Source organism: Alitiscatomonas aceti (assembly GCF_025567195.1).
Taxonomy (GTDB): Bacteria; Bacillota; Clostridia; order Lachnospirales; family Lachnospiraceae; genus Alitiscatomonas; species Alitiscatomonas aceti.
The window spans coordinates 1-56,965 of sequence record NZ_JAOQJF010000014.1 but is presented as its reverse complement, the minus strand read 5'-3'; the positions used below and the strand labels follow the sequence as shown (position 1 = coordinate 56,965).

Genomic DNA, 56,965 nt, shown 5'->3' with positions numbered 1-56,965 from the left:
CTGGTGGACATGACGCCCCTGGGACTGGTAGAGATCACAAGAAAGAAGACGCTCCGTCCGCTCCATGAGCAGTTTTCCCGCAGTGAAAAAAATAGATAACAATTATCCCTTTGCTTTTTGGGGAAATATGGTATAATATCTGCGGAGCAGATATTATACCATGGCGCATGCCGGTTTCTGCGTTCACCGCAGAAATCCGGGCGCAGGAATCTCCCGGAGGGAGCTGCATCGGAAGGATGCAGCATAATATCTGCGGAGCAGATATTATACCATGGTGCATGCCGGTTTCTGCGTTCACCGCAGAAATCCGGGCGCAGGAATCTCCCGGAGGGAGCTGCATCGGAAGGATGCAGCATAATATCTGCGGAGCGGATATTATATGCTTAATCGTATATTTTTATAAAAGAAATGAGGTACAAATCATGAGAACTGTTGGAACCGTATCCAGAGGCGTCAGATGCCCGGTTGTGAAAGAAGGAGACGATCTGATCCGGATCGTGACAGAGGCTATCGCCGATATGGGAAAAGAAGAACATATCACATTTCATGAAAAGGACATCGTAGCTGTAACAGAGGCCGTAGTGGCCAGGACCCAGGGCAATTATGCCAGTACAGATGACATTGCGAAGGACTGCCGCACAAAATTTGGCTGCGATACCGTCGCTGTCACGTTCCCGATCTTAAGCCGGAACCGGATCGCCATCTGCTTAAAAGGCATTGCCAAGGCGTTTAAGAAGGTTTATATCCTGATGAGCTATCCTTCCGATGAAGTGGGCAACCACCTGTTTGACGACGATCTTCTGGATGAAAAGGGAGTAAATCCGTATTCAGACGTAATGGATGAGGCAAAGTACAGGGAGATCTTCGGCTATGTAAAGCATCCGTTCACAGGCGTGGATTATGTGGCTTATTATAAGGAGCTGTTTGAGGCCGAGGGCTGCGAGCCGGAATTTATTTTCGCCAATGACTGCCGCGCAGTGCTCCCCTATACAAAAAATGTACTCTGCTGCGATATCCACACCAGAGAACGCTCCAGACGGAGATTACTGGCTGCGGGAGCGGAGAAGGTGCTGACGCTGGCAGATATCATGAACGCTCCGGTGGATGGAAGCGGTTATAACGAGCAGTATGGCCTGTACGGCTCCAATAAGGCCACAGAAGACACGGTAAAGCTGTTCCCGAGAGATTGTAATGAATTTGTGAAAAATCTCCAGGAGAGCCTTGCAGAGGCCACAGGCGTGAAGATGAATTGTATGATCTACGGGGACGGCGCGTTTAAAGATCCGGTAGGAAAGATCTGGGAACTGGCTGATCCGGTGGTAAGCCCTGCGTATACAGAGCGCCTGGAGGGAACTCCCAACGAACTGAAATTAAAATATCTGGCAGACAACGATTTCAAGGATCTGAAGGGTGAGGAGCTCACAAGGGCCATGAAGGAAAAGATCGAAGCCAAGGACGGCAGCTTAAAGGGAAGCATGGCCTCCCAGGGTACGACTCCCAGACGACTGACGGATCTCATCGGATCTCTCTGCGATCTGACCTCCGGCTCCGGAGATAAGGGAACTCCCATCGTGTTTATCCAGGGATATTTTGATACTTTTGCAGAGCAGTAAAACCGAAAGCGCTGCAGACGGGTGGTTTTCCGCCTGATCTGCGGCGTTCTTTTTACGCTGGCAGCGAGACAGGACCGTGGATGTATGTGAGTCTGGCGGCTGCCGCAATGACCATGAGACGTCCGCGCAGCGTGTTCCCATGGTCACTGGACAGCAGAAATTTTTCATAAGGCAGAAAATCCTGTAAAAAACAGTTGACAGGAAGATGGACAGGTGCTATTATATTACAGTATGCCGCACAGCGAGGTCTGCAAGGGTTCCTGCGGGAACACACCGTAACTGGCGAGTAATGATAATAGGAGGTGCAATATGTACGCGATTATTGCAACAGGTGGTAAGCAGTATAAAGTAGCCGAAGGCGACAGCATCAAGATTGAGAGACTGGACGCAGAAGTAGGTTCTGTTGTTACTTTTGATCAGGTTCTGGCTGTAAACAACGGCGAGCTTACGATCGGATGCCCCACAGTGGAAAACGCGACTGTTTCCGCAACCGTTGAGAAGGTTGGCAAGGGCAAAAAAGTTATCGTTTACAAGTATAAGCGCAAAACTGGCTATCATAAGAAAAACGGCCACAGACAGCTTTATACCCAGGTTAAGATTGACAAGATCAACGCTTAATTTTGTATGATTCAGGTAATTATCCTGCGCGATAAGGACAGGAAAGAAAAAGGGATCGAAATAAGCGGTCATGCTGGCTATGCAGAATACGGACAGGATATCATATGTTCTGCTGTTTCTGTACTGGCTCTCAACATGGCGAATTCCGTCGAACAGTTTACAGACGATCATTTCGAGGGAAGTGTTTCAGAGGATGGAGGCCAGTTCTCTTTCCTTTTCCCCGATTCCATGAGTCCCGAATCGCAGCTCCTCATGAAGTCCCTGATCCTCGGGCTGACGAATATCCGGGATGAATACGGAGCGGAATATATCAATTTTCGATTCAGGGAGGTGTAACCGATATGTTTAAGATGAACCTTCAGTTATTTGCCCATAAAAAAGGTGTTGGTTCCACAAAGAACGGCAGAGATTCCGAGTCCAAACGCCTTGGCGCAAAGAGAGCAGACGGCCAGTTCGTATTAGCCGGAAATATTCTTTACAGACAGCGTGGAACAAAGATCCATCCGGGTCTTAATGTTGGCCGCGGCGGTGATGATACATTATTCGCAATGGTTGACGGCGTTGTTAAATTTGAGAGAAAAGGCAGAGACAAAAAGCAGGTTTCTGTATATCCGAAGGCGATCAACGAATAAAGCAGAGAGCTCCATACGTAAGGTATGGGGCTTTTTTCTCTACTGGGAAACCAGACATTTTTGGAAAGGACCGGGCTTATCATGTTTACAGACAGTGCAAAAGTTTTTATCAGATCAGGAAACGGCGGGAATGGCCATGTGAGCTTCCGCAGAGAATTATATGTTCCCAACGGCGGCCCCGACGGCGGTGACGGCGGAAAAGGCGGCGATATCATTTTTGAGGTGGACGACGGCCTTAATACACTGGTGGATTTCAGGCACGTCCGCAAATATGTGGCGCAGAGTGGGGAAGAAGGCGGAAAACGCCGCTGCCACGGTGCCGACGGAAAGGATCTGATCGTTAAGGTGCCCGAGGGCACGGTTGTTAAGGATCTGGAATCGGGAAAGGTCATCACGGATATGTCCGGAGACAACCGGCGGGAGATCATTCTGAAAGGCGGCCGGGGAGGGCTGGGAAATATGCATTTTGCCACCTCCACCATGCAGGTTCCCAAATATGCCCAGCCAGGACAGCCAGGGCAGGAGCTGTGGATCCAGCTGGAGCTTAAGGTGATCGCCGATGTGGGTCTGGTGGGCTTCCCGAATGTGGGAAAATCCACGCTGCTTTCCCGCGTTTCCAACGCAAGACCAAAGATCGCCAATTATCATTTTACTACCCTAAACCCGCACCTGGGCGTTGTGAACCTGGGCGACGGAAACAGCTTTGTGATGGCGGATATTCCCGGGCTGATCGAAGGCGCTTCGGATGGCGCCGGCCTTGGCCACGAATTCCTGCGCCACATCGAGCGGACGAAGGTGCTCCTTCATGTGGTAGACGCGGCTTCTGTGGAGGGACGCGACCCGGTGGAGGATATCCATACCATCATGAATGAGCTTTCTACCTATAATCCGGAGCTTTTAAAGCTGCCGCAGGTCATTGCGGCCAATAAGCTGGATGCCCTGTATGATGAGGAGCATGATCCCTTAAAGGCGCTGAAGGATGAATTTGAACCGAAGGGAATTCCCGTATTCGGTATTTCGGCTGTCAGCGGAGAGGGCGTCAACGAACTTCTGGGCCATCTGTTCCAGGTCCTCCGGACTGTGGACCGGACTCCCAGAGTATTTGAAAAAGAGTTTGAAGTTGAATATCAGGCGGACCGGAATCTGCCTTACACAGTGGAGCGTTCTGACGATGGAGCGTTCGTTGTGGAAGGTCCCAGGATCGAGAAGATGCTGGGCTACACCAATCTGGACTCAGAGAAGGGCTTCGACTTCTTCCAGAAATTCCTGAAACAGAACGGGATCCTGGATGAGCTGGAAAAGGCCGGAATCTCCGAGGGCGATACAGTGCGTATGTACGGTCTGGCTTTTGAGTATTATAAATAAGGAGAAGAGCATATGACAAGCAAGCAGAGGGCCTATCTTAAGGGACTTGCCATGACCATGGATCCAATTCTGCAGATCGGTAAATCCAGCCTTACACCGGAGCTTACCCAGTCTGTAAACGAGGCGCTGGACGCCCGTGAGCTGATCAAGATCCATGTTTTAAAGAACTGTGTGGATGATGGAAAGATCCTGGCCCAGACCCTGGCAGAGCGTACCCGCTCGCAGGTGGTACAGGTGATCGGAAGAATGATCGTTTTATATAAACCGGCGAAGGAAGAGAAGGACAGAAAGATCGTTCTCCCGTAAGCTGGAAAGGAGAGCTGCCATGAAACGTATCGGCATTATGGGCGGGACCTTTGATCCGGTCCACAACGGCCATCTTCTTCTGGGAAGACAGGCCCGCTCCGAATACGGGCTGGATGAGATCTGGTATATGCCGTCCCATATCCCTCCCCATAAAAAGGATCACCGGATCACGGACGTAAAGGACCGCCTGGCTATGCTGGAGCTGGCGCTGGAGGGGATCCCGTTTTTTTCAGTCTCTGATTTTGAAATGAAGCGGGAGGGGAATACGTATACTGCACAGACGCTGGAGCTTCTAAAGGAAGAATACCCGGAGGACAAATTTTATTTTATCATTGGAGCCGATTCCCTGTTCCAGCTGGAAACCTGGTATCACCCGGAAAAGGTCATGGAGCTTACCTCGCTTCTGGTGTCCGGCAGGGAATATGACCGGGCCGGACGGACCCTGGATCAGCAGATCAGCTATTTAAAATCCGTGTACGGAGCCCATATCCAGGTGCTTCACAATCCAGAAATGAACGTGGCTTCTGCCAGGATCCGGGACATGGCGGCCAGGGGAGAAGATATAGGAGAGCTGGTTCCCGGAGCCGTGGCCGCTTACATCAGAGAACACAGGCTGTACCAGGAGAGCAGATAACACGGAATCAGTAAAGGGCATATTCATATGGACAGCAGAGTCATTGAAATAAGAAAGCATTTAAAAAAGAAACTGGATCCCATGCGGTTTGAGCATACATTGGGAGTCTCCTACACCTGCCAGGCCCTGGCCATGCGGTACGGATATGATCTGGATAAGGCAGAGCTGGCCGGACTCCTTCATGACTGCGCCAAGCGGTACGACCGTCCGACCATGCTGGAAAAATGCATAAGCCGCGGGATCCCTGTTTCTGAAAGCGAAGAACGGGATCCATCCCTGCTTCATGCAAAACTGGGAGCGTGGATGGCCAGGGAAAAATACGGAGTGGACGATGAAGAGATCTTAAGCGCCATTGCGTGTCATACCACAGGAAAAACAGACATGGGGATGCTGGATAAGATCCTTTATGTGGCAGATTATATTGAGCCCCGGCGTTATAAAGCTGCGGATCTGCCCAGGATGAGAAAGCTGGCCTTTGAGGATCTGGATCGGGCCTGTCTGGCCATTATGGAGAGCATTCTCCGTTACCTGGGTACCCTGGACTGCCCCATTGATCCTTTGACCATTGCCGCCTGTAATCATATGCGTGCGGTGGCAGCAAGAAGCCAGGAACAGGCCGCAGCCGGGAACGGAGAAATCGGGCCAGAGAAAATAAAGGAGGAAAACACAGTTGAATCAGTCAAAAGAAATGGTAAGACTCGCAGTCGAAGCGCTGGACGAGAAAAAGGGAGAAGATATAAAAATTATTGATATCCAGGGTGTAACAGTTATTGCAGATTATTTTGTACTGGCAAGCGCATCCAACAGCAGCCAGACCCAGGCTCTGATCGATAATGTGGAGGAAAAGCTCTTTAAAGCTGGCTTTGAGTGCCGCCAGAAAGAGGGAAATCTAAGCTCAACATGGGTCCTTTTGGACTACGGCGATGTGATCGTTCATGTATTTTCCAAGGAAGACCGGCTGTTCTATGATCTGGAGCGCATCTGGAGAGACGGAAAGGTCGTAGGATCCGTAGAGGAACTGGACTGATCCGGAACGCAGTCTGACAAAAAACATATACTTGAAGCACCGGCTATTCTCTAAGGGGGATGCCGGTGCTTTTTGGTTACTGAAATGCGTGTCCTGTGGCATATAAAATGCTCTGCAGGGTTCGCCATACGGCGGAAGGAACGTCTGCGGCCGCAGCAGCCCGCCGCAGGCAGGCATCATTCCTGCTAATTCATAAACCGGAACAGGCCGATGACCTTTCCAAGGATCTGGACGTCGTCCACGATGATCGGGTCCATAGAAGAATTTTCCGGCTGCAGGCGGACGTGGCCGGATTCTTTATAGAAGGTTTTTACCGTTGCAGAATCTCCCAGGAGGGCAACCACCTTATCCCCGTTTTCAGCCACAGGCTGCTTTGCGACGATCACCTTGTCGTCGTTGAGGATTCCAGCCTCCACCATACTGTTTCCTTTTACCCTCAGCATAAATACCTCTTTATTGGGAAGCAGCTCCGCAGGGATGGGGATATAATCCTCAATATTCTCCTCTGCCAGGATCGGCATTCCTGCGGCAACGGTCCCGATCAGCGGTACGTTGACCACTTCCCGGCGGGTCAGCGCAAAATCATCATCCAGGATCTCGATGGTCCTGGGTTTTGTGGGATCCCGTCTTATGTATCCATTCCGCTCCAGTGTCTCCAGGTGGGAGTGGACAGAAGAGGTGGATTTCAGATGGACGGCTTCGCAGATCTCGCGCACAGCCGGCGGATATCCTTTGCTTAAAATTGTTTCTTTTATAAATTCAAGAATTTCTTTCTGTTTTTCAGTTATTTTACCCTGGCTCATATATGTGGATCCTCCTTTGCATCATTTTTATGAAAAAATGATATCATATCTTATAAAAATCCCTGGAAGGGAATAGATTTCTTTTTTATATACTATCATATGTCCGGCAAAAAAGCAAACTTTTGTTCGAGAAAAAGCAGGAAATCTGTTGACAAACATTTGTTCTGGTGTTATCATGAGACCAGAACAAATGTTCCCGAACATACATTCTTTTGACGCAGGAGGGACTGAATATGAAAAAGTATTTGTTTTTGTTTGCCGCATCCATTATGATTTTATCCTGTCTCCTGGGAAAGACACTGGTAACTGCCAGCGGAGAGGAGAGGGAGAGCGGTTATGACCGTTATTATACCAACATTGAGATCCGTCCGGGGGACTCTCTGTGGTCCATTGCTGAAAGATACAGGGCTAACTCCGGAATGGAGGTCCGCCAGTATATATCAGAACTGAAAGAGATCAACGGCCTGGTTTCGGATTCCATTGAGGCCGGGGACTCCCTGACTGTTGTATATTATGCCAGACAACCAGGTATGATCCCGTCGGAGCAGTAGTTCTCCGGATCTGCCGCAGGATAGCTAATTATTAAGGAATGCCGTTTGTAACTGGCAGGCTCCAGGCCGCAGCCAGTCTGTATCCGGACTAGCCAGGCTACTGGGGCCCCTGTTCCTTTTTTTCCCTTAGCTGGACTATATTTCTGGCGCTTTTCCGTCTCTGGTCCTCCTGGGCCGCATAGTGCTTCCTGGTGGTATTGACATCGCTGTGCCCAAGGACCGATGCTACCAGATAGATATCGCCGGTTTCCCGGTAAAGGCTGGTGCCGTAGGTGCTCCGAAGCTTATGGGGGGTGATCTTTTTTAGGGGAGTAACAAGACCCGCATATTTTTTTACCATATTTTCCACCGTTCTGACGCTCATCCTTTTTTTCTGCAGGGACAGGAACACAGCATCCTCATGACCTGGAAGGGCGTCAATGGCCTGGCGTTCATCCAGGTACGTTTCCAGAACGTCCCGGACTTCATCGCTGAAATAGACAATGGATTCCTTTCCGCCCTTCCGGAATATCCTGACTCCACAGGCGTCCAGATCCACATCGTTTATATTTAATCCGACACACTCCGATACACGGAGTCCTGTCCCCAAAAGAAGTGTCAGCATGGCCAGGTCCCGGACCTTTGTCCGTTCATGATACAGTTTCTGCCTTTCTGTGAGCTTTTCACCTTCCTCAACCTCATCCAGAAGCCGTGCCACCTCATCAATTTCCAACCGTGTGATCTCTTTTTCATGGAGTTTGGGGAGACGCAGGAGAGAGGCAGGATTTTTTTCAATCCGTTCATTTCTGTAAAAATAATTATAGAAGCTTTTTAAAGATGAAACCTTCCGCATGATCCCACGCTCCGTATTATATACATCTTCATTGTTCACAGAAGGATGACATTTTAAATATTCCATATATTCTTCCAGATCGGTAACTGTAAGCTGTTCCAGAACAGAGAGGGGGATATTTTCCCCCATTCGGGCTACCTGGCTGTTGGAAGTTTTCAGAAAATCGAAAAAGATCCGCAGGTCATAGGCATAGGCGATTCTTGTCCTGGTGGATGTCAGAGGTTCGATTCCCCGGAAGAAATCTGCACAGAAGGGAGGAAGTTCCTTTATCAGTCCCCGCAGCTTTTTGATGTTTTCAATATCCTTCTGCTCATGATAAGTGAGAGATGCCATGATTATCTTCCTTTCCTTCTTTATTTTTTTCAGAGCCTCTGGAATCCGAGGAGGGAGATGGCCAGCCGGGAATGTTGCCAGAGAGAACCGCGTGGAAAAAGCGATCCTTGACTCCAGGATTTTCCAGATTCAGATCCCGTATGAGATTTTTTACGTATTCCCGCCGGGTTTTTCCATCCACCGGACATGGATTCTTGCAGACTGGAAGCTGGTATTTATTTTTAAATCCAATGATATCTGCTTCGCTGACGTACATCATGGGGCGGATCACAGTCAGATCCATCCGGTCCAGATAGGTACGGGGAGAGAAGGTATAGAAGCGTCCCTCATAGATCAATGAAAGCATCATGGTTTCTATAATATCATCCCTGTGATGGGCGTATGCCACTTTATTGCAGCCGCAGGATCTGGCCTGCTGGTTTAAGGCACCTTTCCGCATTTTTGCGCAGAGAGAGCATGGATTGGATTCTCTGCGGGTCTCGAAAACGATTTTTGCAATATCCGTGGAAATAACTGTATAGGGGATGGAAAAATCGTCGCAGAGGGCCTGTATGGCTTTAAAATCCTGGATCCCAAAACCAAGGTCCACAGTAAATGCACAAAGCTCGAATGGGAATGGGTAAAAACGCTGGAGCTCATGGAGAGCGAAGAGCAGTGCCAGGCTGTCCTTTCCTCCGGAGATCCCAATAGCGATGCGGTCACCAGCGGAGATCATCTGGTAATCGTCCACTGCCTTTCGTACAAGGCTTAAAAGTCGCTGTAATTTCATAAATTGCTGATCCTCTCAATTATCTGTAATAATTATATTAAAAGGGCAAGTTCTATTGGAAACGTATTTCACGAATAGTTGTGCCCATGGACCATCATACCAGAACCAAAGGGATAATGCAAGAACTCCTTGTAGCATGGATCATGAATGTGCTATAATCAAAAACATGAACGTTCATGATACAGAATGGGCGTATTATGCCGTACCTTTAATGGTTCTGGCGCTGTCTATACATAATGAAAAAGAAAGGAAAATTGTTATGAGAAAAGTAATGAACCGGGTGCTGGTTGTCGGGATCGTGCTCACAGTCGTTTATCTGTTTGTGGAATATTATCTGCCTTTGCTTGTCAAATAGATATGGAAGGCAGGAGTATGGAGAGAGACGGCTGAGGGCAGAAAAAGGCGGGGGAATGCTGATTGCAGAGCGATCTATAACTATGCGTGAAAGCCTTCTTTAACGAATAGTTTATAGACTTTCCGCCTTTACTTGGTTTTATGTGACCTCATTTTTTCTTGTACTGGATTTTAGAAAAAGAAATGAATCATAAATATATAATAGATTCCCAGGAGGTGCAATATGCCATTACCAAAACAGTACCATACATCAAAAGACTACTGGAACCTTCCAGAGGGTCAGCGCGCCGAGCTGATAGACGGGACCCTGTATGATATGGCCCCGCCCAGCTATCGGCATCAATTTCTGATCGCTAAGCTGTCTTTCGTGATCCAGGAATATATCTTCTCTCATGCTGGAAACTGCCAGCTGCTTATGGCCCCTTTCGCCGTGAACCTGGATGCCGATGATAAAAATTGGGTGGAACCGGATATCTCCGTAATCTGCGACCGGAACAAGCTCCATGACCATGGCTGTTTCGGTGCTCCTGACTGGATCATTGAAATTGTCTCTCCTTCCAGTCGTCGGATGGATTATTCCACAAAGAACACTCTGTATTCTGAGGCTGGGGTCCAGGAATACTGGATCGTGGATCCAGAGAAGGAACGTACTACCGTATACCGTTACGCCGAAGACGCCGCTCCGATCATCTTCCCGTTCCACAGCCCGGTCAGCGCCGGATTGTATCCGGATTTGGAGATCCTTATCAGCAGCCTTCTGAAAGACATGTAGCTGCATAAAAAAGCCGTCTGCAGTCGCGCTGGAGAAGACCCACAGACCGGTTATCGCTGTCCAATGCTGGAAGAAATAATTTCTGCCCTATATCAGTCACAGACCTCCAGGATAACCTGGAGGTCTGTTCACTTAAACATTTAAGTTTGTTTAATCCAGCAGATTCCTGTAATACGGCCAGTTGGCTGTCATGACGCCTACGGTCACGTTATCTGCGGAGCCAGTCTCATGGATACACTGGATCTGCCCATTGGGCGCCCAGTTTAAAAACATGATCACATGGGGAGTTTTTCCGGTGATGACGATAATATCCCCGGGCTTTAGGTCTGCTCGGTTCACCGGCCGTCCCGTGGACTTAAGCCCCTCGGTCCCCTCATAAGGAAGGCGTTCGCCTGTCACAGACCAGTATACCCAGTTGATCCAGCCGGAGCAGTCGAGCCCCTTCAGGATACGGCCCCTGTGGTCGGGGATCGTAATGGAACCAAAGCTGTTGCCGCTGTAATTTCTGGCGCTGGCCTTGCCGCCCCAGTAATAGGGAACCTTTCCCACAGACTGCAGTGCAAAACGGATGATCTCCTTCCGTTCCTCTGATGTGTCAGACGGAATTTTTTTCATATAGGATTCGATCTCTGTACTGGAAAGCGGGGCTTTGGTGCCTTCCACCGTAACACTGATGTCATAAAGCTCCGTCCAGTCTTGACGGCTGATGTGGTTTACAAAGGCCCGTGCACGGTCATTCCAGCCAGCCCAGGCGCTTCCCTCTTCCACTGTGTTTCCAGCAGGATCTATGGAAAACAGGCTTTCAGCCTCCTCCAGGCTCTGGACTTTGGCAGTGATCCTCAGATCGATGTGTCCGGGGCAGATGAGGGATGTCTGGGAGGATGCGCTCCTGGAGCTTTCTGACGAAACTGCGGCTGTATATATACGGTGATCCCCCTTAAGCATATCTGCTGCTTCCGGATCAAAGACCAGAGCAGCCTGATCCGGCTCCTCTGGCCGGATGATCACAGCATTCCGGCTTTCTGTTGGCTCTGTTGGCTGGGGCTCGGGGGTTGGTGCTTCTGAGGAGACCGGGGATGGGGCCTGTGAAGAGGCAGCCGTCGGACCAGCAGATCCGGACGTCTGGGGCGCAGACGAAGCAGCGCTGGACATTTCCTGGCTTTCCTTAGACTCTCCGGGCCTTACAATGGTAACCTTTGGCTTTGTCTCTTCCATGTATACGCTTTCAGCAGTTTCGGCTAGAGAATCCAGGGGACTGGTGGTGGTCTCCACCTGGACTGTGGTTCCGGCAAAGGCTGGTGTTGTTTTTTCTGTAGAAGAAGCTGCAAGGCTTCCGGAATTTCCTCCTGAAAAAGGGTCCGATACGAGGCCCGAACTGAAGGAATCACCGGAGGCACCGGATATGCTCTCTCCATCTTCACCGGTCCCTTCTGCGGCCTGGCTGGATTCAGCAACGGAAATTTCCGTATTGATACTGCTTTCTCCATTAAAATGATCCTCTCCCTCCAGCTCGGAATCTGTCTCCTCTCCGGAAGGGATCTGGGATGGATCCACACAGCCGCCGCAGAAATATACATCTCCCATGGACGCGCTGTAAGAATGGGAAGCACTCCAAAGCTGGTCTGTGTATTGCCGGATCTGGTCCAGGTCGTGGATCTCATTGTAATAACAGTATACGCTTGCCATGGAAAGGATCTGCTGGGCATTGGATACAGCAGACGTGATATTTCCATCTCCGTCATAAAAGGATACACGGACATTTTTAAAATGCTCCACCGCCCAGGTCGAAGGATCCTCCGGATCCTGTGATAAGGAGGCAGGATTGTGTTTTCCCAGTACCTTGGCCTGGGAACGTCCCAGACGTGAAGCCAGTCTGGAGGGAGCCATATTAGCCATATCATAGATACCCGCGTACCACTGGGAATCCTTCCGGATCAGCTCCTTCATAAGGATTTCCGCATAGCTTTCTTCTGCCCCTTCCTCATACATATGGGCAAAATTGAGCCTGTACGGGGCTGGAGCCGTCTCATCCATGGCGGCAGCCGTTTCTCTGCTCTCTTCTGTCTCCGTTTCTTCCCTGGCCGTGGAAGCCGTTTCCGAAGGACGCTCTGCTTCCGAGGAAGACTTCTCCGCTGCTGCCGGTAATGCCGGCGGGACGTAGGGCATGACGGCCGAAAATGCAATGCATGTACAAAGGAGCATCACGGCCGCAGGACGCATCCCCTTATATAGATTCAGATTTTTTTTCATATCGTAATACCTGCTGTAAAATTCTCGTAGATAGGCGCTGCCGGACGGGCTAAAGACAGCACGATAAGTATATCATACAACCCGTCTGGATTTCTTAAATTCTTTCTTAATTTTTTTGCCTGTCCGCAAAAAAAGCCTCCGCAGCCATCCGGCTTCTGCCGGGACTGGGTAGGCTTTTTTATCTGTCCTTTTACTTTATTTTTGCATATTCCTGCTTGATCCTGGCAAATTCCCGGATGACCTTTATGGCTCCGTCTGCTCCGGTTTTGCTGCTGTTGATGCAAAGGTCATAGCTTTTTGAATCTCCCCAGCGCTTGCTGGAGTAATAATTATAATAGCTGGCCCTCTTCTTATCGGTCTTGATCATAACATCCCTGGCCTGGGCTTCAGAGATCTGATGGCGTTCCATCAGAGTCCGGATCTTTACATCCTCATCCGCGGTAATAAATACAGAGACCACATTGGGGAATTCTGCCAGGGCATAATCGGCGCAGCGGCCGATGATCACGCAGGATTCCTCCGAGGCCAGCTGCTTGATCGTATCGAACTGGGCCAGAAAGATCTTATGGTTGATGGGCATATCCATATAAGCGGAATTTGTATATCCCATGGAGTATGTATCCATCACAAGGGAATATAAAAAGCTGCTGGTGGGTTTTTCATCATGTGTCTCAAACAGTTCTCTGCAGAGTCCGCTCTTTTTCGCCGCCAGGGTAAGAAGCTCCTTGTCGTAGCATTTAACACCCATCTCTTCTGCCAGCTTCTGTCCGATATGTCTGCCTCCGCTTCCGCATTCTCTGCCAATGGTAATAATTAATTTATCACTCATATCCCACAGCTCCTCTCTGCAATTGCAAGTCTATAACATATATTATACAGTGTTTTCGGAATATTGCAAGATATTTTCTAAAAAAATAGAGGGCTTTCCAGGGTAATATCTGCCTCCCTGAAGCCCTCTGCTGCGAAAGACTAATGGGCCTTTCGATTGATAAATTCAGTCCTCGTCTTGGAATAGGTAAATTTCTGGCTGCTGTACAGACCATAATAACCGGAAAGAGCAAAGCTTACAGATACGGCCAGGGCAAAATATTTCATCCCCTCAAACCCAAACAGCTCAAAGCCCATAAATATGGTGGCCACCGGACAGTTGGTCACACCGGCGAACAGGGCCAGCATACCGCAGGCCGCGCACAGGGACGGCTCAAAGCCCAGGAGATTTCCGAAGGCTGCGCCCATGGACGCTCCCACTGCCAGGGTCGGGACGATCTCTCCGCCCTTAAAGCCACCGCCCAGGGCGACTGCAGTAAAAAGCATTTTTAACAGAAAGGCCTCATAGGGAACATTTCCCTCCATGGCGGCCTCCACCAGGTTAAAGCCAGCTCCGCAGTATTCCCGCCCGAATACCAGAGAAAGGCCGATGAACAGGGCGGATGCCGTGAGGATCCGGGCATAGACATTCTGCAGCTTTGCCTTATAAAGCTTCTGGACCTCATGAAGCAGGATGCAGAAGCATACGCTGACAAAGGCGCCCAAAAGAGCCAGGAGCACAATGAGAGCCGCCGGCTTAAGGGAAAATTCCGGTACATGAAGGATGGTAAAGGCTTCTCCATGGAGCCCCAGCCTGGAGGAGATGAAGGAGCCGATAAAGGCGGAAAACACACAGGGAACAAGAGCCGCGTAATACGCAACACCGACGCTGATCACTTCCATCCCAAACATGGAGGCGGCCAGGGGAGTCCCGAAAATAGCTCCGAAGCAGCCGCTCATGCCGCTCATGATGGCAACCTTTTTATCCCGCTCATCCATATGAAAAAGACCGCCCAGGGTATTTCCAATGCATCCCCCGATCTGCAGCGCCGCCCCCTCTTTGCCTGCGGAAGCGCCTGTCAGATGGCTCAGGATGGTGGAAATAAAAATACAGGGCAGCGTGGAAAAACGGATCTGCTCCGTGGAGGAAATAGATTCCAGGATCAGATTGGTCCCCTTATTTCCCACCTGGTCCAGGGCCTTATGCACCAGTACGATGAGGATGCCGGATACAGGCATCAGAAAGAGCATAAATGGATTCTCGCGGAAAAACTGCTGGGAATAAGCAACACCAAACCCGAAGGCTGTTCCCACCAGGCCGCAGACCGTTCCCATCAGGAGGGAAATAAGCGTCCAGCGTACAAAGTAAACGCCGTTCCCTACGATCCCTGGCAGATCTTCTCTTGTATTCATAATCATATCCCCTTTTGCTCCGGCCTGCGGTATCTGGAACAGGCCGGAATTTCATACCAGATCTTCTCCGGCCTACATATAGATCCTGGAGGTCCGCTCCGCAGACGGAGCATATCCAGCGTCCTCCAGGGCCTGGAGGATCTGTTTTTTATGCTCCGTTCCAAAGGTTTCCATGGTGATGGTGAGAAGGACCCCGGCAGAACGGTTTACATTGGCAAATACGTTATGATCCAGCTTGATCACATTTCCCTGGAGCTTTGCGATCAGGGCAGATACGTCGGCCAGCTGGCCCGGCTTATCGGGCAGCATCACAGAAACTGTAAAAATACGGTCCCGCAGGATCAAGCCATTCTGGACCACAGTGGCCATGGTCAGCACATCCATATTGCCGCCGCTTAAAACAGAGACTACCTTCTTTCCCTTGAAATCCAGATGCTTTAAGGCAGCCACCGTTAAAAGTCCGGAATTTTCCACGATCATCTTGTGGTTTTCCGCCATGTCCAGGAAGGACAGGGTCAGCTCAGAGTCCTCAATGGTGATCACCTCATCCACATTGGCCTGGAGATAGGGAAAAAGCTTATCGCCGGGCGTTTGTACTGCCGTACCGTCGGCAATGGTGTTGATGGCCGGAACAGATACCACCTTCCCGGCTTCCAGGGAGGCCTTTAAGCAAGCGGCTCCTGCCGGTTCCACAGCAATGACCTTTACCTTAGGGTTCAGAAGCTTTGCCAGGGTGGAAACTCCTGTGCAGAGCCCTCCGCCGCCCACAGGAACCAGGATATAGTCCACGGTGGGAAGCTCCTTTATGATCTCCATGGCGATGCTTCCCTGGCCTGTGGCGATCTGAAGGTCATTGAAAGGATGAACGAAGGTATAGCCGTGCTCCTCGGCCAGCTCATATGCATGGGCACAGGCCTCGTCAAATACATTCCCGGACAGCACCACATCGGCTCCCAGGCTTTTTGTCCGGTTCACCTTGATCAGAGGGGTCGTCACCGGCATCACCACTGTGGCCTTTACACCTGCCAGCCTGGCCGCATAAGCCACGCCCTGGGCATGGTTTCCCGCAGAGGCAGTGATCAGCCCCTTCTCCTTTTCCTGGTCTGAAAGCTGGCTGATCTTATAGTAAGCGCCCCGGACCTTATAAGCGCCGGTCCGCTGCATGTTTTCCGGCTTAAAATATACCTTGTTTCCAGACAGGCTTGAGAAGTATTCGCTGAAGATCAGCTTCGTTTCCTGGGTCACTTTTTCAACGATCTCCGACGCTTCCTCAAATTTTTCCAGTGTGAGCTCCTTCATTTCCATTGGCTTTATTCTCCTTTATTTCTGGTATCAGACTGAAACAGCGCGTTTACAAAATCCCCCGAGCTGAACTTCTGCAGATCGTCGATCTTCTCTCCGACTCCCACGTATTTCACCGGAATGCCCAGCTCCGACTGGATGGCAACGGCGATGCCGCCCTTGGCAGTTCCGTCCAGCTTGGTCAGGATGATGCCCGTGATGGGGGCGGCCTCCATGAACTGACGCGCCTGTACCAGGGCATTCTGTCCGGTGGTGCCGTCAAGGACCACCAGGGTCTCACGGTATGCCTCCGGATACTCCTTATCAATGATCCGGTTGATCTTTTTCAGCTCTTCCATCAGATTTTTTTTATTGTGGAGACGGCCGGCGGTATCGCAGATCAGAACATCGGCATTCCTGGATTTTGCGGCGGCAATGGCATCATAGATCACGGCTGCCGGGTCCGATCCCTCCTTCTGGGCGATCAGATCCACGCCGGCCCGGTCAGCCCACTCGGAGAGCTGTTCGATGGCAGCGGCCCGGAAGGTATCGGCAGCCGCCAGGATCACCCGCTTTCCGTCGGACTTCAGCTGGTCGGCCAGTTTTCCGATGGAGGTGGTCTTTCCTACACCATTGACGCCGATCACCAGGACCACGGATTTCCTGTGTTCAAATTCATACGCGTTTTCGCCCAGGTCCATTTTTTTCCGGATGCTGTCGATGAGCACCTGGCGGCATTGGGACGGATCCTTGATGTGCTGCTCCTTCACGGCCTTTTTTAATTCCTCCAGCACAGACATGGTGGTCTGGATCCCCATATCTCCCATAATGAGAGTCTCCTCCAGCTCCTCATAAAAGTCCTCGTCTATGGCTGAAAAGCCGGAAAAGATCGAATCCATACCGGAAACGATGTTTTCCCTTGTTTTTGTAAGTCCGGCTACCAGACGGGAAAAAAATCCCTTTTTCTTCTCTTCCATGGATATCCTCCTACTATTTATCTAAATCGTTTTCGATCAGGCTTACAGATACCAGCGTGGAAACGCCTTTTTCCTGCATGGTGATCCCATAAAGCCGGTCTGCGGCCACCATGGTGCCACGCCGGTGGGTGATGACGATGAACTGGGTGTGCTTTGTCAGTTTGTGCAGATATTTTGCGTACCGGTCCACGTTGGAGTCATCCAGGGCCGCCTCGATCTCGTCCAGAAGACAGAACGGGGAAGGCTTCAGGTTCTGGATCGCAAATAAGAGCGCAATGGCTGTCAGAGCCTTTTCTCCTCCGGACATCTGCATCATATTCTGCAGTTTCTTTCCAGGGGGCTGTGAGATGATCTGGATCCCGGCCTCCAGGATGTCCTCGTCCTCCATCAGCTCCAGGGAGCCGTGGCCGCCGCCGAACAGCTCCTTAAATACCCGGTCAAACTCCGCACGGATCAGGGCAAACCGTTCTGTGAACTGGCGCCGCATGCCAGTGTCCAGCTCCTCGATGATCTGGTAAAGGGCCTCCTGGGCAGTGACCAGGTCCTGGTGCTGGGTATTCATAAATTCATACCGTTCAGAAAGCTCCCGGTAATCCTCAATGGCGTTGACGTTGACATTTCCCAGGGCACGGATCCTGTTTTTCCTCTCAGTGATTTGCTGTTTCATCTCTGGTACGGAAACCAGGCTGTCGTCCCTCAGCTCCTGGGCAGCGGTCCGCGTCAGCTCATACTCGCTCCACATATATTCCACGGAGGAGTCCCGTTTTTCTTCCTGCTTTTCTTTCTGTCCCTGCAGGCGGAACAGCTCCTTGTCCAGCCTGGAAAGCCGGTCAGAAAGGGCTTCCCTCCGGGCAAAGAAATCCTTTTGTCCAACGCCCAGGGCTTCCTTTTCCTGTCTGGCCCCTTCGGCTTCCTTCATGAACGTTCCGGCCTCCTCCTGGACCGCACAGATCTGTTGCTTTATGGCTTCGATCTCCAGGAGCCGCTCCTTTACGGCCTGTTCGCTGTCTCCGGAGCCGGAGCCCAGGGCCTTTTGTTCAGCCAGGAGCCTTCCGGTCTCCTCCTCAAGACGGCTGAGGTTCTGGTCCAGGAACGAATCCTGCTGCTTCAGACCAGCGGCCTCCAGCTGGATCTGGGAAAGGGCCCTGGAGGCCTTTTCCCGCTGGTTTCTCGCCGCCTCAAGAAGCATTCCATCGGATGTGATCGCCTCGTTCCTGGCGGTATTTTCTGCCTCCAGCTCCTCCATGGATGCCAGGAGTCCGGCGATATTCCTTCGAATCTCACGCATCTGCTCCTCCAGCTGGCGGTTTTCCAGGTTCATGTCTGCGGAGGATTCTGTCAGCTCCTCCTTCTTCTGGTTCAGCTGCCGCAGGGACAGCTTTGCCGTATTCTGCTCCAGATACCGGGCCTGGAGAGAGGTCCGGACACTGGAAAGGCTGCTGTTCTTTTCCTCCAGAAGGGCTTCCTGGAAGACCAGCTCCTTCTGGATCCGGTCCACGGCCAGGAGAGCCTTTTTACAGGCCTCCTCCATTTCCTCCATCTCTCTTCTCCGTCCCAGAAGATTGCTGGAATTTTTAAAGGCGCCGCCGCTCATGGAGCCGCCGGGACTTAAAAGATCGCCCTCGGGCGTTACCATGCGGATGGAGTGACGGTATTTCCGGGCAATGGCAATGGCATGGTCCATATGGTCCACCACCAGGACCCGCCCCAGGAGATACTGGACCAGTCCCTTATATTCATCCCTTGTTTTCACCAGATCGGCAGCTACGCCGATGGCTCCAGGCTCCTTAAGGGCCTGTGGCTCCGGAAATCCTCCGCGGCTGGAAACGGCGGTCAGGGGAAGGAAGGTGGCCCGTCCGTACCGGTTCTTTTTCAGATGACCGATCAGGATCTTGGCTGTCTCCTCGGAGTCAGTGACCACATTCTGGATGCTTCCTCCCAGGGCCGTTTCAATGGCCGTCTCGTATTCCTTCGGAACGTCCAGAAGGTCTGCCACGACTCCGTGGATCCCCCGGACACGGTCGCGGCATTCCATGACCCTCCGGATGCTGTTTCCATAACCGTCGTACCGCTCCGCCAGGTTCCTTAAGGATTCCAGGCGGGTATAGGAGGTGTGGTATTCCTGCTGGGCGTTGTTGAGATTTTTATTGAGACGGGCAATCTGTCCGGCCGCCTCTCTTGCCTCCCCTTCCAGTATCTCGCCCTCTGTGACCAGGGTCTCGATGGCCTGGTTCACAGAGGCTAAGGCCTTTTCCTGCTCCTGGATCTGACCATCCCAGGCCTCCTCGTCGGTCTTTACCTTTAAGAGCTTCTGGGCCACCTCTGAACGGCGCACCTGGACCTGCTCCAAAAGGGTATCGTACCGCTGCTTCTTTACAGAAAGACCGGAGCGTTCATTGAGCGCTCCGATCAACGCCGCTTTTCCGTCCTCAATGGATCTTTCAAGGCCGGATACATGGGAAGAAGCCTGCTCCAGCTGGTCTTCTCCCTCACGGAGCCGCTTCTCCATGACCTCCACCTGGATCTTAAGCTGCTGCTTTTCTTCCTGATGGCGGCTTCTGTCCCTTTCTTTTTCCTGAAGCTCTGATTCAATGGCAGCGATCCGGCTCCGGATATGCTCGGCGTTCATTTCCTCGGCACGGATCTGTTCATTGAGCACGCTGATCCGGCCCTCCAGGTTCCTGGCGTTCATCCGCGCCTCATTTCCCAGAGCCTGCTTTTCGGTGATGGTCTGGTCCAGGGCCGCGATGTTTTCAGCGATCCGGTCATACTCTTCCTTTAACTGCTCTGATTCCTGCCTGGATTCCTCCATATGGCTGCTTACGATCCGGCTCTTTTCCTCCAGCTCCCGTAAGGTCCGGTCCGTATCCTCCATTTCTGTCAGGAACAGGTTCACATCGAACCGCTTCATCTCCTCCCTGAGCCGGAGGTATTCCCTGGCTGATGCGGCCTGCTTTTCCAGAGGCCCCACCTGCTTTTCCAGTTCTCCCAGGATGTCGGAGACCCGGACCAGGTTCTGCTTTTCGTCCTCTAATTTTTTCTGGGCAATGGCCTTTCTCCGCTTGAACTTTACGATCCCGGCAGCCTCATCAAAAAGCTCCCTCCGTTCCTCCGGCCGGCCGCTTAAGATCTTATCGATCTGGCCCTGGCCGATGATGGAATAACCTTCCTTTCCGATCCCCGTGTCATAAAACAGCTCGTTGATATCCTTTAAGCGGCACGGGCTCCCATTGAGGAGGTACTCGCTCTCTCCAGACCGGTAGATCCGCCGGGAAACAGTGACCTGGTCAAAATCAATGGCCAGTTTGTGATCGGAGTTATCCAGGGTAATGGCCACATAGGCAAAGCCTTGGGGCTTCCTGGTCTCCGTGCCGGAGAAGATCACGTCCTGCATGGAAGCGCTTCTTAACTGCTTGACCTTCTGCTCTCCCAGGACCCAGCGGACTGCATCGGCCACATTGCTCTTTCCGCTGCCGTTGGGTCCCACGATCCCTGTGATGCCGTTATGAAATTCAAATACGATCTTATTGGCAAAGGATTTGAATCCTTGTACTTCTATGGTTTTTAAATACATACTGCACCTTTTCTACTGGTCTGTTTTTTTCAGCTGGCAGATCCCCCGGTAGGCGGCAAGCTGCTCTGCGGCCTTTTTCGTGCGGCCGGCGCCGCGGCCTATCTCGTGGGAACCGATCTTTGCACAGACCTCAAAGGTCTTATTGTGGTCCGGTCCCTCTTCCCTTATAAGCTCATAGGTCAGAGGATCCTTAAAATCCGCCTGTACGATCTCCTGTAAAATAGTTTTGCTATCGTAAAAGAGCTGTTTATGCTCAATATCGTTTAAAATAAAACGATGGATGAACTCTTTTGCGTTAGCAAGACCACCGTCCAGGTAAATGGCTCCGATCACCGCCTCCATGGCGTCGGAAACCACCGAAGGCCGCTTTCTTCCGCCGGTCATGTCCTCGCCCTTTCCAAGGATCAGATAGTCGCCCAGGGAAATGGCTTCGGCGCAGTAAGCCAGAGCCGGTTCGCATACCAGGCTGGCCCGGAGTTTCGTCATCTCGCCCTCCGGCATGTCCGGGTGGTTCAAAAACAGGAATTCGCTGCTGACCACCTCAAGGACCGCGTCTCCCAGAAATTCCAGGCGTTCGTTGCACCTTTTTTTATCCCAGTGGCGCTCATTGGCATAGGAGCTGTGGGTCAGGGCATGGGGAAGAAGGTGCTCGTTTTTAAAGGTATATCCGATGATCTCCTCCAGCATTTTCAATTTTTTATCCAAGAATGTTTCCTCCTTATAATGGAAAATGGAGCTGGAGCAAAAGAGTCGTATCTGAGTGTCCCTTTTGCAGCAGCCCCTGATTTCCGGGATTTCCGGAAAGGTTTAATTTAATGCGTTTTTGATCTGCTCTACGGCGTCGCCTACGCTGACGATCTTTTCAGCAGCCTCTGTGGGGATCTCGATATCGAACTCCTCCTCAATGCCCATGATGATCTGGAATACATCCAGGGAGTCGGCTCCCAGGTCGTCCACGAAGGTGGTGTTCATTGTGATCTCGTCGGCATCAATATTTAACACCTCTGCAATGATCTGCTGTAATTTTTCAAATTCCATAAAAATTTCCATCCTCTCTGTTCTATTATATATTAATTTTAATTTTATGGCTCTTTTATATCCTCTTCCCTCGGGGACAGGCACTGGCCGATCTTTTCGCTGATGGCCTGCTCTTTAAAGGCAATACATTGGATAATGGAGTTCTTCACCTCATTGGCTTTGGAGCTTCCATGGGTCTTCACAACCAGGCCCTTAAGCCCCAGAAGGGGCGCTCCGCCATACTGGGAGGCGTCGAAGCTCTTTAAGGTGGATTTTAAAGCTGGCTTGATGAGAAGGGCGCCGATCTTTGACCGGAGGGAGGACATCATTCCTTTTTTGATCATGGAGATCATGGTGGCTCCCACGCCTTCATAAAGCTTTAAGATCACATTGCCCACAAAGGCCTCGCAGACGATCACATCGGCTCCTCCGTGGGGGATCTCCCGGGCTTCAATGCTTCCGATGAAGTTGATCCCCGGACATTCCTTAAGGAGCGGGAAGGTCTCCTTTACCAGGGCATTTCCCTTTTCCTCCTCTGCTCCGATGTTGACGATGGCCACCCGGGGCCGTTTTACGCCCATGACATGTTCCATATAAATGGAGCCCATCTGGGCAAACTGTACCAGGTGGGACGGTCTGGCGTCCACATTGGCGCCGCAGTCAATGAGAAGGGAAAATCCCTTTTCCGTGGGGATCAGAGGAGCCAGCGGAGGCCGCTCTACGCCTTTGATCCTTCCCACGATCACCTGGCCGCCAACTAAAATGGCTCCGGAGCTTCCGGCGGAAACAAAGCCGTCGGCCTCTCCGCGCTTTACCAGGTTCATTCCCACCACAATGGAAGAATCCTTTTTCTTCCGGATGGCGTTGACCGGGGGTTCTCCGGTCTCAATGACCTCGGAGGCCGGGACGATCTCGATCTGTTCTTTTTTATAAGTATATTTTTCTAGCTCTTTTTTAATGATATCTTCCTGTCCGGTGAGACAGACTGTGATATCCGGCCGTTCAGAGACGGCCTCCACAGCGCCCTTTACAATCTCAGAAGGCGCATTGTCGCCGCCCATGGCGTCTACTGCAATCTTTATCATAGTATTGGCTCCCTGTATAAATCTACCAATAATATACTAGATAGCTTGTATAAAATCAATAGGTTTTTTTGTACAATAGCTCCGCGGTCTATATTTGTGAACATCTTTCCGGCCTGCACAGGCCCAGGATCCCACAATATTCTTGACACTTCCCGCAAGACTCCTTATAATCGAAAAAAAATCGAATCGCACGTTTAGGAGGAAAAAGCATGAATGGTGCAGCAGCAATGGTCCGGTGCCTTGAAGCAGAGGGAATCACCAGGATCTTCGGTTATCCGGGGGTGGCCATCGCCCCGTTCTATGAGGAGGTCTTTGCCTCCGGCTCCATCGAACACGTTCTGGTCCGCCAGGAACAGGCTGCCGGCCACGCAGCCAGCGGTTATGCAAGGATCGCCAGGAAACCGGCGGTCTGTGTCACCTCGTCCGGTCCAGGCGCCGCCAATCTGATCACGGCCCTGGCCACGGCCTATGCCGACAGCATCCCCATGGTGGCTATCACGGGGCAGGTAAACAGCAGTCTCCTGGGACGGGACGTGTTCCAGGAGGCTGATATGAGAGGTGCCACAGAATCCTTTGTTAAATACAGTTATCTGGTTAAGAACCCGGACGAGATCCCCAGGATCATGAAGGAGGCCTTTTATATCGCGTCCACAGGCCGAAAGGGCCCGGTCCTCATCGACATTCCCTGCGACGTACAGATGGCGTCATTAAAAAAGCCCTTCTCCTATCCACAGGAGGTGAAGATCCGGGGCTATAAGCCCAGTACCCGCGGCAATGACCAGCAGATGAATAAGGTGATCGCAGCCATCCGGAAGGCTGAGCGGCCTCTGGTGTGTGCCGGAGGAGGAGTGATCCTGGGCAATGCGGAGGCGTGTCTCCGGCAGTTCTGCGAAAAAAACCAGATCCCGCTGGTGACCACGATGATGGGCATCGGCGTCCTTCCCAAGGCCCATCCCCTGTACTTTGGAATGCTGGGGAACAACGGAAAGCCCTATGCCAACCGGGCCGTATCCGCCAGCGATCTTCTGATCATCGTGGGAGCCAGGATCGCGGACCGGGCCGTTCCCAGGCCCCAGCACCTGGAAAAACAGGTAAACATCATCCACATTGACATCGATACGGCTGAGATCGGGAAAAACCTCGGTCCCACGATCCCTCTGGTGGGGGATGCAGGGGAGATCTTCGAGCGTCTTCTGGAAGAGGATTTTTCCCTGGACATGGATCCCTGGATCCGGGAGCTTACAGAGATCAAGAAAAGCACCGTGGACCACCGGACCTTCAGCAGCCGTCTGGTGAATCCCAATCTCCTGGTGCAGCGTTTATCGGAAAAAATGGAAGCAGACGCCGTCTATGTGGCAGATGTGGGCCAGAACCAGCTCTGGTCTGCGGACAACTATGTGATGAAAAACGGACGGTTCCTTACCACAGGCGGCATGGGTACCATGGGCTACTCCATCCCGGCGGCCATTGGAGCCAAAATGTGCCGGCCAGAGGCCCAGGTGGTGGCGGTCTGCGGCGACGGCTCCTTCCAGATGTCCATGTACGAGCTGGGCACCATTGCCGTCAACCGGCTTCCCTTGAAGATCCTGGTGGTCCAGAATGAATTTCTGGGGCTGGTGCGGGAGCATCAGGAAAAGACCTATGACGGCCATTATTTCGGTGTGCAGCTGTACGATTATCCTCGTTATGATAAGATCGCAGAGGCATATGATATGGAATACTTTTCCTGTAACAGCAACGAAGATCTGGACCAGGTCCTGGACGGGTTTTTAGCCTGTGACCGCGCCTGCATCATGGTCTGCCGGGTCGACAGCGCCAATAACACCAAATAGGGAGGAACACAGCATGAAAGGGATTTTTTCCGTACTGGTAGAAAATAAAGACGGCGTTCTGTCCCAGATCTCGGGACTTTTCGCCAGAAGGGCTTTTAACATCGACAGTCTGGCCGTGGGTGTGACGGAACGAAAGGATATTTCCAGTATGACCATCGTTTCCACAGGGGACCAGAGGACCATCGACCAGATCGAAAAGCATCTGAATAAAAAGCTGGATGTGATCAAGGTCCGCAGGCTGGAGGAGACAAAATGTGTTCTTCTGGAAATGATGCTCATGAAGGTCTCCTACTCCCAGACCAACCGGGCCTCCCTGATCGAGCTCTGCAGCGTCATGGGTGCAAAGATCGTCCATGTATCCGCTAAAAATATGGTCATCGAATTTCATGCCGCTCCCGACGAGGTGGAAAACTTCATCGAGCTGGCCAGGAGCTTCGGGATCCTGGAATTACAGAGGACAGGGGCCATCTGCATGTCCAGGGACCAAAGATAATAAAAGAAAAACCGCCGGATCCTTCCGACGGTTTTTCTATATCATAAAATTAATCTTCAACTTTAACGATTTCGCGCTTGTTGTAAGAACCGCATGCTTTGCAGACTCTGTGAGGCATCATTAATGCGCCGCATTTGCTGCACTTAACAAGGTTCGGAGCACTCATCTTCCAGTTTGCTCTACGGCTGTCTCTTCTTGCTTTAGAAGATTTGTTCTTTGGACAGATAGACATGGTTACACCTCCTTAAACTGTTTAAAAATATCCTGGATAACTGCCATCCGTGGATCAAGTGACCTGGTATCGCAGCCGCAAGTCCCATAATTGAGATTTGCTCCACATCTATTACAAATCCCTTTGCAATCTTCTTTGCACAGGACCTTCATAGGCAGGTTCAGTGAGAGTTCATTACATACCAGCCGGTCTGCATCCAGATTATAACCAGTCAGGTACGATTGTTCATCCAAATCCTTTACCCGGTCGTCATCGGAAGAACTCATATCCAGTTCCTGGTCAAAGTCTATTTCGCAGGTGTATTCCACCGGCTCCAGACATCTGGCACATGGAATCGTCAGCGTGACCTTCGTCCCGCCCGTTAAAGCCAGCTTCCTGTTTCCAAGATTCTTTACTGTAACGGTCACAGGCTCAGACGATGCCACCGGATATTTTCCGTCGGCTCCCTCATAGGATCTCATTTCCAGAGGGACTGTCCAGGTCCTCTCCTTACCTTCCAGAGTAAAAACTTCAGATAAATTAATCAGCATATTGTCTCTCCTAATACGCACTAAGTTATTATACCCATACAGGCACAATTTGTCAACAAGATTTTATGTTTTTTTCATATTGTTCCTGAAGAAATTTTCGGTCAATTTTCCCGCTGGCATTCCTGGGAAGGGGATCCAGATACACATACCGGCTGGGGAGCATATACCTGGGAAGCTGCTGCGACAGGCTGGAGGAAATGGTCTTCCTGTCCGTTTCCGTGCCGTCGTAAAAAAACAGGATCCTCTGCTTTTTCTGGTCATAGACACAGGCACAGCTGGAGATCCCAGGGACCTTCCCGGCTGCGGCTTCGATCTCTCCCAGCTCGATCCGGTAACCCAGATGCTTGATCTGGTGGTCCGCCCGCCCGCAGAATTCCAGCAGGCCGTCGTTTCCATACCGGACCAGATCCCCGGTCCGGTAGATCATCTCGCGGGCCGCCGGTTCCAGGGGATTTTGTATGAACTTCCTGGCCGTCTGTTCCGGATCCCGGTAATAGCCCGGCCCCACCGCAAAGCCCCGGATACAGAGCTCTCCCGTCTCTTCCATGCCCGGAAGGATCTCCCGGTCCATTTCATCCAGGACCAGGATCCCGGTCCCTCCGCAGGGGCCTCCGATCGGAAGGGTATCGGTCTCTGCATATTCCCGGTCCACCTCATAATAGCAGCACATGTACATTTCTGTGGAGCCATAGAGATTGATATAATGGGCCGACGGCACATGCGCCCTCCAGTAATTCAGCTGGCGCACCGGCATCACCTCCCCCACAAAGAACACATACCGGAGAAATTCCGGCAGGATCTCATCCAGGGCCCGGAGACTGGCGATGGTTCCCAGGGCAAACGGGACCCAGAATACCGTTGTCACGCGGTGCTGGTTTAAAAGCGGGATCAGCTTTGCAGGGAACGAAAAATAGCCGGCTGGGATGAAAAAGGAGCTGCAGCCGAACTTCAAGGGGCAGTAAAGGTCATGATCCGCCACCACAAAATGGAGCGGAGCCTGGTTTCCCAGTACGTCGTCCGGTCCCAGATCGAAACGGGACGCCAGCCATTCCAGGTTGTTAAGCACCGTCTGGTGGGTGCCCACAACACCTTTGGGCATACCAGTGGAGCCGCTGGTAAAAAGGATGTAAAGGGGATCTGAGGACTTGATACGGGCCCGCAGAGAGGCCAGAAGGGCCTCGTCGGCCGGACGGGCGGCCAGATCCTCCACAAGAAGGACCGGACAGTCCCCGCAGGCCTCCCGGGCTCTGGCCCCCATAGATCCGGAAGTCAAGACAGCCGCCGGTTCCAAGACCGAAAGGATCCGGTCCATCCGCGCTTCTGGCATAGCCACATCCACAGGACAGTAGATGCAGCCGCCGCAGGAAACGCCCAGGAGTGAAACAGCCATCCAGACACTTTTTTCCATAAAGACGGCCACAGGACGGCCTGGATTCTCTAAAGCGGCGATCCCGGTCCCGATGGAGGCAGCCAGGCGGCGGACCTCTGAAAACGTCATGGAACACGTTTCATCCTCATAGGCCTTCCGCTGGGGAAAGCGGGCAGCGGCTTCCTCCAACAGCGCCGGTATATTCCTTTGTGCTCTTCCTTCCACGTTATTTTACCGGAACGAGGACGTATTCAATGGCGTCCACCGCTCCATTGGTCATATAGAAGGAAATCTGGCAGTTTCCAAGGGTATAACGGAGGGTCCCGAAATCCTCCTTATAATCCTTACCATAGGCCTTGATCACGTCCTCCTTTTTGGAGCCGGTCTGAACGCCCTCCTGGGTGGCCGCTGTGCCGGAGGTGCCTGCAATGTAAATGGACTCGACGCATTCCTTTCCGGATGCAGTGGAGGTGCCCAGTTCAAAATTTTCATAGGTGTAGATCCTGGATTTTCCCTGATAGGCACAGCTGTCCTGCTCAAAGGTACTCTTCGCCTTGCCCAGGGCCTTTAAGATGGGGGCCGCCTCTGCGCCCATAGTGATCACAGTATCTTCTGTCTTAAATGCGTAGGACTCCTCCTTTTTTCCCTCAGCAGCTTCGGTCTTTGACCAGCCAAAGCCGTAAGAGGTGATGGGAGTGACTGCCATGGACACTGCCAGGATGGCTGCGGTCAGGTATTTTCCAGACTTTCTCATAGTAAAAGACTTCCTTTCTTTTGTTTATTAAGCGGGGGATCACTGCCCCTGGTAAAATTGCTCTAAATAGCCGAGCCGGGAAAATTCCTCCTCCTGCTCTGCTTTCTTTTCATCATAAACGCGGCATTTCTCTTCCCACCGGACTGCCAGAGCCTCTTCCTGGCGGCGGTCGGAAACGCCCGGGACCTTAAGAAGCTCCGGTCCCAGGAAACGGGCCACCTTTTCTGCGCCGTACACGTTCATGTGGATGCCTCCGTCATAGGTATCATGGGAAAAATCAATCCCAATGGCCTCTGGATCCTTCATGCAGTTTATGTACGTCAGGCCATGATCTGCGGCATACCGGGCAATCTGCTGGTCCCATTGGTCATACCAGGCCGGATACAGGGCCGGAGCCTTCATGAGGATCAGGGAGATGCCCTTTTCTTCACATAAAAGCCGGATCTTTTCCAGATAGTCCCAGCACCGCGGATCGAAGGAATAATCAGACCGCCTCCTGGCGGCGGGAAACTCCCCTGCCGGCCGGATATCAGCCCTCATATAGTAGCCATTATGGGATACGGTCCCTCTGTCCCAGAAATAAGTAAAGTCCTCTTTTTCCAGCTCCTTCCATCTGGAATGGAAGCGTAAAAGCGGGAATATATATTCGATGACATGCTCGTCCTCCATTTTTGTGGCCTGTATGGCCTTCCATTTGGATGGGGACCACCGCATGCCGTCCAGGGTCATACGGTTGTAGCTTTCATTGTCCTGACTGAAATTCGTCATGGAAGACACCGAAAGCACCACCGCGCCCGGAACTTCATATTTAAGAGCATCCTCCAGAAGATAATAGGACTGGGCCATGAGCTGGTTTGCATTTCCGCGGATATAGCTGGAAATTCCGAACTCCCTCCAGAGGACTGCCGGAGAGATATTCTCATAGGCTTCGCAGTTTCCCAGGATCAGAACATCATGGTCCGGTACTTCCTTATAATATTCTCCTGTGAGATTCCCTTCCACGACCATTCCCATATACTTGGGGACCAGAAGCCGCTGGACAGCCCAGAGGACCAGAAGGGAGATGGCTGCGGCCAGAAGAACAAAAAGCGCATTTGATTTTTTCCTTTTCATGCCCTTCCTCCTAAAAACGATTATAGATAAACTGGCTGGCTTCGTATCCTCTGCCATAAACGCCGGTTACAAGGAGGATCAGAAACAGGACAAAGGAAAGACCATAGGAAACCGGCCAGGGGAGCCGGGAAAGCCGTTCCTTCAGCCCTTCATTTCCGCAGATCTGCCCGGCCAGGGCCATAAAAAGGATTCCCAGGCCCAGGATCATAAGATCCGGTGTGTCCATAAGCGTTCCATAGCCGCCCAACATAAGGGAAAGGAGCCCCTCACCTTTCAGAATCCCCAAAAGACGTGGAAATACCTCTGCGGCAGGATAGTAAATAAACATCCAGGGAAGACAGAATACAAAAAAGGTCCGTACCTTTTGAAAGCACTGGTATCCGCGTCCGTCCGTAAAAGGGAAGCGGCTCTGGAGGCTTCGGAACAGGCCCGAAAGCTCCTGGGAAAGGAGCATGAAAACACAGTTTGCCAGTCCCCAGAGGACCCAGTTCCAGGAAGCCCCGTGCCAGATCCCTGTCACAGACCATACCGCAAGGGAAGCCAGATAGACCGGCACTTTCCCGGCGGCCTTTTTCCCGGCCAGGCGGCCAGCAGCCGCAGAAAGCTTCCTGGCCGCCTGGCTGGTGGATACGGGGAAAAAGATATATTCCCGGAACCACTGCATCAGAGTCATATGCCACCGCCGCCAGAACTCTGCCAGGCTCCGGGATGAAAAGGGCCGGTCAAAGTTTTCCGGAAGGCGGATCCCAAACATTTCCGAAATACCAAGGATAATATCAATCCCTCCCGAAAAATCGGCGTAAAGCTGGATCACATGTCCGGCGATCCCCAGTAAGACGTAAACGCCTCCATAAATTTCCGGGGATCCGGTGATCATGGATGCAGCAGGCCCGATCCGGTCTGCCACCACCAGCTTTTTAAAATATCCCCAGAGCACTCTCTGCCCTCCGGCTGCCAGCCGGTCCATGGAAAAGCGGTGGGGAGAATAAAGCTCCTCCTTCAGCCGGTCAAAGCGGCTGATGGGCCCCACGGTGAGCTGCGGGAAATAGAATACGAACAGTGCAGTCCGCAGAAGGCTTTTTTCCGGATCATATTTTCTCTGGTAAACATCGATCAGATACCCCATGGACTGGAAGGTATAATAGGAGATCCCCAGAGGAAGGACCCAGTCTGCGTACTCCATCTCCCCGGAAATTCCGGCCAGGTGAAGGATCCCCTCCACATTGGAAAGCAGGAAATTTGTGTACTTCAAAACGGCCAGGATGCCGAAGTTCAGCAGAAGCCCCAGGATCAGGAAACGTTTCTGCCTGGCCTTCAGCCTCTGGTTATACGCCTTTTTCTGCGTCCGGTCCGGCTGCTCTTTCTGTACCCAGTTCCGGTACTGATCCGTCATGGAGCCGATCTTACGCGCCAGATACCAGACAGAGACCGAAGAAGCCGCAGGATAAAGGATCCACAGAGGGCCTGCAAAGCCGTAAAACAGGACACTGGCCGCTAAAAGGATCCGCCACTGGAACCGCCCTGGGACTATGTAATACAGAAGCAGGAGGACTGCACAGAAAAATCCAAACCCGTACGATACAAGAGCCATGATCAGCCGGCTCCTCCCAGCCTCTCGATCAGCGCCCAGATGGTTTCCGCTGAATTAAAATTGTCAGGAACGATCTCGCTGGAGGGGATGGAGATATCAAACGTGCTGTCGATCTCCGTCACCAGGCGTACCAGTTCAAAGGAGGTCAGGATATCGTCGTCCACCAGGGCCGTGCTGTTTTTGTAATCCTCTCCAGGTATAATGTCCTCCAGGATCTCATATAACTCTTCCATACTGTATCTCTCCCATCTATGTATTGGTTTTCCCGCCTGGAAACCAGACGGCCGTACTCATATGATCCGTAACCGCTCAGCCATGCATTTTCCTGTTCGGAGCCTTGCACGGCTGAACGGTCACGCTTATTCCGGAGTTGCCGGATAAAGCCGGCGGTCAAAGGTGAAGCACCCGCCATGCTGTCTGGAATACTGTTCCATCTGATCATCGGTCCACAGGAAGAAATATCCTCCGGCCCGGCGCGGAGTCGCATCAAAATGATACCAGCTGCCGTCGATGTTCACCAGATTCCAGTAGTGATGGTTATCCGTAGACCGGACCACCTCGATGCCTGCGATCCCGGCCCGGCTTAAAAGCAGCTGGGATACAGAATAATAAGTAAAGCAGTCGCCCCGCCGCAGCCGGAGGCCCTGGTAAGCCTCCTGGACCCAGTCGCGGGTGGCTGAGGCTCCGCTGTAACGGATGTTTCCGCGTACCCAGTTATAAATGGCCTCTGCCTTCTGGCGCTGGTCCATGGCGTCATTTATGATCTCGGACAGGATCTGATCCGCCATCTGGTCGCAGGTACGGTGCAGCTCTGTCTTTTCGTTTTCCGGAGGGATCTCTGTGACCGCCTTGTAGGGCCAGTCCTCTCCTGGTATAAAATTCATGGATGGGGCAGAGGGACGCTGGGAAACCATGCTTCCCCTTCCCGTCTCATCAAAACGATAAAGGATGCCGTCGATCTCCTTTTCAGAATTTTTTAAAACCGTCTGGTCGTCATTGACATAGTAAAAATCATTCTTCCAGACCGTCAGCCCGCTTGCCTTCTTTCCCTGGCTGTCAAAGAAATAGTTTTCTCCGCCAATGGAAAACGGTCCCGTTGCCAGATGGCCTTCTGAAAAATAATAGGAAGCATCGTCAATGGTACGCCATCCATCCGTAACATAAGTCCCGCTGGGCCTCCGGTAGAGCCAGTGAACGCCGTCCCAGAGCCAGCCGCTGTAATCCGTACCGGCATAGGTGCTTTTTCCCTCGCCGTCAAACGAGTACCAGCCGTCTTCCAGATAGGATGTGCAGTCCGTAAACAGGCGTCCATCTGTGATCCCCAGATAGTACCGGATCCCATTCTCTTCATACCATCCGGTACGGGCATATCCGTTCTCATCAAAACAATACCAGCTTCCGGTGTCAGACTGAAACCATCCCACAGGCCAGGTCCCATCCGTGTTCTGATACCAGAGTCCGGTCTCATCCTTAATAAACTGGCCTCCATAGGCCTCCATTCCAAGGAAAATGGAGAATGCCGCAGCCAGCAGACAGGCCCGTTTTTTCATTGATACCGCCCCCTTGTTTCATATGATCCATTATAATTATTGTAAGCCCTGTATCTTTTGGAGTCAATCCCAAAAAACTGCCCGCCGTGAGTGCTTCACGACGGGCAGATATAGGCCGGATCTGTTTTTCTTATACCAGAGCCAGAGTTTCTCTTGCGATTGCTAACTCCTCGTTGGTGGGGATCACCATAACCTGGACCTTGGAGTCCGGAGTGGAGATCACCACATCCTTGCCGCGGATGCTGTTGGCCTCGTCGTCGATCTTGATTCCCAGGTAGGAAAGGTGGTCGCAGATGGCCTTTCTTGTGGACTTGCCGTTTTCTCCAAGACCTGCGGTAAATGCGATCACATCAACGCCGTCCATAGCAGCAACGTAAGCACCGATGTACTTAACAACGCGGTAGTTGTATGCCTTTAAGGCCTTTTCAGCGCGGTCGTTTCCGGCAGCAGCAGCCTCTTCCAGGTCACGGAAGTCGCTGGATACTCCAGAAAGGCCCAGAACGCCGGATTTCTTATTGAGCACGTTCATAACGCCTGCAATATCCAGGTTCTCCTTCTTTGCGATGTATTCCATGATCGCCGGATCCATATCGCCGGAACGGGTTCCCATAATCAGGCCCTCAAGGGGAGTCAGACCCATGCTGGTATCAACGGATTTGCCGTTCTTTACTGCAGAAAGGCTTGCGCCGTTGCCCAGGTGGCAAACGATGATCTTAAGGTCCTCATAGGGCTTTCCAGCTACTTCAGCAGCCTTTTTGGATACGAAGCTGTGGGAGGTTCCGTGGAAGCCATATCTTCTTACCTTGTAGTTTTCATAGTACTCGTAGGGAAGGCCGTAAAGATAAGCCTCCTCCGGCATTGTCTGATGGAAAGCGGTATCGAATACTGCTACCATGGGAACGCCCGGCATTAACTCCTGGCATGCACGGATACCGATCAGGTTTGCCGGGTTGTGGAGCGGAGCCAGATCGTTGCACTCTTCGATGGCCTTGATAGCGTCCTCTGTGAGCAGAGTGGAGGATGTGAATTTCTCTCCGCCATGAACGACACGGTGGCCCACAGCTCCAACCTCTTTTAAGCTCTTGATCACGCCGGTCTTCTCATTGGTAAGGGCATCCAGTACCAGCTGGATCGCCTGGGTATGGGTCGGCATGGGGGAAACGGTAACTTCCTTGTCTCCGCCGGCCGGCTGGTAAGTGATCTGGCTGCCTTCGATCCCGATTCTCTCGCAGAGGCCCTTTGCAAGAACTGCCTCTGTATCAGAGTTGATGAGCTGGTACTTTAAAGAAGAGCTTCCGCAGTTGATAACTAAAATATTCATTTCCATAAACTCCTTTTCCTGTTTCCGATTGGTTTATTTTGCCATCTGGGCCTGTACGGCAGTCAGGGCTACCACGCCTACGATATCCTCGGCAGAGCAGCCGCGGGATAAGTCGTTGACCGGTTTTGCGATACCCTGGAGCATGGGGCCGTAAGCCTCAGCCTTTGCCAGTCTCTGCACCAGCTTATAGCCGATATTTCCACAGTCCAAATTGGGGAAGATCAGCACGTTGGCCTGTCCGGCAACCTTGCTGTCCTTTGCCTTGGATTTTGCAACAGACGGAACGATTGCTGCATCCAGCTGGAGCTCTCCGTCTAAGTTTAATTCCGGATATTTCTCATGGGCAATGCTTACAGCCGCCGTTACCTTGTCTACCAGAGCGTGCTTGGCGCTGCCTTTGGTGGAATGGGACAGCATTGCGATCTTCGGCTCCTCGCCGGTAAGGGCACGGAAGCTGTCGGAGCTGCTGTTGGCGATGGCTGCCAGTTCCTCAGAGGTGGGATCCTGGTTTAAGCCGCAGTCTGCAAACAGGAAGGTTCCGTTGGCGCCGTATTCGCAGTTGGGAACGTCCATGATGAAGAAACCGGAAACGAGCTCGGTTCCCGGAGCCGTTTTAAGGATCTGGAGAGCCGGTCTTAAGGTATCAGCGGTTGCGTGGCATGCACCGGCTACCAGGCCGTCTGCATCGCCTTCCTTTACCATCATAACGCCGTAGGTAATAAGATCGCTCTTTAAGGTGGCAGTTGCCTTTTCCAGGGTCATGCCCTTTTTCTCTCTCAGCTTAAACAGAGTTTCAGCATAGTGATCAAATTTAGGATCTGTTTCCGGATCCACGATCTTTACGCCTTCAATATCAGCGTTCAGCGCTGCTGCATCTTTTTTAATGGTTTCTGCATTACCAATGAGGATCAGGTCGGCAGTTCCCTCTTTTAAGATCTGGGCGGCAGCGGTCAGAGTTCTCTGGTCTTCGCTTTCCGGCAGAACGATGGTCTTTCTGTTCTGTCTGGCCTTTTCTTTCATAAGATCAATGAATGCCATGATAATTACTCCCTTCTGGTTTCCATAGTATTGTTATCATACCTGTTTCTATTATATCGCACACAAATTGGCGATTCAAGTTCGTTTTTCCAAAATTTTGCACTTTTTTCAATACGTTTTGTTAAAAAAACGGGCAGAAGGGAATTTCCCTTCCGCCCATGCCTTTACACAGTCTCTTTTTTTCTATTTATTTAAATTTTCTCGTAATCTTCCACATCGATCACAAAGATCGTAGCGCCGCCCACTTCCACGTTCATTGGCATTGTGGCGCAGTTCATCATTGCAGAACCAGAGATATACGGCATATTAATAGTAATCTTCTGTCTCACACCACATTCCGTTTTAATCGTTTCGATGGCCTCTTTTACACGCTCCTCTTCCGTACCGATCATCAGAGTCGTATTGCCCTTCCGTAAGAAGCCGCCAGTGGATGAAAGTTTTGTGATGCTGAAACGTTTCTGGGTCAGGGCGTTGACTACTTCATCCTCATTATCATATCGTATAATAGCGAAAATCAGTTTCATAGGATCAGTCCTTTCTTTTCTGGATTTTCTCTAGTATAGCACAGTTTTTGTCAAAAAACAAATGAATATTTCATTAATTTTATATCAATTTCCCGGGATTTTTCCAGTTGATTTCCCTGGGCTTGTATGATAAGGTAACAAAAAACGTGTGAGGTCAGATAAATGAAAACAGCAGCCGTCATTGCAGAATACAATCCGTTCCACAACGGCCACAGCCGCCACCTCAAAGAAGCAAGGGCCCTTACGGGGGCGGATTTTGTCATGGCAGTCATGAGCGGGGACTTTGTCCAGAGGGGCGCTCCGGCAGTCTTCCATAAATACATGCGGACCCGGATGGCCCTTCTTTCCGGGGCGGGCCTGGTATTGGAAATGCCGGTATTCGGGTCAGTGGCTAGTGCAGAGGACTTTGCCTCCTGCGGCGTATCCCTGGCCGCCAAGACCGGAGCGGCGGATTTTCTCTCCTTTGGAAGCGAATCCGGGGACCTTAATTTCCTGGAACGTCAGGCCGCCCTTTACGAGGCGGAAACGCCGGAAGTCTCCGCACGCATCCGGGAGGGGTTAAAACGGGGGCTTTCCTGGCCAAGGGCTAGGGAGAAGGCCTTCCTCCATACAGATGCTCCGGTCCCTGTTTCCCCCAACGATATCCTGGCCTGCGAATACCTGCGGGCCATCAAAAGCCATGGCTCTTCCATGCTCCCGGTCCCGGTGGTGCGGAATGACGGGGGCTATCACAGCAGCGGGAGAAAAGGGAGTTTTGCCTCTGCCACTGCCATCCGGAAGGCCCTGGCAGAAAATGACCTGGATTTTTTAACTGAGGTGGTGCCGGAAGCCTTCTTTTCGTGCCTTAAGCTAGAGTCCTGTCCCCAGGTCACAGCCGACGATTTTTCCATGATCTTAAATGAAAAGCTTCTGACCCTGCCGCTCTGTGAGCTGACGGGGATCTCTGGCATGCCGGAGGATCTGGCGAGGAAGCTCCACAAAAACCGGCTTTCCTTCGCCTCTTTTTCGGAACGGACTGCTTCCTCCAAGGACCGGCAGTATACGTACGCCCGGGTGAGCCGCTGTCTTTTAAATACGGTGCTGGGGATCACCCGGGAGGAAACGGAGCGCTTTAAGGCCCTGGACTCGGCCCCGTGGCTCAGGATCCTGGGCTTCCGGAAGGATGCTCTTCCACTGCTCTCGGAAATAAAAAAGCATTCCGCGGTTCCCATGATCACCAAAACGGCCGACGCGGCCGATCTTCTTTCTGGTCCGTCCCTGGAGCTTTTTTATAAGCATTTACAGTGTGCGGAGCTTTACCGTCTGGCAGCAGAATTAAAGACCGGGCGGCCCATGAAAAATGAGTTCACCCGGTCTCCGGTCATAATATAGATTTAATCGTCCTGCTCCATCAGAAGCCGGTACAGGGTCGGCTCCGCGTGAAGGAAATCTAAAACAGCCTGAAGCTCCTCCCGGTCTTTTCTGGGGCCGCCCTGCTTTACGGCCCGGATCAGGAGGTTCTTCGGAGTATGCTCCATATCGATGAATTCCAGGATCTGTACCCGGTAGCCGCAGCACTCCAGGATCCTGGCCCGCAGCGCGTCTGTGAACAGGGCAGCCATGCGTTCCCTTATGATCCCGTACTGAAGCACCGGCTCCAGAAGCTCATTTTCCATCTGTCCATTGAGCTCATGCTGGCAGCAGGGAACGGAAAGGATGACCTTTGCGCCCCAGCGTACCGCCTTTTCCAAAGCGAAATCCGTTGCCGTATCACAGGCGTGGAGAGTCACCACCATGTCCACCTGGTCCACGCCTTCGTATGAAGCAATGTCCCCAGTATAGAAGGCCAGCTTTTCGTAGCCATATTTTACGGCCAGGCCATTGCATTTTTCTATCACGTCTTTTTTCAGATCCAGCCCGATGATCCGCACCGGGTATCCTTTCAGTTCTTTCAGATAATAATACATGGCAAAGGTCAGATAGGACTTTCCGCAGCCAAAATCCAGGATCACAGACTCCCTGGAACGGTCCAGCTTCGGCAGGATATCCTCAATGAATTCCAGGAACCGGTTGATCTGGCGGAATTTGTCATACCTGGAATTTACGATCTTGCCATCCTTTGTCATAACGCCCAGATCCACCAGGAACGGGACGGCTTTCCCTTCCTCCAGAATGTAATTCTTTTTCCGGTTATGGGCCAGTCCGCTTTTCCAGGCATCGTTTAAGACATCCGCCGGCTTCCGTATCTCTGCCTTTGGCTTCCTCTTTATGGAAATCTTTCCCTTTTTGCTCACCAGGACCGAGGCCGTCCAGCCTTCGGTCTCCGCCTGGGCCTGCTTAAAGGCCGTACCCATAAGCTCCGTCAGATAGGCGCAGGCCTGGGAGGCGTCCATATTTTTATGGAAGGCCTGTTTTCCGCGGAATTCCTCGGCCTGGAAGGCCACCTGGCCTGCGGAAAGCACCGGGCGGAGGCGCATCCGGATAAAATCGTCCTTTCCCGCCTGGCCGCTTAAGACCACGGAAAGAGGCTGCTCCCTTAAAAAGTCCGTAAACAGCGCCTGTATCATTTCTTTTTCTTTTTTCTCAAGCTCAATCATCGTTTCTCGCTCCATCCGCTCCGTAAAAGATCGTTCTTTCCCTCCAGATGGGAATAGTCGTTAAAACGGTTCAAAACCGCCGTGCCGTCCTCCCGGAACCAGAATTCTGTGATCCCGCAGTTTTCCAGGTGGGAGGCCAGAAGCTGGGTCTTTGAAAGCTCCATGCCCAGGTAGTGGGCCGTCATGCTGCGGATCACGCCGCCGTGGGTCACCACTGCCACTGTCCTGTCCCCGGAGGCCAGGATCTCATCCATCACCGGCAGGACCCGCTTTACCACGTCTGCGGCCGATTCGCCGCCGGGATAGGGAAGATCCTGTTCCATTTTTTTCCGCTGGCTTAAAAAGCTGCCGAACCGCTCTGCGATCACCGGATCGGCCAGCCCCTCCAGATCCCCGAAGGAGATCTCCTTTAAGTCCTCCCGGATCACCCGCTTTACCTTTAAGGCTTCGTTGATCCGGTCGGCGGTCTCCACAGCCCGGCAGAGGCCGCTGGACCAGACCGCGTCGATGCCCTCATGCTTCAGACGCTCTCCCAGGAGGGCTGCCTGGGCCCTCCCCGCTTCCGATAAGGGAACGTCCACATTGCACAGGGGGCTGTTCTGCCGCCCGTGGCGGATCAGAAGAATTCTCATGGGCGCCTCCTTATACGGTAAGAATATCAGACATCCGGTCCCGTCTGGCAACGGCCATATAAAAGTCCGAGGCCTGGTAGGGGGTATCTCCCATGTCCACCTCCAGGCGCACGGTCTCATAAGCCAGCTCGGGCATATTGTTTTCCTGGCTCAAATGGCCAAGAAGGATGTGCTTCATCTTCCCGCTTAAGATGCAGTTTAACAGCCGCCCGGCATTTTCGTTGGAAAGGTGGCCGAAGTCGCCCATGATCCGCCGTTTCAGATAATACGGATAGGGACCAGTCTCCAGCATCCGCAGGTCATGGTTGGATTCCAGAAGAACCGCATCCAGATCCAGCAGATGGTCGATGGTATACTGGTTATAGTGGCCCAGATCCGTAGCTACTGCAATGGATTTATTTCCAGACTGGATCCGGTAGGCCACAGGGTCCGCCGCATCGTGGTCGATGTGGAAGGGAAGCACGTCCATGTCTCCCACCGTAAACTTCACGTCCGGCAGCACCGGATGGAGGAGCTCCTCCGGATACTCTCCCAGTCCCTTGATCTTTTTTATTTCCTGTAAAGTCCCCTTTGTTCCGTAAATGGGGATCGCATATTTTCTCGCCAGAACGCCCAGGCCCCGCACATGGTCTGTGTGCTCATGGGTGATGCAGATGGCGTTCACCTCTCCGGCCTTGAGCCCTACCTCAAAAAGTCCCTGCTCAATGCGCTTTGCACTGATGCCTGCGTCCACCAGGATATGGGTGCTTTCCGTCCCCGCGTAAATGCAGTTTCCGCTGCTGCCGCTGGCGATACTAACAAATCTCATTACAAAGAATCTCCTTTAGCTGTTTTTCCGTTTCCAGGGCGCTTCCGCTGTTGTCGATGACGCGGCTGCATCTGGCCCTGTACTCCTCCTCAGATGCCTGGCTTTCTATGATGCGTTCACATTTTTCCCTGGAATAGCCGCGGCTTTCCATGAGACGCCGGATCCGGCACTCCGGGTCTGCGTACACATACCAGATCTCGTCAAAAAGACCGTCGGGAGCTGTATCGAACACGGCTGCCTCGATGACTGCCAGGGAGCGCCCGGACGCTTCTGCCCTTTTTCCCAGGGTCTCCCAGACCAGGGGATGAATGATGGCGTTCATGGTCCTTAAGGCCTCTTTATCATGGAAGATCCGTTGGGCCAGAGCCTTTTTGTCCACAGAGCCGTCGGGAGCCAGGAAGCTGCTGCCCAGGGCCTGGACCACCTGCTCCAGGCCTCTGGTCCCGGGCTCCATGAGCTCGTGGGCGCAGGTATCCGCCAGAAAAACGTCTGCGCCGAATTTTTCCCTTAAAAGGGCCAGTACCGTCGATTTACCGGCGCCCACCCCTCCGGTGACGCCGATGATCCGTTTCCTTTGTGTTTCCATTTTACCGCCTCGAATTTATTTGGCCTCAAACCAGTTTTTTCCATCGTGCATATCGATCTCCAGGGGCACCTTCAGGGCGGCCGCCCGGCTCATTTCCTCAGACAGGATCCGCTCCACCTGTGCCTTTTCCCGGACTGCCGTTTCCACCAGAAGCTCATCGTGGACCTGCAGGATCAGCCTGGATTCCAGGCCCTCCTCCCGAAGCCTCCGGTCCACCCGGATCATGGCGATCTTTATGATATCGGCGGCCGTTCCCTGGATCGGGGAATTCATGGCCACCCGCTCGCCGAAGGAACGCTGCATGAAATTGGCAGAGCCCAGCTCCGGTACAGGACGCCGCCGGCCGAACATGGTGGAAACGAAGCCCTTTTCCCTGGCGTCAGCCACCAGGCCGTCCAGGAAGGTCTTTACGCCCGGATACGTTTCGAAATACTGATTGATATATTCCAGAGCCTCTTTCCTGGAGATGCTCAGATCCTCGCTGAGGCCGAAGGCGCTGATGCCGTAGACGATGCCGAAGTTCACAGCCTTGGCGTTGCGCCGTTTTAGGGGCGTTACCTGGTCCAGGGGGATATGGAACACCTGGGAGGCTGTGATGGCGTGGATGTCCTGGGCGCTCCGGTAGGCCTCGATGAGCCTGGAGTCTCCCGACATATGGGCCAGTACCCGGAGCTCGATCTGGGAATAGTCGGCGTCCAGGAATATGAACCCGTCCCTGGGTACAAACACCTTCCGGATGGCCCTCCCCAGTTCCATGCGGATGGGGATATTCTGGAGGTTGGGCTCCGTGCTGGAAATGCGTCCGGTGGCCGTAATAGTCTGGTTAAAGCGGCTGTGGATCCTTCCGTCTGGTCCGATGAAGTTTCCCAGGCCCTCGGCGTAGGTGGAATTGAGCTTTGCATACGTCCGGTAGTCCAGGATCTTCTGTACCACTGGATAATCGGGAGCCAGCTTCTCCAGTACGTCGGCAGCCGTGGAGTAGCCTGTCTTTGTCTTTTTTCCGCCCTTTAAGCCCATTTTTTCAAACAGCACCTCGCCTAACTGTTTCGGGGAGTTGATGTTGAACTGGCTTCCGGTCATGTCCCAGATCTCCTGCTCCAGGACTGTGATCTGCTGCTTCAGTTTTTCACCGTAGGCGGAAAGCTCCTCCCGTTTTACGGCGATCCCCTCTTCCTCCATATGGTACAGGGCGTAGATCAGCGGAAGCTCGATCTCCAGGTACAGATCCTTCATGCCTTCCGCTTCCAGCTTTTCCATAAGGATCCCGCCGGACTGGTATGCACAGTGGCCCAGGAAGCCGGCAAAAGAAAGGAAGGCTTCCGGTTCCTGATCCATGGCCTCCGCATACGTCAGCTTTTTCAAAAGATCCGCTCTGGAGGGAGCCGTAAGCCCCAGGTGATCCCTGGCCAGATCGTCATAGTCATACGTATCCTTCAGAGGATTTAAAAGGTAAGCGGCCACAGCGGCGTCATACACCGTGTCCCCATAGCCCAGATCCAGGAATGGAAGCTGGCTTTTCAGCCCCAGGGTCCATACATGTCCGGTCCGGTACAGCTCCGTCATTTTACCGGCCAGGTACTCTCCCGTAAGGAAACCCTCCTTCTGGATCAGATACGCGTTCTGGCCGTCCAGGCACAGGGCGGCTCCGGAGATCTCCGGTCCCTCGGCCAGCAGGACGGCCCCGGTCCGTTCGGATCCCATGGCCTTCTGGAACAGTGCCTCGGCCACGGCCAGATCCGTCACAGCATGGAAATCCAGAGTTGCAGCTGCTTCCTTTTTCACATGGTCCCCGAATCTTGCCAGCAGGGATTTAAATTCCAGGCGGCTCATGTACTCATATGCTTCTTTTGTGTAGAGGTCTCCGATCCTGGCGTCCTCCGGAGAGAATTCCACCGGAGCATCGATGCAGATCTTTGCCAGCTTATAAGAAAGCTCAGCCAGATCCCTGTGCTCCTCCAGGGATTTTTTTGCCCGGGGAGGCTTTACCTCTGAAAGATGCTCGTAAACACCGTTCACGCTGCCAAACTGCAGGATCAGATTTGTCGCTGTTTTTTCTCCGATGGAGGGAACTCCGGGAATATTGTCGGAGGTGTCTCCCATAAGGGCTTTTACGTCGATAAACTGCTCCGGCGTTACCTGATACTCCCGCTTTACATCCTCCGGATAGTACGTATGGACCTCTGTGGTCCCACGGCTGGTCTTAGGGATGCTGATCTTAATATGGACATCAGAAAGCTGGAGAAGGTCCCGGTCCCCAGAAACCACCGTTACCTCCATCCCGGCTGCCTGGGCCTTTTTCGCCACCGTTCCCAGGATATCGTCGGCCTCATAGCCCTCTCTCGTAAAGATCGGAATGCCCATGGCCGTCAGAACCTCCTTCATCAGGGGAACCTGCTCGTGAAGCTCTTCCGGCATGGGCTTTCTCGTTCCTTTATAGGCGTCGTACATGGTATGGCGGAAGGTGGGAGCCTTCAGGTCGAAGGCCACGGCCAGATATCCCGGCTTTTCCTCCTCCAGCAGCTTAAAAAGAATATTTAAAAAACCATAAACGGCATTGGTATGGAGTCCCTCGGAATTGGTCAGTCCGGGAACGCCGTAAAAGGCACGGTTTAAAATACTGTGCCCGTCGATCAGTACCAGTTTTTCCATAATCGTCTCCTAAATTGATATAAAGAAGCCTGCCTGCTTCCAGATCCTGAGCTGTAAGAGGAATATGACCACCAGGGCCATGGCCATCAGGGTGCTGACGGCATAGCGGGCCACCTGGAAGGTGAAGAAGCGCCGCAGGACAGCCTCTGAGCTCTCCAGCTTCCGTTTCAGATCGCCGACGATGTCATAGGTGCCGTCGGCCTCATCCAGCTTTTTTAAACCCACATCCACCATATAGTGGATCTCCAGCTCTTCCCGGCAGTTCTCGCAGGTCTTAATGTGCTCAATGAAATCCTCCAGCTCTGTCACCGAAAGCTGGTCGTTGATATACGGGATCACCATTTTCTCCGCTTCCATACATGTCATCACCGGCACGCTCCTTTCCATACTGCCGAAAAATGGAGGCAGCTCTTACTGCCTCCATCATACACCAGATCGGTCATTATTTCAACGGCGAATCTTTTTCAGCCTCCTGGACGGCTTTCTGATGGTCCCCGTTTTCCTCTGGCAAAGCTCTTTTTTTCTTCTTTACAAAAAGGAATACCAGGACAGCCGCCGCCAGGAGCGCACCTCCTGCCAGCGCCGGGATCATCCAGCCTCCCTTCGCACCTGCGCCTGTTTTTTCCGCCGTCAGCTCAAAGTCCGTCCAGGCAGTGGAGAACACCAGGGCGCTCTGGTCCTTTTTGCAGCCGGCCTCTTCCGTCCCCTGGGCTGTTTTTATGGTCAGAGAAGCGTTTTCCCAGTCCCTGGGAAGGATAAAGCGGTAGGTATAGGCTTCCTGGGACTCCTCCTCACCGCCCAGATCTCCGGTGAGCGTGATCCTCCAGGTCTCACGGTCCCTTTCCTCTGACAGCTTTTCTGCTGACAACTCTGTATCCTCATGGAAGGTGCCCTCGGCCAGGATCACAGCCCGCACGTCATCCCTCCGGGCGCTGCTTTCCACCGTGGTCACATGAGGCGTATAAACAGCCTTTAACACATGGTCAAAGGTGATGGTATCTTCGCCCACAGGCTCCCACTCTCCGTGATATCCCGGCTTCTGCGGCACGGAGGGAACGGCAAGGCCGGAAAGCGGCTCTCCATATTTACAGGAAACGCGGCCCGCCAGAGTGTCATCAGCGATATACGTCAGAGCAAATTTCCCGAATTCTTCCGGGGCGTTTTCTTCTGCCATGAGGCTTTCATAGGAAATGGGCTCGGCCTTTCCCGCGTAGCTGACTCCGTCGATGCCGGCGCTTCCATTCTCCACAAACCGGTTGCTTGAAATCTCGCCTTCATCATCCACACGGCCTGCAATGGCGCCGCAATACATCTCACCGTCCCCAATGGATACAAAGGCAAGATTTTCTGTCAGATTGTAGCCATCCCCGGCAATCCCCCCCACAAAGTTTTTGCCAGAAGCCATACATTTACTCTGGGATCTTCGGATGGTGGAGGCGGAGCTTCCGGCGATTCCTCCCACATAGCTTCCATCAGTGCTCTCCACATTTCCGTAGTTCCGGCAGTCCAGGATATATCCCAGATCCATGCGGCCAACGATACCTCCTGCGTAGTCTTTTTTGGAGGTGACGGGTACCCGGTTCTCACAGTTTAACAGAATCGCCCGGGTTTCGTAGTGAAAGCTGAAGGAATCGTCCCCGACCCGCTCAATGTCCTCCTCCGGATCCAGCATACTTTCCACAGCCATGGCTCCGGCTACGCCTCCGGCGTTGATGTCTCCTTCCACCACACCGTTGTTAATGCAGCCCTCGGCCTTTCCGACGGTGGTCTGATAGATCTCTTCCTCGGATACGTCGCTCCAGAGATCGTCCTTATCGGACTCCCTGGCATCGTCCGCCGCGTCGTCCAGCACATCGCTGATGACCTGGAGCTGGTCCTTTAGGCTCCGCATATCCGCAGAAAGGGCGTCTCCAGTGGCTCCCACCTCCTGGTTCAGGAGATCCAGCTGGTCTCCGATGGCGCTGACGGAGTCATGGACCTGGTCTCCCTTGGCCTTATAGTCGTCACCCAGGGACTTGAACTGGATGTCATCCCGGTCCGAGAGATCCTGGAACAGGCGGTGTACCTCCGCGGCTGTGTCAGCCACATCATAGGAGACGTGCTCCAGGGTATCCATGGCCTCCTCCAGGCTCCCGGCGCTGCCCCGGAGCTTGTCGGCAATGGCAGGGAGATCCTTGATGGCTTCCCGGAACTGCTTTAAAGTCTCAAGCTTGCCCTGGGCGGCATTTTTATATTCCGCCGCCTGCTCCTCCATATCTGCGGCCAGCTCCGAGGCTCCCTCCAGATCGCCCTCCGCCAGGGCCTTCAGCATATTCTTTGCATCCTCACGTATGGCGGCGGCACATTCCTTCTGGATGGCGTTGTAATCCTTCATTTTCTGGATCATGTCCCGGAGCTCCTGCTCTCCTTTGGCCCCGGCGCCCAGGGCGCTTCCGGCCTCGTCCACGCAATCCTCCAGAAGCTCTACGCCTTCTCCCACTGTATCCAGGATCCCCTCAGCGCTGCTGGTGATCTCGTTTAACCGGTCCACTGTATCGCCGACCCGGTCCATGAGATCATTGATGACCTCCAGATTCCCGTCGGCCCAGTCCACAGTCATATCTGCCAGGTCGGAGGTGTGGTCCGAGGCAGATTCTGCATAATCAGAAATGGCGTCCAGACGTCTGGAGATTACATCCCGGTTTCCGTCCGTGTGGTCCATGGCGGTGTCGGCCAGGCTGGAAAGCACAGATAATTCGTGATCCAGCTTATCCAGGGTGTCCGTGGAAAAGATCAGCTGGATATCGGGGGCAAGCTGTCCGGCAATGCCGCCCACATCCTTCCTGCCGTTGATCTTTCCCTTGTTGGTACAGCCGGACAGGTAGCCGCTGGTACGCCCCACGATGCCGCCCACGTTGTAGCCCACATGGGGATAGCCCACTGCGCCTTCATTGGTGCAGTTTAAGATATTTCCATTGGAAAAGCCTGCGATCCCTCCCGTATCCTGGGATACCTCAGCCGTATCTCTGGCATTTTCCAGAGTGCTTTCTGTCCGGTCCAGCGCCGTATCCTTCACATCAGCCGGTGCCTCTTCCTCCAGACTGGCGCTGAGCCCTCCGGCCAGGGGATTGATCCGTGCATGGTTTACAGAGGCGGAAATGGAGCCGTCGTTCCGTCCGGTGATGCCCCCGATGTATTTTTCTCCCTGGACCATGCCGATGACCCGGCAGTTTTCGATCCGTCCCGTTTTTTCTGTGATGCCTGCAATTCCGCCCACATACATGGTCCCGTCGATGACGCCCTCAAAGCTGCAGTCCCGTACAATGCCGCGGACGCTGCCTGCGATCCCGCCCACATACTCCTGGGCGCCGTCCGCCGACACAGTGCCGGAGACGGTCAGTCCGTTTATAACGCCATCCTCTGCCACAAACCGGAACAGTCCCTGGTAGGAGTTGCCTCCGTCCAGATCCAGGCCGGAAATGGTATGGCCGTTTCCGTTGAAGGTACCGCAGAAGATCGGCACAGGAGAAACGTCTGTATCGGCCAGACTGATATCAGCCGTCAGATTTATGGTCTTTCCTCTGGACCAGGAATCCAGGGTGCAGTTTTTTGAAAAGGCGGCAAAATCCTCGGCGCTGGAGATCTGGACCGTTTCGCCGTCCGCATAGGCGGGAATGGATGAAAAGGAGGAAGCTGCCAGGACGGCGGACAGGATCACTGCCGATATTTTTTTTGCTTTATGCTTCATGGTCATTTTCTCCTTTCTCCGTATTTTTCTCGTTTTCATCTGGCTTTTCTTCCAGGCTGCCGGGATCTTCTCCATCCGGCAGCTCCCCGATGGCCTTCACCGCATCCGGATTTCCGGCAGAGATCACAGCGGAAACGTCTCCCATTAAGACTCCGTGGACCTCGGCGTCGATCTTACCGGAAACTGTGCCGCGGATCCGCCCGTCCAGCCGTACCATGCCCACGGCCTCTGTGGTCTGGACGATGGCCGGATATTTGATATTGAAGGTGGTCCGGTCGATGATGGTGTCTCCTAAAAGCAGAATACCCGGAAGGATCCCCATGACTAAGAGCATGGAGATGATGGTGCCGCGGCCGATGCACAGGCCTACGGCGTAAATGGCCGGATCCGTGGTCATCTTGCTGATGAAGATACCTGCGGAGGCCATGATGGTCCCGGAGGTGAATACCGTGGGGAACGACAGGTTCAGCGTTTCGATCATGGCCTCTCTCCGCGGCATCTTATTTTTCAGCTCCTGGTAGCGGCTGGAGATTACGATGGCATAATCAATGTTGGCGCCCATCTGGATGGAGCTGACGATCAGATAGCTTAAAAAGTATACGGGGCTGTTCTGGAGCGTGGGGAAGGAAAAGTTTAACCACACGCTTCCCTGGATCACCAGGATCAGCAGAACAGGAAGGCCCACGGACATGAAGGTGAATAAAAGCACCAGGATCACAAATACGATGGTCAGGACGCTGATGAGCGTATTGTCGTGGGAGAAGGAGGACGCAAGGTCATAATCGCTGGTGGAATTGCCCACCAGATAAAAGCTTCCGGCCGGATAATAGCCTCCGATCACCTCATGGAGGGTATCCAGGAACGCGAAGGTCTCCTGGCCCTCCTCCGGCAGAGCCAGATTTAAGAGCATCCGGGAGTATTTTTCGCTCTGGAGCTGCTCCTTGGCGTCATTGATCTGTTTGTTCAGGTCATCCAGATCACTTCTGGTATCGTCGTCCAGGGTGATATATCCCTGGTCCAGATACCCGTCGCCCACATACTGGTATAAAAACTGGAACATATCGATGATGGGGACCTTGAAAACGTCAATATTATTGATGATCCGCACATATTCCTCCCGGTCGGCGGCGTAGGCCTTATAGAACAGGCGGCAGATCTCCATATCCATATCCGTCAGCTCGGAAAACTGTCTGGGCGTCAGGGCGTCCGTCAGAACATATCCGTCCTTTACCTCCACGTTGGCCAGGCCCAGGGCTGTGTCCACCTGGGGAAAGGCGCTGAGACGTTTTAAAAGCCGCTCCTCTGTTTCATAGTCCCCGGCCGGGACCACCACTGCCAGGGTATTCTGGCTTCCAAAAACGTTGTCTATATTCTCCCTGGCGATCTCCGTTTCATTTTTCTTTTCAGTTTTCACTGTATTAGTGCCGTAGGAATACGGGCAGTTTCCAGCCAGATAGGCGGCGGCGGCAAAGGCGATTACAAACAGCGGCGGAGTGATGTATTTCAGACTGGTCACAAACCGCCCCCAGACGGTGATCTTCGGGATAAAGCTCTTATGGGGGGTCCGCTCGATGAGCTTGGAAAACAGCATAAGAAGCCCCGGCATTAAGGTAAATACCGAGAGGATACTGAAAAGCACGGCCTTGATAAGGACGACGCCCAGGTCCATGCCGATGCCAAACTGCATGAACATCATGGCGGCCAGGCCGGCCAGGGTAGTCAGGCAGCTGGAGGAGATCTCCGGGATCGCCTTGCTTAAGGCCAGGATACAGGCTGTACGGGTATCTGCCGTCTCCTTCTCCTCACTGAACCGGTGGCACAGGATAATGGCATAGTCAATGGCCAGGGCCAGCTGTAAGACCACGGCGATGGAATCAGAAATAAAGGAAATCTCTCCCAGAAGATAGTTGGTTCCTTTATTTAAGAGAGCCGCTGCCACAAAGGTCAGAAGCAGCACCGGGATCTCTCCATAAGTCCTGGAGGTCAGGAAGAGCACCACAAGGATCGTGATGGCGGCCACCACAAGAATGCTCTGCATTTCCTTTTCAAGCCTTGCAGACCCGTCCTCTCCTACCTCGGAGGAAATGGAAAGGTCGTAATCCTTTAAGGTCTCCCTTAACTGCACCATGGCCTCTTCACTGACGGGATCGTCGGTCTCTCCCTCAAAGGTCACGGAATACAGGGCGGCTGAATCCTTATAATAGTCGTCCCGGTCATCGGCGTCGATGGTATTTTCATCCTCGTCCACCTGATCGCCAAAGGTCACAGAGGAAACTCCCGGGATGGCCTCGATCACATCCTTCAGCTCCTCCGCATTTTCATATGTAATATTAGAAACCATGACCCGGGCTGTGCCAAAGGTGGTAAACTCGTCTTCCATCAGCTGGAGACCCTGCCGTGTCTCTGTCTCCTCCGGCAGATAATCGGTGATGTCATTATTCACCTGGACCCAGCCCTGCGAAATAAGGCTGAAGATGATCCCTGCTGTATACAGCAGGAAAAAAAGGTTTCTTTTATCCACGATCAGAGTTGCCAGCCGGACAAAGAAGCCCGGTTTCTGTCTGTTGTCTTCCATAATTTCTTTCTGCTCCTTCCTCTGTCTGGTCTGTTGTTTCAATGTACAAAACTATATATCAAACGCTGAAAACTTCCCATACACAATATTCGTCACTTGTGTAAATCTACACATTTTGATATAATTGTGGTGCGTTTACGGAAAAAAGATCACGATAATGGAGAGTATATGAAACGAAACGAATTGTCCCTGCACAGAAAAGAACAGATGGCGGCCTCTTTGAAAAAGCTGATGACGAGAAAAAATCTGGGCCGCATTACCATACAGGAGCTGGCCGACGACTGCGGTATTAACCGGTATACATTTTATTACCACTTCCAGGATATTTACGATCTGCTGTCCTGGACCTTCCGGCAGGATTTCGAGAAGCTATTTGCCGACCGGTCCCGGTGCCCTACCCTGGAGGTGTGGATCCAGAATCTGATCCGGTATTTAAAGGAAAATGCTGCGGTGTGTAAGTCTGCCCTGAGCAGCATGGGGGGCGATTCCTTCCGGCGGATCTGCGTGGAGGACATTTCCGGAATGATGCATGACCGGCTGCGGGAGCTGTGCCGTGGGCGGGCGGTACCCGATGATTACCTGGATTTTCTGGCTGCGTTTTACCTGGAGGCTGTTTCCGGGATCATGATCGGCTGGATCCAGAGCGATATGGAATCCTCCGAGGAGCAGCTGACCCGGTATCTGCTCATTGCCCTGGAGGGTTCTCTGGAAACCTCCCTGGACCGGTATGTGCGGAGCAGCCGCATGACGGAAGAAACAGGCTGATCCTCTTCCTCCCAGGGCAGATGGCATCTGGGAGTTCGGTTCTCCCGGATGGTTTATGGAAAGATACGAAAAAAGGCGCTGTACACAGGAAATTTCCCTTGCGTACAGCGCCCTTTCTGGCAGTGCCGGCAGCCGGACTTGAACCGGCACGAGGTTGCCCCCGTCAGATTTTGAGTCTGATGCGTCTGCCATTCCGCCATGCCGGCATCGGTTCAAAACCGAATATAAGTCTATCATAGGTTTTGAAGATTTGCAAGGGAAATTTTTATTCGGAAAAATCTGCCGGTCTGAAGGGCCGGCAGATCCATCTTTTTAGTGGTGGAACAGCCGGATCCCCGTAAACGCCATGGTCATGCCATACTTATTGCAGACCTCGATGACATTATCGTCACGGACAGAGCCGCCTGGCTGGGCAATGTATTTAACACCGCTCTTATGGGCTCTTTCGATGTTGTCTCCAAAGGGGAAGAAGGCATCGGAGCCCAGGGCCACATCCTGCATCTGATCCAGCCATGCCCGCTTCTCTTCTCTTGTGAATACCGGCGGCTTCTCTGTGAAGATCTTCTCCCACTGACCGTCCGCCAGCACGTCCATGTATTCGTCCCCGATATAAACGTCGATGGCATTATCCCGGTCGGCCCGTTTGATCTTATCGATAAACGGAAGGTTCAAAACCTGGGGAGCCTGCCGTAAGAACCAGTTGTCTGCCTTCTGGCCTGCGAGACGGGTACAGTGGACTCTGGACTGCTGGCCCGCTCCGATACCGATGGCCTGGCCGCCCTTTACATAGCACACGGAGTTGGACTGGGTGTACTTTAAGGTAATAAGGGCGATCATCAGATCTACCTTTGCAGCTTCCGGCATCTCCTTATTATCTGTAACGATGTTGGACAGGAGATCTTTATTGATATCCAGCTCATTGCGTCCCTGCTCAAAGGTAATGCCAAAGACCTGCTTGCGCTCGATGGGATCGGGAACGTAATTTTCGTCGATCTGGATCACATTGTAATTTCCATTTTTCTTTGCCTTTAAGATCTCCAGGGCCTCCGGCTCATAGCCCGGAGCAATGACGCCGTCGGAAACCTCTCTTTTAATGAGCTTCGCCGTATCCACGTCGCAGGGATCGGAAAGGGAAATAAAGTCGCCGAAGGAAGACATACGGTCCGCTCCTCTGGCCCTGGCGTATGCACAGGCCAGGGGGGAGAGCTCTCCCAGATCGTCTACCCAGTAGATCTTCTTTAATACGTCGTCCATGGGAAGGCCCACAGCGGCTCCGGCCGGGGATACGTGCTTAAAGGATGTGGCTGCGGGAAGTCCGGTGGCCTTCTTTAATTCCCTTACCAGCTGCCAGCCGTTAAAAGCATCTAAAAGGTTGATATAGCCCGGTCTTCCATTTAAGACGGTGATGGGCAGTTCGCTTCCATTCTCCATGAAAACCCTGGACGGTTTCTGGTTGGGGTTACAGCCGTATTTTAATTCCATCTCTTTCATTGAAACGTCTCCTTTTGTATATGATCTGTTACTTATTTTTATTTACGATCCTGGTCTCATACGTTCCTGTGGCAATATCAATGAACCGTACGAACAGGGAAACCTTGTTATCCTGGTTTAAGCTGTTCCATACCATCTCTGTAAATTCGTCGATGGTCCCGTCGATCTCCACCCGCTTCGGCTCGCCTTCAAAGCTGGGAAGGGGATTTCCGTCGCCCATGTACGTATGGATGAACCGGCCTTCGCCGTTTAAAGGCTTTTCATAGGCATAGGTAAACCGGCAGCAGCTTTCCGGATTTCCATTGCTGCTCTTTAAGATGGACATGGCGTAATTATAGCCTCCATTTTCAATGTGCATGATCCCGGAGATACGGGGCGTGTAGTTGGGTCCGTCCGGCTCAAATTCCCGGCAGCGTAAGGACTGCTCAAAGGTGAGCTGCTTATCCATTCCCTCGTAGATGGTGTCGGTCTGGTCTCCATTGGTCACAATGGTCTTATTGCCCAGGACACGGACCGGCGCATAGATGATAAGGCTGGGATCGGAAAGCTTTGCCGGATCGAAGGCCTGGGTGCGGATCCCCTCTCCCTCTTCTACAAATACGCGGTTCCTGCTGTTTTCGCTTCTGCCCATGATGAAATACGCGGTGACAGCCTTTGCTCCGTCTTTGGATCTGCCGATGACGATTCCTCTGCCCGGATAGGAATTACTCCTTAATTCCTCTGCAAGTGATAATAATTTCATAGGATACTCCTCCAGATTATTAGTTTTCGCTGTTTTTATAAGAAAAGGGAGATGGCAGCCCGGCGGGTATAGCCCTCTTCCAGTTCATGCTGATGGTAAAGATAGCCTTCATCCTCATAATATCTGGCCTGCTTTGGACATTTTTTAATGCAGGCCCCGCATTTGATACAGATACCTGTATATTCCCGCACGTTTTCATGGCTGATGGAGCCCATGGGACAGACATCGGCACAGATCTTACAATCGTCGCAGGCGTCAGAAACCAGGGATTTTACCTTCCGGATATCAATGGAAACGCCCTTCCGGTCTCTGGGCTGGTAGTAGCCCCGGTAGGGATGGGGTACGCCATCCACTTCCACAGGGGCAGGCGCTTCTCCCTCTGGAAGCCCCTTCACCTTCTCCGCAACCTTTCCGGCAAAGGCCAGGGCCTCTTTCATATCGTCTGCATCGGGACGGCCGGCAGCCAGGGTCTTTGAGAAGGAATGCTCGCCTACAAAGGCAGCGGCAGCCACTGTATGGAAACCGGTATTTTCCAGGATGTCCCGCAGCTCAATGAGGCCGTCGTCGAAATTTCTATTTCCAAAAAGCACCACCGGAACCGCAAGAGCGCCGTTTCCCTGAATGGTGGCCAGGTATTTTAACAGTACATTGGGAACGCGCCCGGCATAGACCGGCGTTCCGAAGATCACCAGATCGTCTTTCCCCGCAGCAAAACCGTTTTCTCTCATTCCGGGAAGGGTAAAATCATAATCCTCCCGTTCTGCCCCAAGAAGCCGCGCCGCCTCATCGGCAATGGTCAGAACTGTTTTCTTGGTGGTATCTGTGGCGCTGAAATAGACCGCCCATACTTTTTTTCTTTCCATGGTGTTTGACCTCCCTAACAGGACATAGTCCTTCATTATGTACAGCATACCATATTTTCCTGTGGTTGGAAATACACAATTCAAAATCCATTACAGAAAATTAAGAATTTCTACATATTTCTTCTCCTGTACTTTAAACGGCCTATGGTTTATAATGATATCTATACGGCAGCTTTATGCTGCGTGAAGGAGGTTCGTTACAGATGAGAAAACAACACGTTCTGTTTGCGGCGCTGGCAGCCGCTGTGGCCCTTTCGGCTTCCGGATGCAAATCCAGGGAAAAGATCGACCTGGATACCCTCCATACCTCGGAGGCTGAGACCATGGCTTCCACAGAGGCTTCCGGCGGGGATAAAGAAAAAGAAACGGAAAAAGAGACCCAGAAGGAAACGGAAAAAGAAACGGAGGAGACCCAGAAGGGAGCGGATTCCTCCTCTGCCCTGAGCGTCCGGTCCAAGATCGCCACGGAGAAGCAGGGAAAGACGTCCATTGAATACGCAGTCTTATCCAATCTGCGGGATCCGAAGATGGAGGATGCGGTCAATGCTCTTATTAAAGAAAAAGCGCTCCAGGTTTTAACGGATTATCAGGTCGATCCGGCGGCCGATACCCTGTCGGTCAAATGCACCGTCGTATCTCTGGATAAAAACAAAGCAATCCTTACCTATGAAGGCTCTCTGATGGTAAACGGAGCCGCCCACCCCTCTGATCTTTTTTATACCACCACAGTGGATCTAAACAAGGGGACGCTCCAGGGGCTTTCCGATTACGCCGACGCCTATACCATGGCCGGATATATCCTGTCCGACGACTGTGTGCTGAAAAAGCCCGCAGACTCAAAAGAGGCGCTGGAGTATTTAAAGACCCAGGACCTCAACGCCATGTGGGAGATCCTGAAGCAGTGCGATTTCACGGCGGAAAATCTGGAGGGCTTCCCCCAGTCCTTTTCCTACGAGAACCAGGGCGTTATTTACATGGCTGTGCCTGTGCCCCATGCCCTGGGCGATTACGTGATCGTAAGCTATACGCCGGATACGAAATAGTTGATTTCCCGTTGGATTTCTGATAGGATTATGGGAAGATCGATGCCCGGGGACCGTTCTGTGCCCGGGATACAAATAAAGAGGAAAGGCTGGATAATACTATGGAAAATGTAACGATCATCGAACATCCGCTGGTGCAGCATAAAATCTCCATGCTGAGAGATAAGAGAACGGGTACAAATGAATTCAGGACCCTGATCGAGGAAATCGCAACTCTCATGGGCTATGAGGCCCTGCGGGATCTTCCTCTGGAGGAGGTCGAAGTGGAAACTCCCATCGAAACCTGTATGACTCCTGTTATTGCCGGAAAGAAACTGGCCGTGGTACCGATCCTGCGTGCAGGACTTGGCATGGTCAACGGGATCCTGGCCCTGGTGCCCACTGCCAAGGTCGGCCACATCGGCCTGTACCGGGATGAAAAGACCCATCAGCCCCACGAATATTTCTGTAAGCTGCCGGATCCCATCGAGCAGCGTACCATTGTAGTAACAGACCCCATGCTGGCCACCGGCGGCTCTGCTGTGGCAGCCATTGACTTCATCAAGCAGCATGGCGGAAAGCATATTAAATTCATGTGCGTCATCGCGGCCCCGGAAGGCCTGGAGCGTCTTAGAAAGGCCCATCCGGATGTCCAGATCTATGTGGGCCATCTGGACCGCCAGTTAAATGAAAAAGCCTACATCTGTCCGGGTCTGGGCGACGCCGGAGACAGGATCTTCGGAACCAAATAAAACAGACAGCAAAGGAGCTGCTGCAAAAGAAAGTTTTCCGTGCTTTCCTTTTGCAGCAGCTCCTTTTTATGACGGATATCCAAAGGCAGGCCGCATTCGCACCGCCTATTCGATCCTGAGGATGACCGCCCCCATGGTAAGCTCTCCTGCGCCGGTCACCGTATACCACCTTCCTCTTCGCAGACGGATCTTCTCCCGTATGCCCGGGGTAAGATAGCCGATCTCATACGTCTCTCCTGTTTCGGTATCTGTAAAGACTACGGCTGTATCGCAGCTGCTGGAAACCTGGACAGTCCCAAATACCGGCTGTATCTGCTCTCCCTTCAGCGAAGTGCCTTCCCTGTCTGCCAGGGTAAACGTATGGGTCTTCTGGATCCCCAGATAAAAAAGAAACGCTGCGCCAACAAGTATCAGTAAGCAAATAAGGATCCGTTTTTTCATAACTGCACCTTCCTTTCTGACCAATGAATGATCCAGACCATCTCCAGATCCAGTACAAAGAAATGGGAATGGAGGTCTACTGGATCTGGATCCACTCCGGCGCTTCTGAAAGGGGGATCTCATACGCCTGGATCCTGGCATGATATTCTTCTTCAGAGATCTCCGTTCCATTCTGCATATAAGTAAATACCGGAGTTTCTCCTTCCAGACGGGCCGTGGACGTAAAAGAGTCGATCCGCATGGCGTTTACCCCGTCATCCGAAATTTTATAGAGATCCGTTCCGGATTCCGCAGCGCTGCTGCTGTAAAACACCTCGATGACCCCGTTTTCATAAAGCGAAAAATTGGTCCTGTATCCAAACTCCATTTCCGGGAAAATACGGACCGCATGGGTTCCATTCCATCCGTACAGATCATAATTCCACGGAGTAAAGACCGGGGACACAGTCCCATACTCTCCGCCAGCGATCAAAAGCTCCTGGGTCCCATTCCCGTCTATATCATAAAGGGCGTAATATATATCCTGCTCATGGGTGCGGATCTCCATACTGATATGCTCTCCAAAGCTGCTTTCATAAAGCTCTGAATCCCTGAGATCCACATAAAAATCATTCTGCACCATCTGGCTGTATTCCTCTAAAATGGGATCATAAGCCGCTGGCTGCCCGCGCGGCGGAGCCTCATGCTCTGCCATATCCGCTTCCTTCGTATCCGGTTCCTCCCGATCATCATATACAGGGATCCCCAGTATCCGGATCCTCCATCCATCATCATATCCGGTCTGGGAGTCCAGATCCAGCTGGTGGAATCGGGTCACATCATATAAGACCGCCTTGAAGCATACACTGCCCCCGTCCTTATATCTTAAAGGAACCGGGATCAGGAGCATGGCGGCAATGACTGTCATTGGGATCCAGACTTTTCTTTTCATCTGGCTGCCTCCTTTCCAGGGCCTTATAGCGCCCCGGTTTTATAGTATTTTCTTGGCAGAAATTTTTATGACGGCTGGCGGATGCCAGACGTCTGTATCCTCCGCAGGGATCTGACACAAGGACAGCAGCAGCAGACCGGCCGTTACCCCTCTCCCATCATCCAGTGTCCATGATGCTCCCGGGTCAGTACAGTCCGGTAATAGGCATTGACTGCTGACACAGAGTAATCATTGGACGGATCCATAGGATCATACCTGCTGACGGCGATACACTGAAAAAGACTTCTGTATTCTTCCGGCAGATGCTTCAGATGCTGTGGTTCATACATCAGTGTATATGCATCCAGTGGGCCCCCATCATAAAAGGTGTACCCATAGATGGGATCCGCCGCCCCATATTTTCCATCGTAAAAAGCCTCCACCGCCGAATGTCCATGGTATGCCCTTTCTGGATCAGCGAGATAGAGAACTCTGGCAGGAATACCGATACATCCCAAAAGAACGACCGCCACGCGGGCCATGTCCGTGCACCAGTCTGTACCGCGGGCCAGGATCTCCTGTTCTGTTCCCCCGAACCGCTTCTTCTCCAGGGAGGTTTCACACTTTTTTGCGATCCCGGATGTGAAGGCAAGGATAGTCTCAATGGAGGCGCGGTCCTCCTGTTTTTTAATGTCTGCGCCAGGCCGTACAGATCGTGGCCTTCCATATGGGGACAGAACGGCGGCTCCGCATAAAGCAGATCATAGGACTCTGGATCCAGACGGACCATCCGGCGCAGGAGTTCGTGATCGATGGAACGTGGATCATGGGGATCATTTCTCAGCATCACTTCATAGGCCGCACCAAAAACGCCATAGCCCTGTTTCATTGGGTGTACCTCCTAAATTGTTATAGGATCAGACTCTGCACACAAACAGAAAACTCTTTTCCGGATCGTCCGCTGCGGGAGCTTTCTGAAAGCCTGCTAATAAAAAGTCAAGTGTTTTTTGAAGAAAATTTCAAAAATCCGATTTGATATTTTAGGGTACAACTTTTAAGCCACCAT

The 56,965-nt window shown here is 52.5% G+C and carries 55 protein-coding genes, 1 tRNA gene and 1 pseudogene (1 of these 57 cut by a window edge); 18 read left to right on the top strand and 39 right to left on the bottom strand.

All coding sequences use genetic code 11. The annotated features are described in order from the left end of the window. The 10 genes from OCV69_RS08675 to rsfS all read left to right on the top strand — a co-directional run. A protein-coding gene (locus OCV69_RS08675) for a ribonuclease E/G (protein ID WP_331485677.1) crosses the window boundary here: on the top strand, positions 1-99 show its 3' end. It extends 1,122 nt beyond the left edge of the window; only the last 99 of its 1,221 coding nucleotides appear in the window; its start codon lies off the left edge, out of view; its stop codon occupies positions 97-99. A 320-nt stretch (positions 100-419) separates the two neighbouring features. Further along, entirely contained in the window at positions 420-1,613 is a 1,194-nt protein-coding gene (locus tag OCV69_RS08670; protein WP_158358705.1) for a coenzyme F420-0:L-glutamate ligase, read from the top strand. A gap of 309 nt (positions 1,614-1,922) precedes the next feature. Further along, a complete protein-coding gene (gene rplU, locus OCV69_RS08665; protein WP_022272934.1) occupies positions 1,923-2,231 on the top strand; it encodes a 50S ribosomal protein L21 in 309 nt (102 codons plus the stop codon). A 6-nt stretch (positions 2,232-2,237) separates the two neighbouring features. Then, positions 2,238-2,567, top strand: a complete 330-nt coding sequence (locus OCV69_RS17000; RefSeq protein ID WP_022272933.1) for a ribosomal-processing cysteine protease Prp — start codon at positions 2,238-2,240, stop codon at positions 2,565-2,567. A 5-nt stretch (positions 2,568-2,572) separates the two neighbouring features. Further along, complete coding sequence (gene rpmA / locus OCV69_RS08655) at positions 2,573-2,863, top strand: 50S ribosomal protein L27 (RefSeq protein WP_022272932.1); 291 nt, start codon at positions 2,573-2,575, stop codon at positions 2,861-2,863. A gap of 81 nt (positions 2,864-2,944) precedes the next feature. Continuing rightward, on the top strand, positions 2,945-4,228 hold the full coding sequence (gene obgE, locus OCV69_RS08650; protein WP_158358669.1) for a GTPase ObgE: 1,284 nt from the start codon (positions 2,945-2,947) through the stop codon (positions 4,226-4,228). Between the two features lie 12 nt (positions 4,229-4,240). Further along, on the top strand, positions 4,241-4,534 hold the full coding sequence (gene yhbY / locus OCV69_RS08645; RefSeq protein WP_022272930.1) for a ribosome assembly RNA-binding protein YhbY: 294 nt from the start codon (positions 4,241-4,243) through the stop codon (positions 4,532-4,534). Between the two features lie 19 nt (positions 4,535-4,553). Next, entirely contained in the window at positions 4,554-5,168 is a 615-nt protein-coding gene (gene nadD / locus OCV69_RS08640; protein ID WP_158358670.1) for a nicotinate-nucleotide adenylyltransferase, read from the top strand. 27 nt (positions 5,169-5,195) lie between these two features. After that, entirely contained in the window at positions 5,196-5,918 is a 723-nt protein-coding gene (gene yqeK / locus OCV69_RS08635; RefSeq protein WP_158358671.1) for a bis(5'-nucleosyl)-tetraphosphatase (symmetrical) YqeK, read from the top strand. Next, on the top strand, positions 5,857-6,195 hold the full coding sequence (gene rsfS, locus OCV69_RS08630; protein ID WP_022272927.1) for a ribosome silencing factor: 339 nt from the start codon (positions 5,857-5,859) through the stop codon (positions 6,193-6,195). Before yqeK ends, rsfS begins: the two co-directional genes overlap by 62 nt. 185 nt (positions 6,196-6,380) lie before the next feature. On the opposite strand, the gene lexA is transcribed toward rsfS, so the two are convergent. Beyond that, the gene (gene lexA, locus OCV69_RS08625; protein ID WP_022272926.1) at positions 6,381-6,998 is read right to left on the bottom strand and encodes a transcriptional repressor LexA; all 618 of its coding nucleotides are present in this window, start codon (positions 6,996-6,998) and stop codon (positions 6,381-6,383) included. Positions 6,999-7,231: 233 nt separating this feature from the next. Here lexA and OCV69_RS08620 point away from each other — a divergent pair, with 233 nt between their 5' ends. Then, the gene (locus OCV69_RS08620) at positions 7,232-7,549 is read left to right on the top strand and encodes a LysM peptidoglycan-binding domain-containing protein (protein ID WP_158358673.1); all 318 of its coding nucleotides are present in this window, start codon (positions 7,232-7,234) and stop codon (positions 7,547-7,549) included. A gap of 97 nt (positions 7,550-7,646) precedes the next feature. On the opposite strand, the gene OCV69_RS08615 is transcribed toward OCV69_RS08620, so the two are convergent. Both OCV69_RS08615 and OCV69_RS08610 read right to left on the bottom strand, forming a co-directional pair. After that, positions 7,647-8,714 carry a tyrosine-type recombinase/integrase gene (locus OCV69_RS08615; protein ID WP_022272924.1) on the bottom strand — a complete coding sequence of 356 codons (1,068 nt, stop codon included), beginning with the start codon at positions 8,712-8,714 and terminating at the stop codon, positions 7,647-7,649. Then, positions 8,692-9,483 carry a tRNA lysidine(34) synthetase gene (locus tag OCV69_RS08610; protein ID WP_158358674.1) on the bottom strand — a complete coding sequence of 264 codons (792 nt, stop codon included), beginning with the start codon at positions 9,481-9,483 and terminating at the stop codon, positions 8,692-8,694. The genes OCV69_RS08615 and OCV69_RS08610 overlap by 23 nt, the downstream gene beginning before the upstream one ends. A gap of 577 nt (positions 9,484-10,060) precedes the next feature. Here OCV69_RS08610 and OCV69_RS08605 point away from each other — a divergent pair. Beyond that, on the top strand, positions 10,061-10,609 hold the full coding sequence (locus OCV69_RS08605; RefSeq protein ID WP_158358675.1) for a Uma2 family endonuclease: 549 nt from the start codon (positions 10,061-10,063) through the stop codon (positions 10,607-10,609). Positions 10,610-10,759: 150 nt separating this feature from the next. Here OCV69_RS08605 and OCV69_RS08600 read toward each other — a convergent pair whose 3' ends face one another. The 9 genes from OCV69_RS08600 to plsX all read right to left on the bottom strand — a co-directional run bounded on the left by OCV69_RS08600 (position 10,760) and on the right by plsX (position 23,013). Beyond that, positions 10,760-12,859 (bottom strand): C40 family peptidase, encoded by a 2,100-nt coding sequence (locus tag OCV69_RS08600; RefSeq protein ID WP_158358676.1) that lies wholly within the window; start codon positions 12,857-12,859, stop codon positions 10,760-10,762. Between the two features lie 190 nt (positions 12,860-13,049). Beyond that, complete coding sequence (locus OCV69_RS08595; protein ID WP_158358677.1) at positions 13,050-13,688, bottom strand: cytidylate kinase-like family protein; 639 nt, start codon at positions 13,686-13,688, stop codon at positions 13,050-13,052. Positions 13,689-13,828: 140 nt separating this feature from the next. Next, complete coding sequence (locus OCV69_RS08590; protein WP_158358678.1) at positions 13,829-15,079, bottom strand: chloride channel protein; 1,251 nt, start codon at positions 15,077-15,079, stop codon at positions 13,829-13,831. 72 nt (positions 15,080-15,151) lie between these two features. Further along, a complete protein-coding gene (ilvA, locus tag OCV69_RS08585; protein ID WP_158358706.1) occupies positions 15,152-16,378 on the bottom strand; it encodes a threonine ammonia-lyase in 1,227 nt (408 codons plus the stop codon). A gap of 11 nt (positions 16,379-16,389) precedes the next feature. After that, positions 16,390-17,337, bottom strand: coding sequence for a signal recognition particle-docking protein FtsY (gene ftsY, locus OCV69_RS08580; protein ID WP_022272906.1), 948 nt, complete (start codon positions 17,335-17,337; stop codon positions 16,390-16,392). Positions 17,338-17,350: 13 nt separating this feature from the next. Beyond that, complete coding sequence (gene smc, locus OCV69_RS08575; RefSeq protein ID WP_158358679.1) at positions 17,351-20,911, bottom strand: chromosome segregation protein SMC; 3,561 nt, start codon at positions 20,909-20,911, stop codon at positions 17,351-17,353. A 12-nt stretch (positions 20,912-20,923) separates the two neighbouring features. Then, complete coding sequence (rnc, locus tag OCV69_RS08570; protein WP_416782516.1) at positions 20,924-21,598, bottom strand: ribonuclease III; 675 nt, start codon at positions 21,596-21,598, stop codon at positions 20,924-20,926. A 120-nt stretch (positions 21,599-21,718) separates the two neighbouring features. Continuing rightward, on the bottom strand, positions 21,719-21,949 hold the full coding sequence (acpP, locus tag OCV69_RS08565) for an acyl carrier protein (RefSeq protein WP_022272903.1): 231 nt from the start codon (positions 21,947-21,949) through the stop codon (positions 21,719-21,721). Positions 21,950-21,993: 44 nt separating this feature from the next. Then, complete coding sequence (gene plsX / locus OCV69_RS08560; protein ID WP_022272902.1) at positions 21,994-23,013, bottom strand: phosphate acyltransferase PlsX; 1,020 nt, start codon at positions 23,011-23,013, stop codon at positions 21,994-21,996. Between the two features lie 209 nt (positions 23,014-23,222). Here plsX and ilvB point away from each other — a divergent pair, with 209 nt between their 5' ends. Together ilvB and ilvN are read left to right on the top strand one after the other, a co-directional pair. Further along, positions 23,223-24,845, top strand: a complete 1,623-nt coding sequence (gene ilvB / locus OCV69_RS08555; RefSeq protein WP_158358680.1) for a biosynthetic-type acetolactate synthase large subunit — start codon at positions 23,223-23,225, stop codon at positions 24,843-24,845. A gap of 13 nt (positions 24,846-24,858) precedes the next feature. Then, on the top strand, positions 24,859-25,338 hold the full coding sequence (gene ilvN, locus OCV69_RS08550) for an acetolactate synthase small subunit (RefSeq protein WP_022272900.1): 480 nt from the start codon (positions 24,859-24,861) through the stop codon (positions 25,336-25,338). A 49-nt stretch (positions 25,339-25,387) separates the two neighbouring features. On the opposite strand, the gene rpmF is transcribed toward ilvN, so the two are convergent. The 11 genes from rpmF to OCV69_RS08495 all read right to left on the bottom strand — a co-directional run bounded on the left by rpmF (position 25,388) and on the right by OCV69_RS08495 (position 35,360). Then, positions 25,388-25,570, bottom strand: coding sequence for a 50S ribosomal protein L32 (gene rpmF, locus OCV69_RS08545; RefSeq protein WP_022272899.1), 183 nt, complete (start codon positions 25,568-25,570; stop codon positions 25,388-25,390). Positions 25,571-25,572: 2 nt separating this feature from the next. Next, entirely contained in the window at positions 25,573-26,100 is a 528-nt protein-coding gene (locus OCV69_RS08540; protein ID WP_022272898.1) for a YceD family protein, read from the bottom strand. A 52-nt stretch (positions 26,101-26,152) separates the two neighbouring features. Further along, a complete protein-coding gene (locus OCV69_RS08535; RefSeq protein ID WP_158358681.1) occupies positions 26,153-27,694 on the bottom strand; it encodes an amino acid adenylation domain-containing protein in 1,542 nt (513 codons plus the stop codon). 1 nt (position 27,695) lies between these two features. Next, positions 27,696-28,223 carry a hypothetical protein gene (locus OCV69_RS08530; RefSeq protein ID WP_158358682.1) on the bottom strand — a complete coding sequence of 176 codons (528 nt, stop codon included), beginning with the start codon at positions 28,221-28,223 and terminating at the stop codon, positions 27,696-27,698. 39 nt (positions 28,224-28,262) lie between these two features. Next, entirely contained in the window at positions 28,263-29,336 is a 1,074-nt protein-coding gene (locus tag OCV69_RS08525) for an SGNH/GDSL hydrolase family protein (protein WP_158358683.1), read from the bottom strand. A gap of 10 nt (positions 29,337-29,346) precedes the next feature. After that, positions 29,347-30,927, bottom strand: coding sequence for an MBOAT family O-acyltransferase (locus OCV69_RS08520; RefSeq protein WP_158358684.1), 1,581 nt, complete (start codon positions 30,925-30,927; stop codon positions 29,347-29,349). A gap of 2 nt (positions 30,928-30,929) precedes the next feature. Next, a complete protein-coding gene (locus OCV69_RS08515; protein ID WP_158358685.1) occupies positions 30,930-31,160 on the bottom strand; it encodes an acyl carrier protein in 231 nt (76 codons plus the stop codon). A gap of 126 nt (positions 31,161-31,286) precedes the next feature. Beyond that, positions 31,287-32,477, bottom strand: coding sequence for a transglutaminase domain-containing protein (locus OCV69_RS08510; protein ID WP_158358686.1), 1,191 nt, complete (start codon positions 32,475-32,477; stop codon positions 31,287-31,289). 130 nt (positions 32,478-32,607) lie between these two features. Further along, positions 32,608-33,798, bottom strand: coding sequence for an acetate/propionate family kinase (locus OCV69_RS08505; protein WP_158358687.1), 1,191 nt, complete (start codon positions 33,796-33,798; stop codon positions 32,608-32,610). 33 nt (positions 33,799-33,831) lie between these two features. Continuing rightward, positions 33,832-34,836 (bottom strand): phosphate acetyltransferase, encoded by a 1,005-nt coding sequence (gene pta / locus OCV69_RS08500; protein WP_158358688.1) that lies wholly within the window; start codon positions 34,834-34,836, stop codon positions 33,832-33,834. A gap of 191 nt (positions 34,837-35,027) precedes the next feature. Beyond that, entirely contained in the window at positions 35,028-35,360 is a 333-nt protein-coding gene (locus OCV69_RS08495; RefSeq protein ID WP_158358689.1) for a cyclic-di-AMP receptor, read from the bottom strand. 162 nt (positions 35,361-35,522) lie between these two features. Here OCV69_RS08495 and OCV69_RS08490 point away from each other — a divergent pair, with 162 nt between their 5' ends. Continuing rightward, positions 35,523-36,731 (top strand): tRNA(Met) cytidine acetate ligase, encoded by a 1,209-nt coding sequence (locus tag OCV69_RS08490; protein WP_158358690.1) that lies wholly within the window; start codon positions 35,523-35,525, stop codon positions 36,729-36,731. A 2-nt stretch (positions 36,732-36,733) separates the two neighbouring features. Here the strand turns inward: OCV69_RS08490 and OCV69_RS08485 are convergent, their stop codons facing one another. From OCV69_RS08485 to OCV69_RS08450, 8 genes are all read right to left on the bottom strand, one after another. After that, positions 36,734-37,936 (bottom strand): class I SAM-dependent methyltransferase, encoded by a 1,203-nt coding sequence (locus tag OCV69_RS08485; protein ID WP_252207485.1) that lies wholly within the window; start codon positions 37,934-37,936, stop codon positions 36,734-36,736. Continuing rightward, positions 37,933-38,568, bottom strand: a complete 636-nt coding sequence (locus OCV69_RS08480; protein WP_158358692.1) for a histidine phosphatase family protein — start codon at positions 38,566-38,568, stop codon at positions 37,933-37,935. The genes OCV69_RS08485 and OCV69_RS08480 overlap by 4 nt, the downstream gene beginning before the upstream one ends. Positions 38,569-38,578: 10 nt before the next feature. Beyond that, positions 38,579-39,376 (bottom strand): MBL fold metallo-hydrolase, encoded by a 798-nt coding sequence (locus tag OCV69_RS08475; RefSeq protein ID WP_022274002.1) that lies wholly within the window; start codon positions 39,374-39,376, stop codon positions 38,579-38,581. Next, positions 39,363-39,962: a dephospho-CoA kinase gene (coaE, locus tag OCV69_RS08470; RefSeq protein ID WP_158358693.1), complete on the bottom strand. Its 600-nt coding sequence runs from the start codon at positions 39,960-39,962 to the stop codon at positions 39,363-39,365. The genes OCV69_RS08475 and coaE overlap by 14 nt, the downstream gene beginning before the upstream one ends. A gap of 15 nt (positions 39,963-39,977) precedes the next feature. After that, positions 39,978-42,611: a DNA polymerase I gene (gene polA, locus OCV69_RS08465; protein WP_158358694.1), complete on the bottom strand. Its 2,634-nt coding sequence runs from the start codon at positions 42,609-42,611 to the stop codon at positions 39,978-39,980. A 9-nt stretch (positions 42,612-42,620) separates the two neighbouring features. Then, positions 42,621-42,977 carry an anti-sigma factor family protein gene (locus tag OCV69_RS08460; RefSeq protein ID WP_022273999.1) on the bottom strand — a complete coding sequence of 119 codons (357 nt, stop codon included), beginning with the start codon at positions 42,975-42,977 and terminating at the stop codon, positions 42,621-42,623. A gap of 76 nt (positions 42,978-43,053) precedes the next feature. After that, positions 43,054-46,338, bottom strand: coding sequence for a hypothetical protein (locus OCV69_RS08455; RefSeq protein ID WP_158358695.1), 3,285 nt, complete (start codon positions 46,336-46,338; stop codon positions 43,054-43,056). Next, on the bottom strand, positions 46,328-48,913 hold the full coding sequence (locus OCV69_RS08450) for an efflux RND transporter permease subunit (RefSeq protein WP_158358696.1): 2,586 nt from the start codon (positions 48,911-48,913) through the stop codon (positions 46,328-46,330). The genes OCV69_RS08455 and OCV69_RS08450 overlap by 11 nt, the downstream gene beginning before the upstream one ends. A gap of 168 nt (positions 48,914-49,081) precedes the next feature. Between OCV69_RS08450 and OCV69_RS08445 the strand changes: the two genes are divergently transcribed. After that, positions 49,082-49,678 (top strand): TetR/AcrR family transcriptional regulator C-terminal domain-containing protein, encoded by a 597-nt coding sequence (locus OCV69_RS08445; protein ID WP_158358697.1) that lies wholly within the window; start codon positions 49,082-49,084, stop codon positions 49,676-49,678. A 123-nt stretch (positions 49,679-49,801) separates the two neighbouring features. Here OCV69_RS08445 and OCV69_RS08440 read toward each other — a convergent pair. The 4 genes from OCV69_RS08440 to OCV69_RS08425 form a co-directional block, all read right to left on the bottom strand. Beyond that, positions 49,802-49,884, bottom strand: a tRNA-Leu gene (locus OCV69_RS08440). A gap of 106 nt (positions 49,885-49,990) precedes the next feature. Further along, complete coding sequence (locus tag OCV69_RS08435; protein WP_022272436.1) at positions 49,991-51,169, bottom strand: phosphoribosylaminoimidazolecarboxamide formyltransferase; 1,179 nt, start codon at positions 51,167-51,169, stop codon at positions 49,991-49,993. A gap of 28 nt (positions 51,170-51,197) precedes the next feature. Continuing rightward, positions 51,198-51,911: an IMP cyclohydrolase gene (locus OCV69_RS08430; protein ID WP_158358698.1), complete on the bottom strand. Its 714-nt coding sequence runs from the start codon at positions 51,909-51,911 to the stop codon at positions 51,198-51,200. Positions 51,912-51,946: 35 nt separating this feature from the next. Then, a complete protein-coding gene (locus OCV69_RS08425) occupies positions 51,947-52,774 on the bottom strand; it encodes an EFR1 family ferrodoxin (RefSeq protein ID WP_158358699.1) in 828 nt (275 codons plus the stop codon). A 203-nt stretch (positions 52,775-52,977) separates the two neighbouring features. Here OCV69_RS08425 and OCV69_RS08420 point away from each other — a divergent pair, with 203 nt between their 5' ends. Continuing rightward, positions 52,978-53,817 carry a DUF4163 domain-containing protein gene (locus OCV69_RS08420; RefSeq protein WP_158358700.1) on the top strand — a complete coding sequence of 280 codons (840 nt, stop codon included), beginning with the start codon at positions 52,978-52,980 and terminating at the stop codon, positions 53,815-53,817. Positions 53,818-53,918: 101 nt separating this feature from the next. After that, positions 53,919-54,548, top strand: a complete 630-nt coding sequence (gene upp / locus OCV69_RS08415) for a uracil phosphoribosyltransferase (protein ID WP_022272432.1) — start codon at positions 53,919-53,921, stop codon at positions 54,546-54,548. 105 nt (positions 54,549-54,653) lie between these two features. On the opposite strand, the gene OCV69_RS08410 is transcribed toward upp, so the two are convergent. The 4 genes and pseudogenes from OCV69_RS08410 to OCV69_RS17120 form a co-directional block, all read right to left on the bottom strand. After that, the gene (locus OCV69_RS08410; protein WP_158358701.1) at positions 54,654-54,989 is read right to left on the bottom strand and encodes a hypothetical protein; all 336 of its coding nucleotides are present in this window, start codon (positions 54,987-54,989) and stop codon (positions 54,654-54,656) included. A 76-nt stretch (positions 54,990-55,065) separates the two neighbouring features. Then, positions 55,066-55,920, bottom strand: a complete 855-nt coding sequence (locus OCV69_RS08405) for a hypothetical protein (protein ID WP_262563061.1) — start codon at positions 55,918-55,920, stop codon at positions 55,066-55,068. A 143-nt stretch (positions 55,921-56,063) separates the two neighbouring features. After that, positions 56,064-56,249 (bottom strand): hypothetical protein, encoded by a 186-nt coding sequence (locus OCV69_RS08400; protein WP_158358702.1) that lies wholly within the window; start codon positions 56,247-56,249, stop codon positions 56,064-56,066. Between the two features lie 111 nt (positions 56,250-56,360). Then, a pseudogene (locus tag OCV69_RS17120) lies at positions 56,361-56,510 on the bottom strand (hypothetical protein); the annotation flags it as partial. Between the last annotated feature and the right edge of the window lie 455 nt (positions 56,511-56,965).

Excerpts from the sequence above, each read along its gene's own strand:
- OCV69_RS08480 (WP_158358692.1), bottom strand. The coding sequence starts at position 38,568 with ATGAGAATTCTTCTGATCCGCCACGGGCGGCAGAACAGCCCCCTGTGC.
- OCV69_RS08460 (WP_022273999.1), bottom strand. The coding sequence starts at position 42,977 with ATGACATGTATGGAAGCGGAGAAAATGGTGATCCCGTATATCAACGAC.
- OCV69_RS08510 (WP_158358686.1), bottom strand. The coding sequence starts at position 32,477 with ATGAAAAAACGGGCCTGTCTGCTGGCTGCGGCATTCTCCATTTTCCTT.
- OCV69_RS08610 (WP_158358674.1), bottom strand. The coding sequence starts at position 9,483 with ATGAAATTACAGCGACTTTTAAGCCTTGTACGAAAGGCAGTGGACGAT.
- OCV69_RS08490 (WP_158358690.1), top strand. The coding sequence starts at position 35,523 with ATGAAAACAGCAGCCGTCATTGCAGAATACAATCCGTTCCACAACGGC.
- OCV69_RS17000 (WP_022272933.1), top strand. The coding sequence starts at position 2,238 with ATGATTCAGGTAATTATCCTGCGCGATAAGGACAGGAAAGAAAAAGGG.
- OCV69_RS08475 (WP_022274002.1), bottom strand. The coding sequence starts at position 39,376 with ATGAGATTTGTTAGTATCGCCAGCGGCAGCAGCGGAAACTGCATTTAC.
- ilvB (WP_158358680.1), top strand. The coding sequence starts at position 23,223 with ATGAATGGTGCAGCAGCAATGGTCCGGTGCCTTGAAGCAGAGGGAATC.
- OCV69_RS08605 (WP_158358675.1), top strand. The coding sequence starts at position 10,061 with ATGCCATTACCAAAACAGTACCATACATCAAAAGACTACTGGAACCTT.
- OCV69_RS08495 (WP_158358689.1), bottom strand. The coding sequence starts at position 35,360 with ATGAAACTGATTTTCGCTATTATACGATATGATAATGAGGATGAAGTA.
- obgE (WP_158358669.1), top strand. The coding sequence starts at position 2,945 with ATGTTTACAGACAGTGCAAAAGTTTTTATCAGATCAGGAAACGGCGGG.
- rplU (WP_022272934.1), top strand. The coding sequence starts at position 1,923 with ATGTACGCGATTATTGCAACAGGTGGTAAGCAGTATAAAGTAGCCGAA.
- OCV69_RS08430 (WP_158358698.1), bottom strand. The coding sequence starts at position 51,911 with ATGAAATTATTATCACTTGCAGAGGAATTAAGGAGTAATTCCTATCCG.
- OCV69_RS08515 (WP_158358685.1), bottom strand. The coding sequence starts at position 31,160 with ATGGAAGAGTTATATGAGATCCTGGAGGACATTATACCTGGAGAGGAT.
- yqeK (WP_158358671.1), top strand. The coding sequence starts at position 5,196 with ATGGACAGCAGAGTCATTGAAATAAGAAAGCATTTAAAAAAGAAACTG.
- OCV69_RS08620 (WP_158358673.1), top strand. The coding sequence starts at position 7,232 with ATGAAAAAGTATTTGTTTTTGTTTGCCGCATCCATTATGATTTTATCC.
- OCV69_RS08485 (WP_252207485.1), bottom strand. The coding sequence starts at position 37,936 with ATGATTGAGCTTGAGAAAAAAGAAAAAGAAATGATACAGGCGCTGTTT.
- OCV69_RS08520 (WP_158358684.1), bottom strand. The coding sequence starts at position 30,927 with ATGGCTCTTGTATCGTACGGGTTTGGATTTTTCTGTGCAGTCCTCCTG.
- rpmF (WP_022272899.1), bottom strand. The coding sequence starts at position 25,570 with ATGTCTATCTGTCCAAAGAACAAATCTTCTAAAGCAAGAAGAGACAGC.
- OCV69_RS08425 (WP_158358699.1), bottom strand. The coding sequence starts at position 52,774 with ATGGAAAGAAAAAAAGTATGGGCGGTCTATTTCAGCGCCACAGATACC.
- OCV69_RS08540 (WP_022272898.1), bottom strand. The coding sequence starts at position 26,100 with ATGCTGATTAATTTATCTGAAGTTTTTACTCTGGAAGGTAAGGAGAGG.
- OCV69_RS08445 (WP_158358697.1), top strand. The coding sequence starts at position 49,082 with ATGAAACGAAACGAATTGTCCCTGCACAGAAAAGAACAGATGGCGGCC.
- OCV69_RS08400 (WP_158358702.1), bottom strand. The coding sequence starts at position 56,249 with ATGTATGAACCACAGCATCTGAAGCATCTGCCGGAAGAATACAGAAGT.
- OCV69_RS08595 (WP_158358677.1), bottom strand. The coding sequence starts at position 13,688 with ATGAGTGATAAATTAATTATTACCATTGGCAGAGAATGCGGAAGCGGA.
- coaE (WP_158358693.1), bottom strand. The coding sequence starts at position 39,962 with ATGGAAACACAAAGGAAACGGATCATCGGCGTCACCGGAGGGGTGGGC.
- OCV69_RS08410 (WP_158358701.1), bottom strand. The coding sequence starts at position 54,989 with ATGAAAAAACGGATCCTTATTTGCTTACTGATACTTGTTGGCGCAGCG.
- OCV69_RS08615 (WP_022272924.1), bottom strand. The coding sequence starts at position 8,714 with ATGGCATCTCTCACTTATCATGAGCAGAAGGATATTGAAAACATCAAA.
- ilvA (WP_158358706.1), bottom strand. The coding sequence starts at position 16,378 with ATGAAGGAGCTCACACTGGAAAAATTTGAGGAAGCGTCGGAGATCGTT.
- pta (WP_158358688.1), bottom strand. The coding sequence starts at position 34,836 with ATGGCATTCATTGATCTTATGAAAGAAAAGGCCAGACAGAACAGAAAG.
- nadD (WP_158358670.1), top strand. The coding sequence starts at position 4,554 with ATGAAACGTATCGGCATTATGGGCGGGACCTTTGATCCGGTCCACAAC.
- rpmA (WP_022272932.1), top strand. The coding sequence starts at position 2,573 with ATGTTTAAGATGAACCTTCAGTTATTTGCCCATAAAAAAGGTGTTGGT.
- OCV69_RS08600 (WP_158358676.1), bottom strand. The coding sequence starts at position 12,859 with ATGAAAAAAAATCTGAATCTATATAAGGGGATGCGTCCTGCGGCCGTG.
- OCV69_RS08405 (WP_262563061.1), bottom strand. The coding sequence starts at position 55,920 with ATGAAAAGAAAAGTCTGGATCCCAATGACAGTCATTGCCGCCATGCTC.
- lexA (WP_022272926.1), bottom strand. The coding sequence starts at position 6,998 with ATGAGCCAGGGTAAAATAACTGAAAAACAGAAAGAAATTCTTGAATTT.
- ilvN (WP_022272900.1), top strand. The coding sequence starts at position 24,859 with ATGAAAGGGATTTTTTCCGTACTGGTAGAAAATAAAGACGGCGTTCTG.
- OCV69_RS08590 (WP_158358678.1), bottom strand. The coding sequence starts at position 15,079 with ATGAATACAAGAGAAGATCTGCCAGGGATCGTAGGGAACGGCGTTTAC.
- OCV69_RS08455 (WP_158358695.1), bottom strand. The coding sequence starts at position 46,338 with ATGAAGCATAAAGCAAAAAAAATATCGGCAGTGATCCTGTCCGCCGTC.
- OCV69_RS08435 (WP_022272436.1), bottom strand. The coding sequence starts at position 51,169 with ATGAAAGAGATGGAATTAAAATACGGCTGTAACCCCAACCAGAAACCG.
- OCV69_RS08420 (WP_158358700.1), top strand. The coding sequence starts at position 52,978 with ATGAGAAAACAACACGTTCTGTTTGCGGCGCTGGCAGCCGCTGTGGCC.
- plsX (WP_022272902.1), bottom strand. The coding sequence starts at position 23,013 with ATGATAAAGATTGCAGTAGACGCCATGGGCGGCGACAATGCGCCTTCT.
- upp (WP_022272432.1), top strand. The coding sequence starts at position 53,919 with ATGGAAAATGTAACGATCATCGAACATCCGCTGGTGCAGCATAAAATC.
- rsfS (WP_022272927.1), top strand. The coding sequence starts at position 5,857 with ATGGTAAGACTCGCAGTCGAAGCGCTGGACGAGAAAAAGGGAGAAGAT.
- acpP (WP_022272903.1), bottom strand. The coding sequence starts at position 21,949 with ATGGAATTTGAAAAATTACAGCAGATCATTGCAGAGGTGTTAAATATT.
- OCV69_RS08505 (WP_158358687.1), bottom strand. The coding sequence starts at position 33,798 with ATGAATATTTTAGTTATCAACTGCGGAAGCTCTTCTTTAAAGTACCAG.
- OCV69_RS08525 (WP_158358683.1), bottom strand. The coding sequence starts at position 29,336 with ATGAAAAGGAAAAAATCAAATGCGCTTTTTGTTCTTCTGGCCGCAGCC.
- polA (WP_158358694.1), bottom strand. The coding sequence starts at position 42,611 with ATGGAAAAACTGGTACTGATCGACGGGCACAGTATTTTAAACCGTGCC.
- OCV69_RS08530 (WP_158358682.1), bottom strand. The coding sequence starts at position 28,223 with ATGAGAAAGTCTGGAAAATACCTGACCGCAGCCATCCTGGCAGTGTCC.
- rnc (WP_416782516.1), bottom strand. The coding sequence starts at position 21,598 with ATGCTGGAGGAGATCATCGGATATACCTTTAAAAACGAGCACCTTCTT.
- ftsY (WP_022272906.1), bottom strand. The coding sequence starts at position 17,337 with ATGGAAGAGAAGAAAAAGGGATTTTTTTCCCGTCTGGTAGCCGGACTT.
- OCV69_RS08450 (WP_158358696.1), bottom strand. The coding sequence starts at position 48,913 with ATGGAAGACAACAGACAGAAACCGGGCTTCTTTGTCCGGCTGGCAACT.
- yhbY (WP_022272930.1), top strand. The coding sequence starts at position 4,241 with ATGACAAGCAAGCAGAGGGCCTATCTTAAGGGACTTGCCATGACCATG.
- smc (WP_158358679.1), bottom strand. The coding sequence starts at position 20,911 with ATGTATTTAAAAACCATAGAAGTACAAGGATTCAAATCCTTTGCCAAT.